Source organism: Ferruginibacter lapsinanis, assembly GCF_020783315.1.
GTDB classification, from domain to species: domain Bacteria; phylum Bacteroidota; class Bacteroidia; order Chitinophagales; family Chitinophagaceae; genus Ferruginibacter; species Ferruginibacter lapsinanis.
Genome location: NZ_CP086063.1, coordinates 2181542 through 2239212, shown reverse-complemented (window position 1 = coordinate 2239212; position 57671 = coordinate 2181542). Strand labels below are relative to the sequence as shown.

The following is a 57671-nucleotide window of genomic DNA, read 5'->3' as shown; positions in this document are numbered from 1 at the left end:
ATATAATCCGGCTCTGTGTTTAATGTTCTTTAACCCGATACCTTCTCTTTTGGCCGAAACATCGAACCCTTTCCCATTGTCACTGATTAAAACTATTAACCCTTCTTCTTTACTCTCTATTTCAATTTTTACCCGGGTAGCTTCTGCATGTTTTAAAATATTACTTAATTGCTCCTGTATGATCCTGTATATCACTAATTTTAAAGCAGGTTCGCTTTCATTCTCTTTGAATGTTACACTATTTAGGTTTATCTCTATATTTTTTACCGCTTTTATACTTTGTATCAATTCCTCCAAAGAAAGATTTAATCCTATAGCTTCATTTTGAGCAGGCCCGACTAACGCATGTGATAGTTTCCGTAATTCCGTCATAGCTGTACCCAGGTATTCTATGCTTTTAGTAACAAAAGGCTGATACGCTTCCTGTGTCAAACTATGATTAAGATACAATTTCGATGCGGCCAGCAACTGATTTACATTATCGTGCAGTTCTACTCCTATTTCAGTCCTTTCCTTTTCCTGAGCACTTATAACTGCTTTGGCTATTTTTTTCTGTTCGGCTAATTTTTGTTTCAGTAATTGTTGCTCTAATATTTTTTTCTCGGTAATGTCATCCACCATGGCTAAAGCTCCCTTATATTTCCCATTATCATCAAAAATAGGATTAGCCGAAATCCTCGTGCAGATAGGTCTTCCTGTTTTGGTGATATATGAAAATTCATAGTTATCGCCAATGCCTTCTTTTCTTCTTTTAATTGACTCTTTTGCAAGTTGTTTTCCTGCCTCATCCATAAAATAAAAGATATCCTTTCCCAACATTTCTGCTTCTGAATATTCAAAGATCTCGTTCATTTTTTTATTAACGAAGATCGTTTTACTATACTCATCGATCATCCATATCCCTTCATTGGCAGTTTCTACGATCTGGCGATAACGAAGTTCGCTCTGCATTAATGATCTTTCTGCCGTTTTCCTCTTTGTTACATCATGAACTAACAATAAGAGATGCGGTCGTCCTTTATTAATAAACTTAATAAACTTATACACTACCCACACATTCTTGTCAAAACTTGTGATCAAGTTGATCTCATCAGAATGAATTTCTCCATTTTCCAAAGTAGCTTCTGCTGCTTTTAATAACCCCGATTCTTTCCAGGATGAAATCTGTCTGAAATTTTGACTCAAAATCCTTCTGACGGATGTTCCCACAATATTCGCAAATGCGGCATTCGCTGATACACATTTACCTTTTACAGCATCGTAAGAAGCTATACCAATAGGAGATATGTCTATCAATTGTTGATTAAATGCCAATAACTCTGTTTGTGTTTCTTCAGCCTGCGCCAACGCCTTTTCTGTTGCCTTCATTTCAGTAACATCTTGAAACACTCCTCGTAAACCCGTTACATTCCCATCGCTGTCGAATTGAAATTTAGTACGTGAGTACAGGTATTTTATTGTTCCTTTTTTTTGCAGAATACGATAAAAAAAAGACATATCACTGGAAGTTCTTTTAGCCTCTTCATTTATTTTAATAACAGCATCCAGATCATCAGGATGAATAAATGTAAGCCACGAATCGGCAGGTTGTGCATTTTCTTCCGGTGGAATTCCATAAATAGCAAGCGCCTCCGCAGACCAGATCGCAATGCCGGATGCAATATCCAATTCCCAACTTCCTAAATGGGCAATAGCCTGCGCTTCATTTAAATGCAATTCACTTTTCTTTAACCTGCCCTCTGCAATAGTCCTGAGCCTATCCTTTTCAAAAACATCTAATGCAAACGAAATATCATTAGCCGCTTCTTCAAGCAGTGCAATTTCACGTGCAGTAAAAAAGTTTTTTTCTGATGCGTATAAATTAATAGTACCGATAACATCTCCACTTTTTTTTATCGGCAATACTATCATAGATCCAAAACTTTCTGCCGGCATATAAAATTTCTGGCTTATCGAACTCAACTCATGCTGCAAATCATTACAAACACAATATCTCTGCATTAGTAAAACCTGTTGCTGCGGACCATTATCATCATAAACAGCATTAGTAAGCTGGTCAATCTCCGCAACATTTAAACCATACCCTTCTATGTAATTGATCGTTTGATCTCCTTTGTTAAACATTCCAATCCAGGCTGCCTTGAACTCTCCAATTTCAGCCGCAATACGACAAACTTCTTTATAGATCATTTGTTCATTTTCAGATCGAACAATTGTCTGATTGATCTGACTTAGAAAGGCATATATACGATTGATATAAAGAATTCTACTTGCTGCTTTTTTGCGATGGGTAATATCGTGGGCATGACAAGCAGTGCCTATGATATTTTTTCCCTCCTGTATCGGATAAAAAGATATTTCAGACCAATGCTCAACAGGAGTAGTTGTATATTCTATTTCTGTAAATATTTCACCAGAAAAAGCCCTGTCAAAATATTTTTTGTACTTATTGACCATGCCCTCTCCGATTCCGTTTGCCGTTATATTGCCTTCAATATCCAAAGATTGCGGATACATTTTTATGATTGTTTCTATAAATGCCTGATTAAATGTGATGACCTGATAATTTCTATCAACACTCCACATCAAATCCTTAGTATTGTTTATTAGCGCATACAGATTGCTATCTTTATATTCTCTCTGCTTGTTCATTTGAACAGTGGAGTCTGCTGATTCAAACTTGTTGCAGTTTGTCATGAAATCTGTATTGCCGGAAACGGCCTCAAGATTTTCGCTATAATTTTTTTTATAGAAATTTTCACCGGCAGAATGCATAAGGTTGGTTTTATTGATATTTATAATAGCCAACACAAATGTATCTGAGGATACAACGATATTATATGACCAACATCACAACATCAGTTGACATTTATCACATCATGTTGTTTAAAAAGTCAACATGATGATTATCAATGCTGCAATATTCTTAGTTTTCTGTTGATTGAAATAAATAATGGGAAGGCTCATTCAATAATTACTTTACAAGTCCAACGTATTGTTGTGTGACCTTTTTGATAATATATCCGCTGATCCATCCTACATAGCCATATTTTGGATAAATGATCTTCTTTGCAGGATTGATAGTGGTTATTTCCTGCATTAAATGATTTAGCCATATGGCTCCAGCTACCATTGCTTTCTGATCAAATGTTTTCAACACACGACCAATATTTTTACCTGCAGCTTTTACATCTTCAGGAGAGGGTATGATTGTAAGGTCAGGATGTGTAAGCTTATCATAATTCTGAACTATTTCCTTTTTGAATGTAGCTATTTCACTTGGTGTGATCTCTACATAATTATCATTTATCTTTTCGGGATGTTGTAAAGAAACAATGGCCCAGACAATTCCTCCGGATAGATAAAGCATGTCTTTTAATTTGATCTCTCTTTTACTGACGAATTCCCGGATAGCATATTTAGACAAGCTGTCATTCCATAACTTTTCAGCCATTGTTGCAAAATCATTAACATCTCCTTTAGCTGTTGATTCAACCAAACGCTGAAAAGATTTTGTGCCTAAAGAAAAAGTGATCGGCTCAAATATTTTATTAGCTGTAAAATATCCTCCTTTGGTATTGCCGCTCCCTATATCTAACTGGCCTGCAGTAAACCGATGTCTTTGCGGTATGATTCCTAATACACTTAATTCTGCTTCCTGTTCAGGTGTGATTGACGTGATTTTTATAGCAACATCCATTCCTTTAGGACGTATGATTGATTCAAAATACTCCAACTTATTATATTTGTCCAGTTCTTGTCTTAATCCACTGCTAACAACAACATAAATTTTATTCGCTGGTATTTTAAATCTGCTGTTAATAATATCCAGCAATATAGCTACCGCATCTGATGTTTCTTTCTCACTTTGATAAGACAATGAAGCCGCATCTGTATTAATAGCAGTATCCAGTTTTAGAGTATACCCATACTCTCTATCCTTACTTAATTTTACATCTATCACACTTAATTTAATGCCTTTAGCTCCTATTTCTATTCCGGCATACAAATCTCCTATCCCCTGCACACTTTTTAATAGACTTTCTACAAGAGTAGCAATTACTGTTAACTTCTGGTTTTTGTATAATTTCACCGCAACCTGATAATGCCAGATCGCAGAATCCGGCTGCTCAAGTTTTGTAAATAAATTACCAAGCCCTTCGTTTGCAAATGCTTCGCAGTATGAATCTTTATTTTGAATTGCTTTGAACAAACCACTTCTATAATATTCTTCCGCAGCTTCAAATTGTTTCGCTTCAAGTAAAGTATTAGCGGTCTGCAACATTCGGAATGCAGCCTGACTTTTAATCACTTGTGCTGAAACAGTTGTAGCGATCAACACCAATACTACTATTAGCAAGTTTTTAGACCACATACAGATGAATATTTAGTAAATTATTTTAATTAGTGAAGTAAGTTAATAAAAAATAGCCTGCCTATATATTGAATTTATAAACCATTTTTCCTCTGTTATTCTTTATGTCTGTTACATTATCATGCATAGCACATTAAGCTCTTTAGTGTATTAGCAACAATGACCGTAATATCAATCTTATCCTGACTGATCAGTACAAGGCATAATTGCGCTATCTCCGATGTTATTATATAACAAAATTTCTGCACTTAATTCTTGGTAAGATATGTTTAATATGTATTTGAAGCATTTTTTAGCAATCGTAGTTTCACTATTGTAATGCAACTCCCAAAACAGGATAATCTCAAACATTTGCATATGAAACTTAATGTTTTACTCTTATTGCTGCCGCTATAAATATTGATTATCAGTAAATTAAAAATTTTAATCTACGCGTAGAAACCCTATCATTTTGTTATTTATATCATTACCTTATACATATCAAGTCATTTTATTATGTCTTTAATGAATGACAGATCAACTCAAAAAAAAAATTTAATATCATACCACTCCAAAAATTGATATTGTATTTTATCACATTAAAAACGATAAAAGGCAATATGGCAAAGGATTAGAACCCCATTTAAATGATATTTCGTCATAGTAATTTTTCTACACTTTTTTATTTAAACAATATCATAACTGATAAAAACTGAACGCTTTAAACAATATTTTTTGTTAATATGAGTTTATTAAGGTGTTAGTACGTCGAAAAAATACTACAGCCTAAACATCCAATCATGAAAGTCCTAAAGAAACCTCTATGTGTAATAATTTTTGCAATATCTCTCTTACAGGTATCTGCTCAAAATATTGCGATCAATCAAACCGGTTCTTCGCCAGACACTAGTGCAATGCTTGATATAAGCAGCACAACAAAAGGTTTATTGATACCCCGTTTAACTACCACCGAACAAACTGCTATTCCATCACCTGCAACAGGGTTATTGGTGTATAATACAACCGATAGCAAGTTTAAAGTAAATAACGGAACACCTTCCTCTCCTAACTGGCAACCGTTAGGGAACCTAACCAGTATATCAACCGGCTATGGTTTAAGTGGTGGACCTATTACAACAACTGGCACGCTTTTAATAGATTCTGCTACGCTATCTACCAAGTATATACGAAGAGTAGATAGTACTGCAGGAGGATATTATCCATATTCCTCTAACCCAAGAAATTTTTTAACCACCCTGAATGGGATTTCGAGTGCAACGCAAACTTATGCAGTTGGAACCAGCGGAACAGATTTTGCCATTTCTTCAAGTGGCAGTACACATACCTTTAATATTCCATCTGCTTCTGCTACTGCAAGAGGCTTGATTACTACCGGCACTCAAACGATCGGTGGTAAAAAATCATTTGCAGATACACTTACAGCCAGTAGTGCACTTGTATTAAGTTCTTTATCTACCGGTGCATCCACAGATAGTTTATTAACGATCGATGGAACAACAGGTGCGATCAGAAAAAGATCAATATCAGATTTTGTAAGCACCACTCCTGCTAACGTATTGACCTTTACACAAGATAACTTTGAAGATTTTGTATTTGATACATACGCAGGTTCTGGTACAAATGATAACCAGTTTGCATTTACTCAAGCTACAAGTGGTACAGGTGCTTCATCACAAGTTGATGGAACATCAGCTTTATACACTGCTGGTGGCGCTGGAAATGATTATGCTGGTATACACGTATTGACAACCGGAACATCTACAACCGGAGCTGCTGGCCTAGGGTCTTTTAATAACGTTGACAAAATGAAAGTTGGCGGTAAACAAGTTATTTATGAGATAAGAGTAAGAATTGAAAATCTTTCTGTAGCCGCCCAAGCATTTACGGTTTATTTTGGTTTATCAGATTTAGTTTTAGCCTCTGGTACTGTTACCGCCGGAGCTCCTAGCAATGGCATTTACTTTACCTATACTCACGGCACCAACTCAGGAGCGTGGGTTGCAACTACCAGATCTGCAGGTACTTCTACAACTTTTAATACAACCAATACAGTAAATGCCAATCAATGGTATAGATTGAAAGCCGTAGTAAATGCTACAGGTACACAAATAGATTATTACATTGATGCTACTTATTTAGGATCAGTTACTACCAATATCCCTACGGCTCCAATGAAACTATTCTTTAAAATAGAAAAGACTGCAGGTACAACCAGCAGAACATGCTCTATCGATTATATCGGATGGAGGATGGTAAGATAGTATAACAATTGAGAAAATAAAAAAGGCTACCCACAAGTGGTAGTCTTTTTTATTTTGCTACCACCCTTTATTCAACACACCTATATTTCAACCGTAACAAATTTGTACTTTCACATTCTCTTATTACAACAATGAAGCTATTTGCCAATGAACCGATATTGAATTTATTACCAAAAGATGGCACTGTTATTTATTATGGAAAAATAATGAATGAACAGCTGGCTCAATATTATCTCAACCAACTCTTGCACAATATCGAATGGAAAAATGATGAAGCGATCATTTTTGGCAAACACATTATTACCAAACGTAAAGCCGCCTGGTATGGCGATAGCAACTTCAATTATACTTATTCTAAAATCACCAAAAAGGCCCTGCCCTGGACCAACGAGTTACTGGAACTTAAAGTACTTGCAGAAAAAATCTCTGACGCAACTTTCAATTCCTGCTTATTGAATTTATACCATAATGGAAATGAAGGTATGGCCTGGCATAGTGATGACGAAAAAATGCTGGCTCCAAACGCAGCTATTGCATCTATGAGCTTTGGTGCGGAAAGAAAATTCTCCTTTAAACATAAGCAATCAAAAGAAACAGTATCTGTTATGCTGGAAACCGGCAGCCTTTTAGTAATGAAAGACGCTACTCAACAAAACTGGTTGCATCGTTTACCACCTACAACAAAAGTTGTATCACCAAGAGTGAACCTAACCTTCAGAACAATCATTCTTTGAAAAAATAAAACGGCCACCTTATTCAGGCAGCCGCTTATGATTGGTTTGGTTACTAATTTAAAAATCCTGCGTATTATTTGATCAATTTTTGTGTTAATACTTTATCAACTGTTCTAACTTCAAGAATATAAGTACCTGCAGAAAGCATACTTAAATTATTTACAGTGATAATGTTTACACCTGATTGAATAGTTGATTGCTGATTGCGTATCAATTGTCCAAGATGGTCAAACAATCTTACTTTAACAATATCACTTTTTTCTGTAGTTACAGATACATTTACTCTATCTATAAATGGATTAGGATAAACACCTGTTATACTGATTCCTTTTACAGTTACGTTCAACACAACAATATTACTGTAAGTAAAACGTCCGTCTATATCAACCAATTTCAAACGATAATAATTAGTACCTGCTGTTGGTTGTTTATGATTGTATCCGTAATCAATACGTGACGCACTATTACCTACAGCGTTGATATCTGTGATCTTATTAAAATTGTTACCATCAGTTGAATATTCCAGTTCAAAATGGCTGAAATTCAATTCTGACAGAGTAGCCCAATTCAATGATGACATACCGTTAGCATATGTACCTTTCAAACTTGCAAATGCAATTGGTAACGGACCGCCTGTTGTTGTAATGATACCTGCGTCAATATCTAATCGGATCTGCCCTGGAGACAAAGTGAATGCATCTGTCTTCCCTGTGGAAGGACTTGCATCACTGTTATTGTTTGCATTTGTACCCGGCGCATTTTTTATAGTAAACCCTTGTGTATTAATAGGCGTATTAGTAAATACAATGGTAAAGTTACTTGTTGAAGCTACCGGTATGTTATTGATAAAATACAACCCATTACCGTCAGTGATTGCTGATGCAACTTTGATATTATTGGCATTGTACAAAGTAACCACTACACCCGGCACACCTGGTTCGTTCGCATCTTGTCTGCCGTTCACATTCACATCATACCAAACATAATTACCTACCGCTGCAAAATTAGATACCAATCCTGCATCAACGTCTGTTTTAATTTGTCCGCCAACTAAAACAAAAGCATCTGTTAAACCCGTTGGATTAACATCACTGTTGTTAGCATCTGTACTACCCGAAGCATTTTTTGTAGTGAAGCTTGAGTTCACAGGAATATTACTAAATCCAATGATGTATGTTCCCGGAATGATATTACTGAAAGTATAAAAACCGTTAGCATCAGTTATTGTGTTTGCAACCGGCACACCCATATTATCATATAATGTTACAGTGATACCTGCAATTCCTTTTTCTGTTGCATTTTGGATACCATCGCCATTCACATCACTCCAAACATAATCACCTACTGATGCTCTGCTTAAAGACACAATTCCCATATCCCATACTAAGTCATTTGTAACTGCAGGCAATACAATTGTTGGAGTTACCCCTGCTGCATTAGCATCACTATTATTTTCTGTACTGCTACCCAATGCATTTTGAATGGTTGGAATATACCCTGTTGGTAAATTGGTAAATCCAATCACATAACTTCCTGCATTCAAGTCGGAGAACAAGTAATTACCATTTGTATTAGTCGCAGCTGTTTTAAGAATATTATTAGCTGCATCATACAATGTCACACTAACGCCTGCCACACCAGTTTCCCCTGCATCCTGTATACCATTTCCATTGCTATCAAACCAAACTCTATCGCCTAAAGAAGATTTTGGTGTAGTAGCAACAAGACCTGCATCCAGCGAAGTATTTACTTCTCCTGCTGCTAAAGTTATAGCAGTAGTTTTTCCTGTTGTTGTATTGGCATCACTGTCAGCTGTACCATCCGTACCTGCTTTTGCAGTTGTAAATTGATAACCCACTGGCAAACCACTGAATCCTACAACATAGTTACCTGCGTCTAAATTGGTAAAAATATAATTACCCAAACCATCAGTAGTTGTTGTTGCAATAACAGTTGTACCATTACCTGCATACAGTGTTACTGTTACACCGGCAATACCTGGTTCGTTTGTATCTTGTATGCCATTAGCATTTTTGTCATTCCAAACTTTATCACCAATGGTAGCCTTACCATCTCTAACGTTAGGATTAGATACAACACCTGCGTCAACTGTAAGATTTGTAGTACCATCAGCAGCAATCGTATAAATACCTGTACGTCCTGTGGTAGCGTCGGCATCATTATCTGTAGCATCATTTGCACCCTGATCTTTAACAGTTAATTGATATCCGGCAGGTAAGTTGTTGAAACCAACAACATAAGACCCTACAGGTAAATCAGTAAACAAATATTTACCATTAACATCTGTAGTAGTTGATTTAATAACAGCTCCGGTTGTAGCATTATAAAGTATAACTGTAACACCCGGCACGCCTACTTCTAAACCTCCATCCTGGATACCATTTTTATTCAGGTCATACCAAACAATATCCCCTAAGCGGCTATTGTTGGTAACTGACGCAGAGCGAATGCCTGCATCGATAGTCACTTTCGATTCACCGGCTACTAATGTAAATGTATTCGTGGTTCCTGTACCGTTAGTTCCTGTAATATCACTATCAATAGCAGTATTAGCCAACCCTCCAACATTTGCAGCTACAGTAGCATACCCTGCAGGAATATTAGAAAACTTAACATAGTAAGTGCCCGGAGTAAGATTATTAAAGATATAATATCCGAAAGCATCAGTTAACATGCTGCTCACTAAAACACCAGCTCCTGTATACAATTCAACTGTTACACCTGCTACACCCGGTTCGCCAACATCTTGCAGATCATTGCTATTAAGGTCCACCCAAACCCTATCCCCTACACTTGACAATGTTTTAGGAACCGCAACAAAACCTCCATCAAAAGTCAAGTTAACTGTACCGTTCGATACAATGAAAGAATTTGTTTTTAAAGTTGTTGGATCAAAATCAGAATCTTTGGTATCATCACCCGCTGCATCTTTTGGAGAGGCAACAAAACCTACCGGGGCAGACACTTTCAGCGTATAGATACCTACAGCCACATCTCTGAATTGATAGTACCCGTTATTATCTGTGATGGTTGATGCCACAGCAATACCAGCATTGTTATACAATGTAATTGTTACACCTGCAATGCCCGGCTCTCCTGCATCCTGGAACCCATCTCCATTCAAATCATTCCAGATGAAATCTCCGATCTTAGCAGGAACAGTATAATAAATTCCTGCGTCTATATCAGTCCTGTCTTTAATTGCAGGCGTTAAAGTAACATTGGCTGTTTTGCCTGTTACCAGATCAGCATCACTATCTGTTTCCGCATCACCACTCTGACCTTTTCCTGTAAATCTATATTGAGCAGGTAAACTAAAACGCACTTTATAATCTGTACCGGCAGCCGCCACTGATAAATTTGAAAATAAATAATTACCATATGCATCGGTAATAGTTGTTGACAGAATCACACCTGCACTGTTATACAAAGTAACAGTTACACCCGCAACGCCAATCTCACCAAAATCCTGTACCCCATTTTTATCTACATCATTCCATACTCTGTCTCCGATCGAACCAACCGGAATATAAAAACCTGCATCGATGGTTGTATTTGATTGACCAGCTGTTAACACTATACTACTTACTATACCACCAACAGGATCACTATCTTTAGTGTCATCAGCACCTTGATTAGCCGATATAGGCAAATAAAAAGAAGGAGCTGAAAATGAAACGCTGTAAGTTCCGGCTGGTAAGTTATTGAACATATAAGCACCACTTGCATTTGTAGTTGTAGTAGCAGTTGTATTATTTGGATACGTTAAGGTTACTGTTACTCCTTCAATACCCGGTTCACCAGCATCCTGAATACCATTGCCATTCAAATCATTCCAAACATAATCACCCAAGCTTGCAGGACTCATAAAGCCGGCATCAATAGTCAAATTATTTTGCCCATTACCCAATGCTACTACAACGCTACCATTTACCGGATCACTATCTTTTGCATCATTGGCACCTTGGTTTGAAGTGGTTGAAACAAAACCGGAAGGAGTAGTAAATGTCACTGTATAGTTACCTTGTAATAAACTTTTAAATTCATAGTACCCATTCGCATCTGTTGTTGTAATAGCAGTTGTATTGTTTGGATACGTTAGTGTAACCAACGCTCCGCTAATACCAGGTTCTCCGGAATCCTGAATACCATTGCCATTGAGATCATTCCAAACATAATCTCCTATAGAACCATCTGCACATGGAGACTGTGTAACGATCTCTGTATTGTTTCCTGTTTTACTCGGACTAGCATGAACAGATGCTACTATCGGATAGCCAAAACCAGCTGCACCGAATGCAGATTTTTTTACCGTTACCTCATACCAAACCTCATTGATCCAATTCGGGTAAGTTGGATTTACTTTATAGTTTGTATCTGTGGCTGGTGAATTGGTTGTTAGTACATATCCGAAATTATTAAAGTTAACATCCATAGAAGTTCTGAAACTTAATACATCAGATGCTAATCCTACAGATGGGCTGGCACCATCACCTCCAAAACCTAATGTACCATAACCTGAAGGAAAACTTGTACTAGCTGATATATAATCTTGTTGGAATTTTAATTTTTCAATACCATTAGCATCCCTGATCGACCAGGTTAAATTATCCGAACCAACAAGGTTACTGAAAGTATGGCCAGATGCCCAACCTATTGCACTTGTTCCATAAGTATTATCAACAAAAGTTTTCGCAAACGTTGTTCTGATAGTCACTGTCTCATCATTCACATTAGCAGTCCATGTACTTTTAGCCCATACAATTGAGCTGGTGCCCGAAAAACAACTTTTTCCTCCATCAGGTGCCAGTATTGGATTGTACAAACCAATATCATATGTATTATTACTGTTACCGTTTGTTGGTTCACCGGTTGCAGTAAGTGTAATGGAATTACCAATTGCTTCGCCATTATACATTTTTACAGCATTATTATCTTCATCAATATCATTATCGGGATCGCCACCGTTTAATACTGTAATAGCCAGAGGTGCAGGAATTACTGCACCTACAATATAATTGCCTGGTGTAAGATTTACAAATGAATAGAAACCATTTGCATCAGTCATTGTAGTTCCAACAAAAGCTCCATCAGGAACATTATCATTGGTAAGATCTTTATACAAATGAACAGTTGTGAAAGCAATTGGCTCATCAGTGGCTTCATATTTACCACTTCTGTTTTTATCTAAAAAGACCCTGTTACCTAATGATAACGATTGAGCCATTAATGAATCCATATTCACTAGCAGGATCAATAATAACAAGATGCCTAATTTGTGCTTCGCAATCGGCTTAATGAAGCCGAGTTTCTGTAGGGTAGAGGTATTTCCCATCGTTTGCTTTTTTAAGTATTATAGTTTGTTTCAGGTAATGAGTATAGCAATTTTGTAATGACACAAAACAGAATACACCAATCTCAATGAAGAGATAGCAGAAATTCGATGGATAAATGGAAGTTGAATGACAGATGTATGTCATTGAACTGTGAGTTGGTTAACTCGATAGGTATTAGAGGATCGGGGACTTAGCCCGTAATTAAGTGACTAAACGTAAAAAAAAAAATAATATTGTATAAAAATACATTTTTTTTCATTCGTATTTTATCAGTTTGATTGACAAGGAAATTATATCAACACTACTGATAAACAGAATTTTAGTAAAAAGGTTGGAATTAAAAGGATAATGGGATAAAATAAAAATAGGATTTCTATTTATTCGGGGCCAAATATAACATTCGGCCCCGATAAATAAAAGTTTTAAGAACTATTTTTCAATAATATGAATTATTAATTAACATATAAGTCATTAGTTCACTTACTGTTTAATCAATTTGTATCTATAAGCTGCGTTATCAGTCAGGTCAATTATTTCCAGAACATAAGTTCCTGGAGGCAAGTTAGACAGATTACCAACCACTAAATGATTATTACCACTATTTACTTTACCTGTCATTGACCTTATTGCTCTGCCCGAAATATCAACCATTCGAATACTTATACTATTTGCTAATTGACTTTGGAAATTAATATCGATCCTGTCTGTGAACGGATTTGGATAAGCATTGACAATTCCAATAGTTACCCCTACTCTCACCGCAATTGAATTACTATATATAAATGCTCCATTGATATCAACAGATTTTAATCGATAATAATTTGTTCCTGCTGATGGAGAAGTATGTACAAAAGAATAAGAATTTTTTTCATTCGGTGTTGACACTCCACTTACAGTAGCAATCTTTGTATAACTGATACCATCAGTAGAGTATTCTATTTCAAAATGTTTAAACCCTTGGTCAGTTATAGCAACCCATTTAAGTTGCACTTCTGAGCTTTTGTTTACGCCATCCAGGTTAACAAATTTAACTGGCAAGATGGATGCAATTGTATACATACCTGCATCAACATCTGACTTGAATTTATCTCCCGGAGATAATGTGATAAGTTTTGTTTTACCGGTTGTTGTATTCGGATCACTATCTGCACTTCTATCATTCCCCTCTCCTTCCGGTGAGAATTTATATAATGAAGGCAGCCCAAACTGCACCTGATAATCGGTTCCGCTTAATGCTACAGGAACATTCTCAAATACATAATTACCTGTAGCATCAGTTGTTGTTGTAGAAACAACTGCCCCTGAATTATCCAACAATGATATAGCAACCCCAGCCATGCCTGCCTCTGCCGGTTCCTGTATACCGTTTTTATTTGCATCATTCCATACTTTATCCCCTATTGAACCAAATGGTGTATAGAAACCTGCATCAACTGTTGTCATAGATTGTGATGCAGACAAAAGAATATTATTAACCACTCCATTCACAGGGTCGCTATCCAGACTATTGTCTCCTCCTTGATTTGATGAAGTTGGAGCAAACCCGGCAGGAGTTGTAAAGGTCAGACTATAAGTACCCGACGCCAAATTGCTGAATGTATATCCACCATTTGCATCAGTTGTTGTACTAACTGTTGCATTATTTGGATAAGTCAAGATCACAGTCACACCAGGAATACCCGGCTCTCCTACATCCTGAAGACCATTGCCATTTTGATCATTCCATACTACATCACCTATACTACTACAATTATTGATGGTCAGATGCAAAGTATCCACAGATGCACAACCTGATCCATTAGTATAACTGTAGGTATAATCTCCGCTTGCGGTATAATCCGTTCCATGCCAGTTATAGCTTTCGCAAGCAGTTTGCGTTGTTGCATTGTGTGTACCGTAGTTTACTGTTAAATGTAAAGTATCTACCGATGCACAACCTGATCCATTAGTATAACTGTAGGTATAATCTCCGCTTGCGGTATAATCCGTTCCATGCCAATTATAAGTTTCACAAGCTGTTTCCGTTGTTGCATTGTGTGTACCGTAGTTTACTGTCAAATGTAAAGTATCTACTGATGCACAACCTGATCCATTAGTATAACTGTAGGTATAATCTCCGCTTGCGGTATAATCCGTTCCATGCCAGCTGTATGTTTCACAAGCTGTTTCCGTTGTTGCATTATGTGTACCATAGTTTACAGTTAAATGTAAAGTATCTACTGATGCACATCCTGACCAGTTAGTATAACTGTAAGTGTAATCTCCGCTTGCGGCATAATCCGTTCCATGCCAGTTGTATATTTCACAAGCCGTTTCCGTTGTTGCATTATGTGTACCATAGTTTACAGTTAAATGTAAAGTATCTACTGATGCACAACCTGATCCATTAGTATAACTATAGGTATAATCTCCGCTTGCGGTATAATCAGTTCCATGCCAGTTGTATGTTTCACAAGCTGTTTCCGTTGTTGCATTATGTGTACCATAGTTTACAGTTAAATGTAAAGTATCTACTGATGCACATCCTGACCCGTTAGTATAACTATAGATATAATCTCCGCTTGCGGTATAATCCGCTCCATGCCAGTTGTATGTTTCACAAGCTGTTTCCGTTGTTGCATTATGTGTACCATAGTTTACAGTTAAATGTAAAGTATCTACTGATGCACATCCTGACCCGTTAGTATAACTGTAAGTGTAATCTCCGCTTACGGCATAATCCGTTCCATGCCAATTATAAGTTTCACAAGCTGTTTCCGTTGTTGCATTATGTGTACCGTAGTTTACTGTTAAATGTAAAGTATCTACTGATGCACATCCTGACCAGTTAGTATAACTGTAAGTGTAATCTCCGCTTGCGGTATAATCTGTTCCATGCCAGTTATAGCTTTCGCAAGCTGTCTCTGTTGTTGCATTATGTGTACCGTAGTTTACTGTTAAATGTAAAGTATCTACTGATGCACATCCTGACCCGTTAGTATAACTGTAAGTGTAATCTCCGCTTACGGCATAATCCGTTCCATGCCAGTTATAGCTTTCGCAAGCTGTTTCCGTTGTTGCATTATGTGTACCATAGTTTACAGTTAAATGTAAAGTATCTACTGATGCACATCCTGACCCGTTAGTATAACTGTAAGTGTAATCTCCGCTTACAGCATAATCCGTTCCATGCCAGTTATAGCTTTCGCAAGCAGTTTGCGTTGTTGCATTATGTGTACCGTAGTTTACTGTTAAATGTAAAGTATCTACTGATGCACATCCTGACCCGTTAGTATAACTGTAGGTGTAATCTCCGCTTGTTGTATAATCTGTTCCATGCCAGTTATAGCTTTCGCAAGCAGTTTGTGTTAATGCATTGTGAGTGCCATAATTGATGATCAGGTGTAATGTATCCGTAGATGGACATCCTGTACCACTTAAATAGTTATAAATATATGATCCGCTTGTTGTATAATCAATTCCATGCCAATTATAAGTTTCACAAGCTGTTTGTAATGCAGAAGTATGAATACCAATACATGCAAAGGCTGCATCAACAGTTGTATCTAACTGCCCTGCTGTTAAAACAATACCAGTTACCACACCCCCTATCGGGTCACTGTCTTTCAAATCATTGCCACCAACATTTGCTGTAGAAGCACTAAAACCTGAAGGTGTTGCAAAAGCAAGACTGTAAGTACCAGGTGCTAAATTGCTGAAAGTATATCCGCCATTTGCATCTGTTGTTGTGTTAATTGTACTATTATTTGGATAAGTTAAAGTTACAACTACCCCAGAAAGACCTGGTTCACCGGTATCTTGTATGCCATTGTTATTTTGATCATCCCAAACCAGGTCACCAATTGAACCTGTTCCTTTTAATGCAACCCCTAATGTGAGATTACCATTCGAACCATCTCCATCAGTTGTTGGTTCATTACTTGATACTAACGAAATATAATTACTTCTTACTTCTCCACCTGCAGTTGTTACACCATTATTATCAGTGTTATCATCATTATTTGGAGAAGTACTTGTTGCAGTGGTTGTTCCTCTTGTATATCCTGCAGGTATTACAACACCCACTATGTAATTACCCGGAGTTAAACCAGTAAATGCATACACACCTCCTGCACTGGTAGTTGTTGTAGAAACCGCAGCGCCATCAGGAACATTATCAGCATCAGCATCCCTGTATAAATTAACAGTAGCTCCGCTGATGAAAGGCTCCCCAACATCTTGTACACCATTATTATTTTGATCGTCCCAAACAAATTTACCCAGGTTAAGATTGGTTGATTGAAAGCCAGCATCCGCGGTTGAATCATTTTGACCCGGAGTTAAAACAATACCACTTATTACTCCGGAAACCGGGTCACTATCCTTTGTATCATCTGCCCCTGCATTAGCAGTTGCTGCTATGTAACCCGATGGAGTTGTAAAGCTAAGGTTGTATGTACCTTGTCTTAAATTACTGAATGAGTATACTCCACTTGCATTTGTTGTTGTACTACTTGTTACACCATTACTCTGACGAGTTATTGTTACTGAAACACCAGAAAGTCCCGGTTCACCAACATCCTGAACACCATTACCATTTTGATCATCCCAAACCTTATCTCCTATTGAACCGTAGAGTATAGGATACACTCTGATCACTTTACTCCTGAAGTTTATTCTTCCGCAGGCATCGGTTACTGTAACACGTAATATAAAATCAGTAACTACTGTAACATTTGGTGCAACAAATTTAGTTGACAGCGCCTGAGCATTCAAGAAACTACCGCCATTACTACTGGTCCACAATATAGAATAAGCAGGAGTACCTCTTGCAATATTCACACTAACATTTGCAGTATCTAAAGTTTCTATAGAATCGGGAACAGAGAAATTATAAAATTCAGGTCTTCTTTCAACCCCGGCATTTAATAAGAAATTTCCGTAGATCCTTGCCGCTGCAACGTTTTCTGCTTCAGTACCACCAGCAATAGTATGAGATGCTTCATACAATACCATACCGTTAGAAGCACTACCAAACCCTCTTCCGTATGCAACTAATGCTGCAGGGCCCGGAGCATACGTACCACTTGTGACTTGCGGATGATCATTATCGTATATCGCAATTTTAGTGGTTGATCTCCAACCCGCTGAATAAGGTATATATATTTGTTCAGACCCATTCTGTAGAGCACCATCTAATGTACCCATGAATTGCATAAATGGATCAGAGGCAATTTGTGGATTGAAGAAGCCTTGAGATGTACTATATGAATACGGTGGAGTTCCATCTGTATGATCCGTCCATGGAACCAACCCTGCATTACTTAAAAAATTCAGATCGGGATTAGTATCGCCATTCAGATCCACCAATGATTCCAATGCACTGGCCGAGTGACAGGCTGCCCATAAATAACCACCACTTGCTACGAAATTTTTAAGCGTTTGACCATAACCGCTAGCTAATGTCCAGCTTTGCGGATCAGCATGAGGCATTGCATATATATCATCACAATTAATCAGATCAGCCGGTGTTCCTAAACGGTATGATGAATCAGGAATACCAGCATTTAAATAGAATGCATCCCTGATCTTAGTTCCGTTCTGCAAGTCCAATACTGCATTAGGAAACGAAGTGATATAATTATAAACTGGAGCAGTAAATGCAGGCTGATTAAAGTTTACCGTCAATCCAGGATATGCTGTAACCCAGGAATTTATGAAAGTTTGAACAAACGGAACATATTCCGAAGGAATGATAAATGCACCTCCTTTGTATGAAGTAGCTCCTACAGTAAAATCAACCTGATCTACTTTACTGCTTGCAGTAACAAAACTTTTATTTGGATTTACTGCCCAATAAACTGGCACTTTATATGCACGAACTAAATTATACACTAATCCATATGGACGTAAGCCGTTATTATATGTTTGTGGGGTGATACCCATATTGATGATACAGGCTCCAGCTTTAAAATTCTTATACCCAGCAACAGTAACTGAGGCGGTATTATTTGAAGTGGTTGCGTCCAGCTCTGATGAACTTAGAATAGAAGCAGTTGTAACAATCGTTTTTGCCTCTTGGAAACTAACTGTCAACGTCAGTGTGGTACTTTCTCCATTTACCAAATTAATCCCTGTCCAGTTTCCTGTAGCATTTGAATATGTTCCTTTTGATGCAACTGCTGAAACATAATTTAATCCAACGGCTAATTGGGTGGATACAGATGTGTTGGCAACAGCATTTGGGCCATTATTGGTTATAGTGATTGTATAATTGAAAGCCTGCCCTTCAGCAGGTGCTGCATTACTTGACGTAATCGCTAATTGTAAATCTGCGCCATTAATCTGGAATGATGTTGTAGTCGTATCGTTTGAAAGTGTATTTCCACTTTGTGTGACTGTTAAATTAGCAGTATTTGATACACGAAATGTAGCTGTATTACTTTTTACCGTAGCATTAATAGTAAGTACTGCTGTGTTACTTCCACTTACAGAAGAAAGCGTAGAAGTACCCGAACTCCACACTCCTGTAGTAGCATTATAACTACCAAGTGTAGCCGAAGAAGAAACATAATTCAATTGTGATGGCAATACATCTGTTACTAAAAATGGAGCTGCGGTATAAGGTCCGTTATTGGTCACTGTAACTGTATACACCACTGGGTCTCCTTCCGATAAAAAAGGATTACTAACAGTACTGCTGATTGAAAGGTCTGTATTACCTATAACAGTAAAAGCACTTGACGAATTATTTGAAGTGTAAGAATCAGGCTGAGTTGCCGTCGTAATACTTGCAGTATTGGTTATGATCGTTCCTAATGTACCTGCATTTACTGTAGCATTGATGGTCAAGGTTCTCGTCTCTCCAATTGCCAGGTCAAGATTAGTTCCGCCCCAAATTTGTGTAGCAGAATTATAAGAACTTTCGGTTGCTGAAGAAGAGACATAGGTCAACCCTGCTGGAAGTATATCCTGAATTTGAACATCATTTGAAGCCAACGGCCCATTGTTGGTAACGGTAACGGTATAGGTTACAGTATTTCCGGGCATCGCCGATGACTTATTCACTTGTGTTGTCAGTGAAAGATCCGCTCCATTAACAGTTAAGTTTGCTGTTGCTGAATTATTGGCACTCGAAGCATCTGTTTGTGTTACAGCATTTAAAGAAGCTGTGTTACTGATCGTTTGCATTGAAGTACCACTGTTAACAGTAACATTCAACGTAAGTGTTTTAACAGCATTTTTATTAATAGATCCTAGAGTCCATAAACCGGTATTAACATCATATGTTCCCTGTGTAGCAGAGGAAGAAACAAACGTTACCCCCGACGGTAAAATATCTTGTATAACCACGTTGCTGGCATTAGCAGGACCAGCATTGGTTATTGTTATGGTATATGCTATGGCCTGATTTTCATCCGGCGTGGCATCACTCACAGTTTTTGCAACACCAATATCAACAGTTTGCGAAACTGCGAACATCGAAGGCAATAATAACATGAATGAAAAGATAATAACAAGCCTTATTTCATGGTAAAATAAAGGCCTTTTCACGGCTGTGCAGATAGAGGTTTGTTTCATTTCAAAGGTTTGAATTAGGTACTAATTCGGCTTTTCGGAACTTTTCAGCCCATGTAAGATATTGGTTTTCAAGTATCTGTATTTCATGCATTACTCATAAGTGTCATACATAAAACAACTAATATCAAATTCGTCGATACCAGACGAAATGATGTATCAAATACAGAAAGAACACCCTAAACTAAATTGACCGGGGATATTCTCGTGTAATTAACTACACTAACACAAGTAAAATACGAATGAGAAATAGTGTTAATGCTAAGTAATATAACGGTAATTAATAATCTTTATTGTATGACAATTTCTTTTGCCAACTTAAGAGCGAAGTTTAATTGCTCTTCTATAGTGAGTGAGGTGTTATCTAATTCAATAGCATCTGCCGCTTTCCGCAGCGGACTTATCTCCCGGTTTGAGTCAATGTAGTCTCTCATTTCCAGGTTTTTTTTCACTTCTTCAAAAGTTATATTAGGATTTTTTTCTATCATTTCTTTGAACCGTCTTTCTACCCTGGTAGTAATATCGGCTGTCATAAATATTTTTAGTTCAGCATTTGGGAAAACTGTCGTTCCTATATCCCTACCATCCATGACAATACCCTTTTTCTCTCCCATTTTCTGCTGTTGTGCCACGGCAAACTCTCTAACTTCTTTGATTGTTGCCACTTCACTAACCTTTTCTGCTACCACCAAGTCTCTGATCAGGTATTCTACATTCTCTTCATTAAGCAAAATTTCCGACTGCTGGGATTTTTCGTTGTATTCAAAATCTATTGTAATATTTTTTAAAGCCGCTGTAACGGCCTGTTTATCCGCCCAATTAATATGATTTCTAAGAAAAAACAATGTGATCGCTCTGTACATAGCACCACTGTCTATGTACACATAGCCTAATTTCTTTGCCAACTGTTTAGCAACAGTACTTTTGCCACAAGACGACCAACCGTCAATTGTTATTATGATCTTTTTATTCATTAATACAAAAGTCATTTAAATATTTTAGTATTCAAAACAAAACGCCATCCTAAATTTAGGATGGCGTTTTTATTTTTAGAGATTTCGACCTTATGCTTCTGAAGATTTAGCTTCTTTCTTTTTCTCTCCGCTGTTTTTTAAAGTAAATATTATTTTTTCCTTTTCTTTATCCAGGTCAGCTATTAAAGTATCTCCTTCCTTTACTTGCATATTCAATATTTCTTCTGCCAAAGGATCTTCCAGATATTTTTGGATGGCTCTATGTAAAGGTCTTGCACCGAATTGAGAGTCGTATCCTTTATCTGCAATGAATTCTTTTGCTTCCAAAGTTAATTCCATTGAAAAACCAAGATTAACCAAACGCTTCATAACTCCTTTCATCAGGATATCAATAATATCGAAGATATTTTCTTTGGTCAATGAATTGAATATGATCACATCATCTATTCTATTTAAGAACTCAGGACTGAATGTACGTTTCAATGCTTTTTCAATTACCGCTTTATTATTTTCATCTGCATTCTGAATTCTTGAAGCTGTGGCAAACCCCACTCCTTCACCGAAATCTTTCAATTGACGTACCCCAATGTTAGATGTCATGATGATCAACGTATTTTTAAAATCGATCTTTCTACCTAATCCATCGGTTAACTGTCCGTCATCTAATACCTGCAACAGAATATTGTAAATATCCGGATGTGCCTTTTCTATTTCATCCAACAAAATAACACTGTATGGTTTACGTCTAACCCTTTCAGTTAGTTGCCCACCTTCTTCATATCCAACATATCCCGGAGGGGCCCCTATCAAACGACTTACTGTGAATTTTTCCATGTATTCACTCATGTCGATACGTATCAACGAATCTTCATTATCAAACATTTGTCTGGATAATGCTCTTGCTAACTCTGTTTTACCCACACCTGTAGGACCTAAGAATATAAATGTACCCACCGGTTTTTTAGGATCTTTTAAGCCAACCCTGTTTCGCTGAATGGCTTTCACTACTTTAGAAATCGCATCTTCCTGACCAATTACAGCACCTTTCAGGTCATCACCCATTCTGCGCAACTTGTCTGTTTCAGCCTGTACCATTCTTTTTACAGGTATGCCGGTCATCATACTGATCACTTCAGCAATATCTTCTTCTTCAATTGGGTAACGTTTATGCTTACTTTCTTCTTCCCAATCAGCTTTTGCCTTTTCGAGTTCTTCCTGCAAACGCTTTTCACTATCTCTCAAAGAAGCCGCTTCCTCAAAACGTTGGCTTTTAACTACTTTATTCTTTTCCAACTTAATGTCCTCTATCTTTTTTTCTAATTCGATCACATCTTCGGGCACATTAATATTCTTGATATGCTTTCTTGCTCCCACTTCATCCATCACATCGATCGCTTTATCAGGTAACAATCTATCCGTCATGTAGCGTTCGCTCAATTTCACACAAGCATCAATCGCCTGTTCGCTGTATGTTACATTATGATAATCTTCGTATTTACTTTTGATATTAGCCAATATTTGTATTGTTTCTTCTACCGAAGGTTGATCAACAATTACTTTTTGGAAACGTCTATCCAAGGCTCCATCTTTTTCAATATGCATACGATATTCATCCAAAGTAGAGGCACCGATGCATTGTAATTCTCCACGGGCCAATGCAGGTTTAAATATATTACTTGCATCTAATGAGCCACTGGCACCACCGGCACCAACAATTGTATGTATCTCATCAATGAACAAAATAACATCCCTGTTCTTTTCCAGTTCATTCATGATCGCTTTCATTCTTTCTTCGAATTGTCCACGGTATTTTGTTCCGGCCACCAGCGCAGCCAAATCCAATGAAACAACTCTCTTATCAAATAATACTCTTGATACTTTTCTTTGTACGATACGCAGTGCTAAGCCTTCCACAATGGCTGTTTTACCCACACCAGGTTCACCAATCAGGATCGGGTTATTCTTTTTACGGCGAGACAGAATCTGAGAAACTCTCTCGATTTCATTTTCTCTACCTACGATCGGATCCAACGCATTGTTCTCCGCCAGCCTGGTGATATCTCTGCCGAAATTATCCAGCACCGGAGTTTTTGTTTTAGGTTGATTAGGCGCTCCTCCTTTTTGTGCTCTTTGTTGCTGACCATATTGTTTCCTTTCTTCATCAAAATCATCTTCATTTTCTTCAGAAAACTCTGCAGCCGGAGGATTGCTTGTTACAAAGCCCAGTTCGTTTTTAAAAATATCATAGTCCACGTCAAATTGATTTAATATTTGTGTAGCAATATTTTCTTTGTTCTTTAAAATAGAAAGCATCAGATGTTCGCTTTCAACCATAGCGCTTTTATGTGCTTTGGCTTCCAGTACTGTAATCCGTATTACTTTTTCTGCCTGCTTGGTAAGCGGCAACGAATTGATGTTCGCAATATTTTTTCCGGTCTTATCCTTTACGGCTACTTCAATTTCTTTTCGTAGTTCATAAAGATCTACATTTAATGATTTCAATATCTTAATGGCAGTATTCTCACCATCTCGTATCAAACCCAATACTAAATGCTCTGTGCCGATAAAATCATTACCTAATCTTAACGCTTCTTCCCTGCTGTAGGAAATGATTTCTTTTACTTGTGCTGAAAAATTGTTGTCCATTCTATATTGAATTTAGGTTATACAATAATAACGATTATTTCGAAGATAAAGTTTGCTGCTTTATCGAAATGTTAATATGTTAAAAAGTTGAAGTTTGCGTCTATCGCTTTGGGGGAAAAGGTCGATTTAAGAGTGCTAAATCTTTAATTTCGGCAGATTCCTTTTAAAACATTTCCATTTTTTTCTTTACTTTACAAATATCAATCAATCGAACATACTAAATGAATGTCAAAATAGATACCAAAGAAAGATTTACTGTTATTACGCCGCTCGAAACGAATATCTCTGCTAATATGACAGAAGAACTTAGCAATTTGTTGCTTCCTTATCTCCAAAAAGACATACCTCATGTTGTATTGAATATGAATGAAGTAGAAGTGCTGGATGAAGCAGCAGGTGAAAAGATTGCCACTATTCAACAACAATTTTATGAAAACAATTGCTCATTGGTGATCTGCCAATTACAGCCAAATGTGGAAACGACCCTGGATGACCAGCAATTACTGGAGGTAATGAATGTTACTCCAACTGAAAGCGAGGCCTGGGATATTTTACAAATGGAGGAAATAGAAAGAGAATTATTTAAAGACGAATAAATAAACACTAGATGATTTTTAGTTGATAGCTTTGCAGTACTATAACTAATCAATAACAACTGCTGTAATCTTAACCCCAATAAATTAATACATTACATTGTTAGCACTTACCATACTTGGCAATAATTCAGCAGTTCCGGCTTTTGACAGACACCCTACTGCCCAGGTGTTACACACTCAAGATGAAGGGTATCTGATCGATTGCGGCGAAGGCACTCAAATTCAAATGTCTAAATACAAGATCCGCCGCAACAAAATAAGCCACATTTTCATATCGCATTTGCATGGCGATCATTATTTTGGCTTGATTGGTTTGTTAAGTAGTATGAATCTTGCCGGGCGTACGCAAGATCTTCATTTGTATGCCCCGGCGGCATTAGAAGAGATCATTCACCTACAATTAAAAGTAGCTAATGTAAATTTCGCTTTCCCATTTTATTTCCACCCTATTTTGCAGGAGGGTGAGATAATGAATACAAACAAAATATCTGTCAGTTGCTTCCCCGTTCAACATAGAATTGAATGCTGGGGATTTTTATTTAAGGAAAAAAGAAACCCAAGAAAAATTGATGCCGACAGAGTACAATCATACGAGATACCTAACAGCTATTATGACAAACTTCAGCAAGGGCATGATTATGTTACAAAGCAAGGAACGATCATTCCTAACAATGAAGTAACGATTGCGGCTCCGGCAGCAAAAAGTTATGCGTATTGTGCCGATACAAAATTTGATGAAACACTAATTGACAAAATAAAAGGGGTAGATCTTTTATACCATGAGTCTACCTACTTACAGGCACATGAGGATAAAGCAAATATGTACTTTCACAGTACTACCAGGCAAGCTGCTACTATAGCAAAAAAGGCTAAAGTATCTAAATTACTGATTGGGCATTTTTCTTCTAAATATGAAAAGCTGGATGAGTTTTTACTTGAAGCCAAGGCTGTTTTTGATGATACCGAACTGGCATTGGAGGGGATCAGCTATAAATTATAATCACTATTCTTCGGGCTTCAATATAATATTAAAGCCATCAGCCATTATCCATTTATAAAATTCGGCAAACCATTTCCGCCATGCTTTTTCATTGTGCTTGCCTTCTCTATCAATTACAGAATAGATCATAGCTGAGGACCTTGTTGCCAGATCGTCTTTAATATCATTCATTAGTTTCAGATCATCTCCTCCTTCCTGTTCTCCCATATAAAAAAATAATTTCCCTGAAACCTTGCTGCCAACTGAATCTGTTAAATTATTTATCGATGGAGTTGCCACCCAAAATGCAGGAGAAAAAATCCCTGCTTTACCATAAACATCAGGATGTTGTAACATGGCATAATAAGCGATTAGGGCCCCTAAACTGCTTCCGGCTATAATTGTATTTTCCCTGGTGGGCAAAGTCCTGTAATGCTTATCAATAAAAGGTTTTAACGTTTGTGTCAAAAAATCAACATATAGATCCCCTTCACCTTTCCCAAATCGTTCTGTTGTGTAAGGCGTATACTCGTTGATACGTTTGGGACCATTATCAATTGCTACCACAATACAAGGCAGCTGCCCTTTACGTATCAATGTATCCAGGCATTCATCTACTCCCCACTCTCCATATCCTGAGGTGTAGTCATCAAAAACATTTTGCCCATCCTGCATATACATTACCGGATAACGTTTATGCCCCAATGAATAATTTTCCGGCAAATAAATAGTTATTCTTCTTGTAGTATTTAACTGAGGAATATAAAAGGCTGTATCAATGATTGATACATTCACTGAAGCAGTATGCAACTTGCCTCCCGATTTCCAGCCTGCTACATAATGAATGGTAAATTTTGCTGTGTCAGTTTTCAACCGTCGGTTATCTATATCAGCTCCCATTTTATCTGATTCCACATCATCCCAGCTTCCTTTAGTAAATTTAAATTCCAGAGTGGTTCCTTTATCAAAATAACAAATCAGGTGGTTTGTTCCGTCAACATCTTTCTTAAATTTATATTGGTCGTCTTTCGGATTCCATCCGTTACTATTCGAAGCTAAATAATAATCTGCCCCTCCTTTACTGATCGTATCTATCAGAATAAATTCGCAGCTATCTTTTTGAGCAAAACAAAAAAAGCTTGCCCAAATGAGCAAGCTTAGTAATGATATGCGTTTTACAAACATTAATTATTTTTTTAGATAATTCTTGATTTTTTGCTCAAGTCCTTCACTTACGGGTACTACAGGCAAACGAAGATAGTTTTTTATCAATCCCAATTCTGATAAAAATGCTTTTACTCCGGCAGGATTATTTTCTGCAAACAATAAATTATATGCTTCAATCAACGGATTGTTTAATTTTCTTGCAGCAGCAAAATCATTACTCAAACCAGCTCTTACCATGTCAGAAAAAGCTTTAGGAAAACAGTTAGCTGCAACACTGATCACCCCATCAATACCACAAGCTAATTCCGGCAACACCAGATCATCATCTCCGCTTACTACTAAAAAGTCTTCCGGACGATCTCTTAGTATTTGTATACACTGTGCAATATTGTTACTGGCTTCTTTAATACCAATGATATTCTTTTCATGTGCCAAACGGATAGTTGTTTCAGCTTCCATGTTGCGACCTGTTCTACCCGGTACATTATATAAAATGATCGGTTTTGGAGATGCCGCAGCGATCGCTTTATAATGCTGATAGATACCTTCCTGTGATGGCTTGTTATAATAAGGGCTGGCGCTTAATACAGCCACCGCTTTTTCTAATGGAAAAGAGCTTACTGTATCAATGATATCCTGTGTGCAATTACCGCCGATCCCAACAACGATGGGCACTCTGCCATTCACTTTTTCGTGAGTGAAATTAAATATATCTAATTTTTCCTTCTTTGAAAGTGTCGGAGTCTCTCCGGTAGTTCCCAAACTAACCAGATATTCTACACCGTTGGCAATATCAAAGTCTATGACTTTGCCCAACGCATCAAAATCTACTGATAAATCTTCAGCAAAGGGTGTAACCAATGCAACACCTGTTCCTTTTAACTGTTCTCTAAAACTCATTATTATACAATTTTTGCGAAGGTATCATTAACCAATGAATTGATAAAACAAAAATCCTCCAAAATTGGAGGATAGTCAATATTTTTTTAGAGATGATCAATTGTTGTAGGCCAGATCATCTGATACGCTATGCCTGATGATTTGCGATTGTGCCAAATAATTTTTATTAGGACTGAATATGAACAAACAGGTGCCATTTTTTATTTTATCGATAATTGGCTTGCTCAACTTTTCAGGAACAGCAGGGCATCCCCAACTACGACCTATATATCCTTGCAAGCGAACATACTGATCATTTACATAATCAGCACCATGTATTACAATATCTCTCATATAAGCATTATCATTAATCCCTCTTTCCAAACCTTGTAAGTGGAGAGAATAACCATGTTTACCTATGTAAGTTTCTGCAGTTTTATAAAACCCCAAACTACTCATATAGCTTTCAGGTCTGTTAGAAAACTGATTAGCGTACTCTTTTCCTGAATTAGCACCATGGGCAACATAGGTATTAAAAAGTAGGCGATAATTTTTCAGATCTATGATAAAAAGTCTTTTTTGTGACGATGGCTTACTGAAATCTACAATTGAGATAATGCTTTCATTGGTCAACTTGCCAATTCCTTTCATGTACCCCAGACCCTGAATGGCATAATCAAATGCCTGGCGGGATAAGCCTTTCAACGCCAAACTAAGACTATCGTAAACATTAGCGATGATCGGTGTAGAAGCGCTGTGGTCATTTCCCAACACAACAGTTTTACCTGCTAATGAAGGAGTTACAGAATTTTTCTTTACCGAAGGTTCTACTTTGGCAAAAACAAAAGGTAAATGCAATAAGAATATGAAAAATGACGAAACCAGCAGGTACAATTTTTTCAGCCCAAACTTCCTCATGTATATAAAGGTTTTAAAGATTATTAGGATTTTAAACAAATACTAAAATGGAACGCAAAAGTAGCACTAAGATTGTGCTGACAGTGTTAAGGAGTTCCAAAAATTGCGCCACAAGGGCATATTATTGTCCCCAAAAAAGTTGGAGGTATGTTAAAAAAGTACTGCCGAAGTTTCTCACTCCGGCAGTTTTGGTTTTCCCTTCGTCCACTTTCCCGGTAATACCGGGGTCAGAAATTATTTTACGCTTTGATTATCTGCTAATTAGATACTTTATCTTTATTTTTTTCCGTCTTTATTTTTTCCAGTGCATTTAGAGAACTGGTTGAAAAAGGATATATTTCCAATGATTTGGTATAATATTTTTCTGCATTCTCCAAATCACCATTATTTAAATAATACTCTCCCATCGAATCGTAAGGATTAGACCCTTTAGGATATAGTGCTATATATTTTTCAAAATTTGTTTTAGCCGATTCCATGTCTTTTTTTTCATTCATGTAGTAATAGGCAATGGTATTGTACATCCAGGCATCTTTAGGATACTTTTTAATATATTCCTGCGCTGCAGCAAAACGTTCATCAGCACTTGCCCTTGTAACCACATAAAAATTCTGGCTCAAATTGCAATCTGGATACATCTTGTGTAGTTTACTCCAAATTTCGGTTCCAGCTTCCCTGCTATTATTTTTTTCATCAACAAGAGAAGCGAATAGTTTTTCTCCTTCTGTTTTATTCTTTGCAGACTTCAATGCCTTTTTTGCATAGCTTTTAGCAGTTTCTCCGGTTGTAAGAAAACTCATAAAAACCTGCGCAAAAGTAAATTCCGGATCCAATTTAAGCGCATCAGAAAAATCTTCATACGCAGACGCAAATTCGATATTCAGAAAATGATTGACACCTTTCAATGCCATTTCTTTTGCTGCTTTGGATTTAGTAGTTACCGGCAGCTCTTTCTTAGCAGTTGCATTACCTCCCTGGCCTTGTACCAATATCGCCGGCAATAACAGAATGAGCATACTAAGTATACCCAGAATACTTTTTTTCATAATAATTAATTTTAGTAATAGTGAAAGTAACTTGTGTTTGAAAAATAAAACTTCAGAGGAGATTGGAAGTCTTGCCAAACAATGTACAAACATTAATGGAAAAATGCAATAGCTATTATTTTTATTGATTTATGTCAGTTTTGAGGCTATAAGATTATGCATATTCCTGGATTTTCTCCTATATAACTACTGTTAATACAGTACAAAAGCTTTTCCGTTTTAACATTTTTTTTAAGTTATATAAATGTTAACTGGCACGAAGTAATTTTTTAGTGGCACTGTATTTGAATTACTATAGCTGAAACAAAATTTTCTATTATGAAAAAGTTATTAGTAGTATTCACTTTGATACTGACAAGTTTTATTTTCAAAGCAAATGCACAAGTCAATGTATCCTTCAATGTTGGCGCTCAGCCTGTATGGGGACCAGTCGGGTACGATTATGCTGAGTATTATTATTTACCTGATGTAGATGCCTATTACTATGTTCCGCAAAGGCAATTTATTTATAAGCAAGGTAAAAAATGGGTATTTAGTCCTACACTTCCTCCTAAATATCGTGGGTATGATTTATACCATGGATATAAAGTGGTGATAAATGATCCCAGACCATATGATCATCATGACATTTATTATGTAAAATATGCTCCATATAAAGGAAAGAAAGGGCAAATGATCATACGTGACAGCCATGATGAAAGGTATTGGGTAATTAAAGGACATCCGGATCATGGAAAATGGAAAGCAGCAAAATATCCAGGAAAAGGTCCTGGGAAAGGCCCTTGGAAAGGGAAAGGACACGGTAAGCATTAAACCATACCTGTATTATTGAATAAAAATGTAAAACCCCATCTTCATTAAGATGGGGTTTTGATAATTTATAGAAGATATTTTACTCTACAATAGATCAGGATCAAAATTTTCTATTAGCACTATTCTGTGATATTTTTTCAAATCATGTTTATCTACAAATTCAACATCTCCTCCATTTTCCAATACCTGTTCGATCAATTCATCTAACCCATTTTTTATATAAAAAAAACCATCGTCTGTTGATAAGTGATTAACTGTTCCATTTAAGGCTGCTTTTTTTTGACGACAGATAAAATCCTTTTCTACAATAAGCAGCTTACCTCTGTTTTGTGAAAGCATTTGTTTTACTTCATTGATACCAATCGCTATTTTATTATTCGCTTTAGCTTCTTCTATCTGACTGATAAGATCAGCTTGTATCACCTTATGCCAATCAACCACATGCTGTTGAATTATTGCTTGTAATTCAACAGGTGTCTTTTTTTTAAAATTACCAGAGATACATTTTACAACATGTTTTACATTATGTTTCATTGTTTTGAAGTGTCTCAGTGCATTTACGGACCCCATCATAAAAAAAGGTAATTTATATGCCTGTAACAATCGTTTGATCCCGTGATTGGAAGATTGTGAAAATTTATCCAGTAATATCTTTTTCAACTTTGTATTGCCATCTATAACAGCCTCTCTTTGTGCCCAATCATTGTTCAAAACATTGGAAACGGCATAAACCGTATCCCCCAGATAAATCTCTGCATACTTTCCTGTGAATACCCCTACAAGATATTCATGCATTTGTTTCTTGCAATTAATGACATCGCTTATTGCAAATGAACCATCAATGATTATCTTCTCATCAACCTGCATATCTAGATAATATATCTTGTCTATGATTGGTGAAACAAAAACTGCAATACTTTTTTTATGAGTAAAATAATTTAATCCCTCCAGCACTTCTTTTAATCTATCCACTACAGCCCCCACCTCCACTTCCGGATAAATACCCAACAATGCTTTTTCTATTTTAATAACAACGCTTTCAACCTTTTTTACCAACTCTTCTTCATCTGTCATTTTTGGTTCAAATGGCATTACAAGTGAAATACAAGGATTATTTCTGGCAATATCCTTTACTTCGGAATGTTGTTCTGTTAATTCTTGAAACATAAGCCTTTACTGGATATCATCCGACTAAAAAAATCTGTTAATCACTTTTATTATACAGGTAATCCTATATACACAAAAACAACTCAACGGTGTGCAATAAATACCGGTATCCGATGTTCTTTGATTATATCATTCACAAAGCTTTTATGAAATAATCTCGAAATACCGGACCGACCATAAGCTCCGGTAACAAATATTGCATTCATTCCTTCAAGCAGCCACCTGTTAAAATAATAATGAGGATCTATATTACTCTTCGAAAGTGTTAAATTGGAAAAATGTCTTGCTGCCAATTCTTCAATATTTACTTCATCGGGCAACTCCTCCTCATCATTTTCTTTTGCATAAGCAAGCAATGTTTTATTAGCCGTTAGCTCTGGGAATAAATAAGTAAACTGCTTGATGGCATACACAGAAGATTCGCCTCCATCATAGGCAAGAATATTTGATTTTGGGAACTCGAATTTTTCAGGAACAACCACAACCGGACATTCTACTTCATGCAAAGCTTTTTGAAGATAATCACTTATACTACCCATACCCAATGTATCGTAAAATGTTTCGCTGCCAATGATCAGAAGATCAGAAAACCGTGTTTCCATTTTTAATTCCAGTAAAGTAAAATCAACAAAATCATGATGCACCCTGAATTCGATACCATTTTTTATACATAAGGATTTAAAACGTTCGATATTTTTTGTTACTACTTCCGTGTTCTCTAATTCCGATACAGGGACAAAAGACGGTACCACTGTGCTTCCCCCTGAGTACCCCCACAAATTGGAATATTCAAATTCGGGCAAGAAAGCCCCAATTAGCAATATGTTTTGTTTTTCATTTAAAACTCTAGCAAATTCAAATGCACCTGCGGAAAAATTTGTTCCGTCAAATACAAGTAATACCTTTTTCATAATAGTAATTTTTACAAACCTACCTTTCCGATAAGGCCACCGCAATGACGGGCATCAAAAAAAACACTGATTCGAATCAACAATTGCCATCTCAAAAGCAAGGAAAAATATATGGCTTATATCCTCCTTATTTTAAAATTGGTGAATCTTCCCGTTATATAAAATTGATTAACTCCTTTTAATACCCAATAAATAATAACACTGATCAATGCTGCAAAATAGCACCATACAGAAATAATATATTGCTGATAAAATATGTAAGTAACAACATATGACAACGCTATAAATAAGCCCAACCATCTCATTCTGCGTACACTTGAAATAAACTCGGGAAGTACTGTAGCCAGTCCGTAAAAAGCGCTCCCTGTTTCAAGAAATACCACAGGATAATTAAGTCTATACTGAATGTGATATCCTGCCGCTTCTGCTGTAACGGGATAAATAATCAAACAAGAGGCATAAGAAAAAGACAAGAGCATACCGATCCCTAATAAAACACGGAGTATTTTTTTTCTCTGCTCATTTTTTTCCAGCATAAGTATTGAAAGAGGAATCCATGTTGGCCAAACTATATGAGCAAAGATCAAAAAGGTATAAATGGATACACCTTGCCAACCTACAAAAAAAGGATCTGTAACTGAGAGCCATACAAAACCTTCTGACAATTGCTGAATGGCGAATACAAAAGGAACTGCACCAAATGCCAGCTGAGAAGAAGATGTTGTTCGCCTTATAGAAGTGATACCCACTACAGAAAGTATCACAGCCGAAGCAAAACTTGCATTTGCAGAAAAACACATAACCCCTCCTTTTAAATTTCAAACCGTGAAAAAAATATTTAACTCGTACTTCCCGTTTAAACTACAACAACAATCTTTCTTAAAATAAATTACGATTTGCTGTAGGAGAATCCGCCACCTTTTGAACTTCGAGTGTTGCTTTTCGTCCTATATCATTTTGTTCTTCAAGAGTAAGCTTATCAGTTCCTACTGTTTGCACCCACTCTGTGCCATGCAAACGAAACACCTGTACATTGAGGTTAAACTTTTTTCTGAACGATTGTTCAAGATCACCTGTCCTGTACCATGAATGTATTTCCATATCTCCCTGGTGATGATGCTTTCTTATTTCGCCAATTGTTTTGTTTCCAGGCAATATTGTTGTTTTAGAAGATTCCTTATACCAATGATGAGGATGTTCATAAAATTCGATTTTCAAAAAGGGAAAGAACTCACTGAATTTATCCTGTATTAGTTCTATTGTTTTGGTATCGTCAATTTCTATAATCATGGATTAAATGTATTATGCTGAATAAAATATTCATACAATTTTGTAAGTATAAAAACTACTAGAGTTCTTAAATGAGTATACCCAGAAGCTGCAAGTAATAATACCAGTAACCATGCTATACCTTCGGATATTTTTAGTTTATCGATATGATCAACTAGCCTAATCACTTACTCATTTTTTTGAATGTTGTTTATTTCATGGTCCTTCTCCAGGTTCAGGTGCCACATAAGGAGGTGTTTCATAAGGATCTTCATCCGGAATAATATCCGGATCAGGCTCCTGTATGAACTGATCGTCCCTAATCTCATCGGGATTGACCTCCTCATATTTTCCTTTAGGCAGATCTTCTATTGTTTTCTTGCTCTTCTTCTTTGCCATAACGTAATAAAAAAACAGTTCAACCCAAATCGTTATCTCACTTAATTTCTTTTAACAAGGTAGATGTATTTACAACCCTCTTTCAATGATCACTATTCTGCTTTTTGCTGATAGACGTCATTGCCCCCGCCTGAGAGCCCAGATAAATTTGTAAGGAATAAAAAATAAACTGCCATGAAAGAAAACACCTCACACATCATCAATCTGCATAACCTGCTTGATTATGATGCACAAAAATTCCTTAGTGCTGAAGTTACATTGAAAGCAATCTTACCTGAATGGATAAGTAAAGCCAACTCACTTCAACTAAAAACAACCTTTCAAAAATACCTTGGTTTTATTCAGGAACATATTCAGAAAATCGGACAATTTTTTGAAGTAGAGAATATTACTTCTGCAAGCCTCCATAACAGGATAATGGAAGCCTTTGTAGAAGAAGCTCAGGAAAAACTGAGTAACTGTGATGACCCGGCTATAAGAGATGCATGCATACTTGCCTGTGTGCAAGATATCAATCACTTTAAGATCAGTTCCTATGGTACTGCTGCAGCTTTTTCCAAAGCACTAGGTATCAACAAATTTGCGTCTGTTTTCCATGAAGCAGAAGAAAATGAAAAACAAATTGACGCCAGGCTTTCTGTATTAGCCGAATACGAAATTAATAATTTGGCAAAAGCTCCAATTGCATTAACCAGATAGATAAAAAAATGCTCAACCGATTCAAAGACAAGGTACATATCCGTATCAAAGGAATTACTCTGCAAGGCGAATTAACTATTCCCCTGAAGGCAAAAAGTGTTATTGTTTTTCCGCAGGTAAATAGCCCGATGCCATACAAGCTTAATGAAATTGTTGCTGACTATTTACAACAAAGAAATATCGGAACATTAATAGTTGATCTGCTTACAGAAGAAGATAAATTTTTTCTTGGCAACAGGTCAGATATCAATTTATTTACAAAAAGATTAGACTATGTAACAAAATGGCTACAGGAATTCCCTTCGGGGAAAGGTTGTCATATTGGTTATTTTGTCTCTGGCTCTGATATAAATTTTGCATTACAATCTGCAGCTGATTCTGACATGGTTGATGCAATTGTTTCAATAGAAAGCCGGCCGGATCTGACAAAAAATCATATCGATAACGTAAATGCACCAACGCTACTGATCGCAGGTGGACTTGATAAAGATGTATTGCACCTAAACAATCGGTTATTTAAAAAATTATATTGTGTAAAAAAAATGGAAACAATAATTGGCGCTATGAACCTATCAGAAGAGCCTGAAACCGCTGATAAAGTAGCAGAATTAACTGCTACCTGGTTTGAAAAGAAAATGTCTCCTATAATCATCTGATTGTTGGAATATTTTTTGACTAATTATTCCACACATACCTTACAGGCTTTATCTACAGATCTTATTCCTCTATACATCACTTGTTTTCCTTTGGAATTATAGCGAAAGATCGTAATACCTTTAGCTTTTTGAAACCAGGCATCTTTATAAATAACCCCTACCTCTTCTATTGTTGAGTTCTCCGGCAAATTGATCGTTTTGGATACAGCATTGTCAGTATATTGCTGGAACACAATTTGATGTCGTAAATGCCAGAATGGAGATATTTCTAATGCTGACTTAAAAATATTTTTTACTATCTCGGGCAGTTCTTTTACGTTGTCAACTATCCCTTCCTTCAACACCTGTTCCACTATTTTTTCTGAATAGAGATGATGTTTTTTTAGATAATTTACAAACTTGTTATTAATAGCAATCAACATTTCTCCATTCATAATATGTTGACGACTGAAAGCCAATGCAAATAAAGGTTCAATCGATGATGAAGTATCAGCTATAATGGAAATAGAACCAGTTGACGCTATACATGTCCTGGTAGCATTACGAAGCGGCTTATCAGGATAATAAATGCTTTTTTCCCAGTTCGGAAATACGCCCCTACGCTCAGCCAAAATTGCCGACGCCTCAAAACTTTTTTGTTGAATAAACCGCATCAGGTTTTCTGCAAGTTGTACAGCTTGCTCAGATTCGTAAGGTATCTCCAGCATCATCAGCATCTCCGCCCATCCCATTATCCCCAACCCGATCTTTCTGTTTGCAGATGTTCGCTCTTTTATTTCCGGCATTAAATAATTGTTCACCGCTATTACATCATCCAAAAAGCGAATAGCTATATGTATCATCTTTTCCAACTCGTTCCAGCTTACCTGATAAACTTCGTTAGTAGTATGTACAAATTTTGTAAGGTTGATGGACCCAAGATTACAGGCCTCATAAGCTAATAGCGGCACTTCACCACATGGGTTGGTAGATTCGATCCTTCCTAATTCAGGCAAAGGATTACTATCATTAATTGTATCAATAAATACCAATCCCGGATCCCCGGTTGCCCAGGCTGATTCAATAATATCATTCCATATTTTTTTTGCTTCAATAGTTTTTACGATTCCCTTCAAATTCGGATGGATCAGATCCCAATTACCATTACGCTCAAGGCAATGCATAAATTCATCCGATACAGCTACCGAAATATTAAAATTATTTAGCTCGTTTTTTTCTCTTTTGGCAAAAATAAATTCTTCAATATCCGGATGGTCAATATTTAATATTCCCATATTAGCTCCACGGCGCTTCCCCCCTTGTTTAATATGTTCTGTAGCCGTATTAAATATTTTCATAAATGAAACAGGTCCTGCTGCTATGCCCTCAATACCAGATACAATATCACCTTTAGGTCGTAGATGCGAAAAATTAAAGCCCGTTCCTCCGCCACTTTGCTGAATTAATGCAGCTTGTTTAAGTGTTGTGAAGATACTATCCATATTATCTTCTACCGGCAATACAAAACAGGCACTCAATTGATTGCTACCAATACCGGCATTCATCAATGTAGGGGAATTAGGTAAAAAGCACAAACTGCTCATTACTTTATAAAACACTTGCTCCCAATTCGTTGCATCTTCCATTCCACCAAAAACAAGTTCAGCAGCTGCTACAGATTTTGCCACTCTTCTAAAAAGTTCATGCGGTGTTTCAAAACCAGCAGCGCCGGCATTTTTTTGCAAATAAAGGTGTTGCAACAAACGCAGGGAATTTTCAGAGAAGCGTGCCATTTCTTATACATTTATTAATCATTAGACGAAACATAAAATTGATAAAAGATCATACTGTAAGCGCTGACAGCTATCAATAAATAGTTTGATTGCTGTCATTTCTCACCAGCGTAAATATTTCTGGTATTATCTGTTATCAATACCCTTTCATAATTCTGAAGAAGAAAAGATGATAATAATCAGTAAAAACTGAGAAAAAATCATTCATTACTCATTGGAATGCCAATACTTTTGCTGAGGTAAATTCTCTCTTTTTTCAACTTATCGCCGATAAGTTGAAAAAAATATATAAACCTTGTCCTGTAACATCAATTCCATGACTACCGAGATAATTAAGGCGGCATCTATATTTTCTGCTGATAACAAAAATTATAAAAATACTGATGCGCTTGTATTGCTTGATGCAAATGGCAAGATATTCTCTTGCAACAAAACAGCCGTTCGACTACTCAGAGACCTTTTTTATTTCAACTATCAAACTGATGACAATTTTCTTAACATAATCCCCAAAAAAGGTTTTGAGATATTGACGTCAAACTTTTATAGTGCTACAAAAGGAATTACAACTTCCGATGAATACAATATAGTTGACAAAAGAGGAAAGATCCGTTCTTTCATTTTCACATTTACACCAACCATTCAGGCTAACAAAAAAATTAAACTGATCGCATTTAGTTTGATCGATATCACTCAAGAACAACACCTCCATACAGGATCACATAATTCGCAAAAATTGATCGACCTGGTTTTTCATACATCAGATATCGGAATAGCCATTGTAAACAGCAGAGGACGATTTGCAAAAGTAAATGACGGCTTGAATAGAATGCTTGGATACAAGCAAAATGAATTGATCGGAAAACCTTATCTAAAGATAATCGTACCCGAAGAGAGAAAGCAATCTGAATTTCTACACAAACAATATTTATCAGGAAAAGAAAAAAATATAGAAAGAAAGATCATTTGTAAAAAAGGAAATCTTATTGATTGCAGTATCAACAATAGTTTATTTATTGACGATGACGGAAATAAGTTCCTGGTAAAAATATTTCGTGACATTTCTGAAAACAAAAAATACAAAGACTTATTGCAGGAAGCCGAAAAGATGGGGCAAATGGGTGGATACGAATTGGACGTTCTTACCAACAAACTTATGTGGACTGATGAGATGTACAGAATATTTGATGTAAAAAATGATTTTATACCTGAAGTTGGAAAAGTGATGCACATGTTTACTGAAGAATCGAGAAAACTGGTTCAAAAGAAATTAAAAGATGCATTAAATTATGGAAAAGATTTTGATATTGAAGTGGAACTAATGACTATAAAAAAGAATAGGAAATGGGTTCGGATTACGTGCAATGTAAAAAGGACTCAATCAAAGATCACAACACTTACCGGGATCGTCCAGGATAATACATTTGGAAAAGAATCGGACTTAAAAATAGAGCAATTAAGCTGGGTAGCCAGCCATACCAATAACGCTGTTATTATTACAGACAGCTACGGGAAAGTAATATGGGTTAATAAGAGCTTTGAAGAATTAACAGGATACAAACTGGAAGAGATCAAAGGAAAAATTCCGGGAAGAGTTTTACAAGGAAAGTTAACCAACTTAGATGCTGTTAAAAAAATTAGCCGGCAGTTAAAGTTGAAGCAAGCTTCTAAAGGTATAGTACTATTAAATTATACAAAAGAAGGTAAACCGATATGGATCACTTCAGATATTGCTCCTATTTTCAAAGATGGGAACCTGATCAACTTTGTAGGCATAATGACAGATATCACCGAACTAATTGAAGCAAAAGAAATACAGAAATCTCAGCAAACACTAAAACGCAGCTTAAACTTTCTGGAAACAATTGCAAAAGATTTTCCCAAAGGTATAATTGGTGTGCTCGACAAAGAGCTAAAGTATGTATTCATAGGAGGAAGCGAACTTAAAAAATTTGGACACCCGGCTAGCTATTATATAGGCAATAAAATATTTTACAACACCTCTCCGGAAGCAGCAAATTATGCGGCTCCCTTTTTAGAAAAAGTATTTCAGGGAGAAAGTTGTTCATTTGATGTGAAACTGAACGAGCAGATCTATTCAGTCAATGCTGTTCCCCTGAGAATTGAAGAGGATACTGCTATTCAGATACTGGTAGTGATACAGAATATCACAGATAGGAAAAAATCTGAAGAAGAAATTTTGCGTACGCTTGAAAAACAACGGGAACTCAATAACCTGAAAACTAAATTTGTCTCCATTGCTTCACATGAATTCAGGACTCCACTTAGCGGCATTCTTTCATCTTCTTATCTTATTTCAAAGTACAACAGTTTAAGAGATGATGAAAAAGTACAAAAACACATCGACCGTATAACCGAATCTGTCAATATACTTACCGATATACTAAATGACTTTTTATCACTGGGTAAAATAGAAGAAGGTAAAATACAAAATACATTTTCTGAATTTTGCCTGAAAGAATTCTGTAACAGTCTCATCAATGAGATTCAACCCATTATTAAAAAAGGGCAAACGATTGTATACAAACATCGAGGCGAACTAAGTCTTATTAATTCGGATAAACATAACCTTAGACATATCATCATTAACCTTCTTTCTAATGCTGTTAAATATTCGTCAGAAGGAAAAAAGATATGGATAACCACTACCGTGAATAATGGTCAAATGCAATTCACTATAAAAGATGAAGGTATTGGTATTCCAAAAGAAGATCAAGAACATCTTTTTCAAACATTTTTCAGAGCTAATAATGCAGCTACAATTCAGGGAACGGGCATGGGACTTCACATAGCAAAAAAATACCTGGATATATTGGGCGGTCGCATACAATTTTCAAGCACATTGAACAAAGGCACTAAATTTTCATTTCAACTGCCGGTAACCGAACAAAATAATTATTGATCACAATTTCTCTATTTGCTGATGACTGTCATTCCATGAAGAATAAGTTTTTGCCAACTTCGTGACAGCAATAGGCCCAAATCATGAAAACTTTCCATTTTTATTTTTAAATTAATTAAAGTGAAAACAATTCTACTGATAGAGGACAATGAAATAATGCTTGAAAACACCAAAGAGATACTGGAACTATCAAGTTATCATGTAGTATCTGCAAAAGACGGGAAAAGCGGTGTGGCGATCGCCTTGAAAGACAATCCAGACCTGATCATATGCGACATAATGATGCCAGAAATGGACGGGATCGAGGTCTTAAAAAAAATGTCAGCAATAACTCCTGAAAAAAAAATCCCGTTTATATTCTTAACGGCCAGATTTGAAAAAACTGAAATAAATGACGGACTTTTATTGGGAGCAGATGAATATATTACCAAGCCATATATGGGAGATGAACTGTTACGAGTTGTTGCTAAATATCTACGTCAATAAAGATTTCTGACGTTACCGTAAATTATCAAATATCAATTGTGCTGGTCACCTCATCAGGCGGGATATTACGTTTTGACACTAATTCATCCACCTTACATTCTATATGCTTTAGTGTTTCTCTTGCAGCTTGTAAATAACTTTTAGCACTACTTTTCATCAAGAAAGAGTCGCCGTAAATTGTTATATCGATCTCACAAACATATTTGTGCCCCAATGCGATCTGATCTTCTCTGAAATATACTTCTGCCCTTGAAATCTCAGTATCTCGTTTATGTAATTCTAATAATTTGTCTTTTAAATAATCGACCTCCCAACTATGTAAAAGTCCTTGCGGATTATGAATTTCGATAGTCATATCTGTAAGATTTAGAGTAAGTACACAAATTTTGCCTTTACATTAATTTTTTCTTCCGCCAATTCAGTAAGTGCCTTATCATCCCTTTTTTCTTCTTCCATTATTTCATGTAAAAAAGTAGCTATCTTTTCCATTCGCAACAAACGAGCAAAAGAAGCGACACTACCATACCGGACAATTTTGTAATGATTCATACTCTGGTGTGAAACGATCAATCCGGCATTAAGTACTTCATCATCTGCAGCACTTTCGCACAATTCATCAAACTCTTTGATAAGATCACGAGCAATAATGTTTTTAGGTGCTACAGCGTTTTCTCCAAACTGTTTTAATATATTCTGAATGACACGGGCATGTTTAGCAGCGATCTGTCCGCTTTCTCTGAATAATCTTACCAGCTCAGAAGAAGATATTTTTGACGCCAACTCTCCCATCGCTGACGACCATTGCATTTCTGTATCATATAATCCTTTGAGTTGCAATAACATTAGATCTTGCAACGTTGCGATATCATTTGCGTATTTCATATTGCTACATTTTATGCAACTAAAGTAGCCTTTGTCAGCCGCCATTACACTGAGTCACATCAAAATTTATTGTGATTGTGATCAACATTTTTAAGACATTTTTCGGAGAAGCGTGAAGATGAGGAAGTCAACAGTATTGAGTGTAGACATATTTCAAAAAAAGGTTGACCACAAACATTATTATAATTGACAGCAATCATTCTTTCGGGCTTTTGATTCGCTATATCTTTACATCAGTTTAGTACGAAGCAAGTCGATGCAATAGGCCGGTCAGATATAAAGGTTGTAAAAGGCTCCAAACTGACTTACTGAAAGGATAGAATAAAAACTATTATTGCATTTCAACGGCTCCGAACTAGGTAAGAGAAAGGCAGAGTAAGTGGTGTTAAAAAACCAATAACTGCCAAATTCGTAAGAGAGCGGGAAGAAATTCCCGCTTTTTTTATTGCAATCATTTAAAGCATTTTTTCTTCACTCAATATCCGTAAACCCTTTAACCTGATATCCTATAATCATTTTTTTTGCTGATTACAGTCATTACTACATAGATATTGTGCGTCTACCTTCGTCTTGGTTTTTCATAGGAATTGGATTTAATCGGAGCTGGATTTCTATCCGGCTCTTCGTTTATCAGTATAAAAAATTGTTACACCAGCAGATATCGAATTGTAAAACACATCCTCCATCATCCACATAGCAACTATTGAATCCTATCAGTTTTTTATTATTCATATTGACCACAATCAGCCGTTATTCTATTGGCAATCATTTACCATCTTGTACCTTAAAAATACTTTAGCGGTGTAATTATATTTTATTCATTTAAACATTCAGCATATGAAAACTTATAATAAAATACTTATTGCCCTTGGAGCAGGAATGGCTGTGGGAGGGCTATTAGGAGTATTATTTGCCCCAGACAAAGGATCTGAAACAAGAAGAAAGATTTCGGATGCCAGAAAAAAAGCAGCAGACACAATTAAAGAAAAAATAGCACTAGGAAAAGAAAAAATGTCTGATTTTAAAGAAAGCATAATGGATAAGATGGAATTGGCGGATGAAAGAAGATAACCATTTATATTTCAATGATTTTTTAGCCCAGCCCATATTCATTTTTATGCTTCCCGTAACCTTTGATCACTGATTAAACAGTTTTTATTGCACATTATTTTAAAAAAATTAAAAAACAAGGAGGTTATTATGACAACAAAAGCATTAACCAGAAGTGGTGAAACACTACCAACTTTATTTGGCGATTTTTTTCGTCCCTGGAACGAATGGTTTGATAACGGAGGATTTATGGGAGGGGTTTTAAGTATGCCCGCCGTTAACATAGCTGAAAGCAAAGACGACTTCAAAGTATCACTAGCTGTTCCTGGTATGAAAAAAGATGATTTCAATATTGATGTAGATGGCAATATGCTCACCATCAGTTGCGAAAAAGAAGAAAAAAAAGAAGAAAAAGAAACAAAGTATACTCGTAACGAGTATAACTATTCATCTTTTAGCAGAAGCTTTACATTGCCTGAAGATGTAAACAAGGAAAAGATCGACGCTAAATATGTAGATGGTATTTTAAACATCAGTCTACCAAAAAAAGAAGAAGCAAAAAAAATTGCAACAAGTAAACATATTGTTGTAAAATAATCGTCTTCCACTAAGGTTAAGCCCCGGTGCATCCTGTGCCGGGGCTTTTTTGATCCTGGTAAAATAGTCCTGTATAATGTAAGCATTTTAATCAGCGTGTAATTTCTGTGATAACAATTGCTGTTTTCGCTGACAATGATCATTGTGATGATTTATCTGTTACAGTACCTTGTTGTTCTAAACTAATACATTATGAAGACGCAATCAATTATAATGAGCATATTGCTTCTTTTTATATTAAGCTGCTCCACTTCCCGAATTACAAATTCTTGGAAAGCTGCCACAATACCTGATAAAACATATAACAAAATAATGGTGGTGGGCCTGATAAATAACAATAACCGGAATCTCCGTGAAAAAATGGAAGATCATTTAACCGGCGATTTGGCTGAACACGGTTACACAAGTGTTTCATCTCTTAAGGAATATGGCCCGAAATCTTTTGAAAATATGAAAGAGAGCGAAGTTGTAGAAAAACTCTATAACAGTGGCATAGACGCAGTGATCACCATTGTGCTGCTCGACAAACAAAGAGAGAAATATTATGTTCCGGGAAATGTTTATTATTCTCCTTACTCAGTATATCACAGGCATTTTTGGGGTTATTATTCTACTATTTATGACAGGATATATACTCCAGGGTATTACATGGTTGATACTAAATACTTTTGGGAAAGTAATTTCTACGACTTACAAAGTAAAGAATTACTTTACTCAGTTCAAACCAGATCATTCAATCCAAGTTCAGCCGAAGAACTTGCTCATGAATATGGTAAGATGATAGTAGGCAACATGGCAGAGAACGGAATCATTAAAAGATAAGTATTACTCAATTTATAATACGCTCCAGTTTTTTCTCATTTAAAATTATAATAGATCCATTTACAATATCAATTAATTTTTCATTTTTAAAATCACCTAGCGTTCTGATGAGAGACTCGGTAGCTGTACCGGCTATCGCTGCCAGATTATCCCTGCTTATACCGATAGAAAAGTTTTCCTTTTCTGTTGCATTGTATTTTTTATTTAATGCAACCAACGCATCCGCCACTTTTCTTCGAAGTGAATTATATGCAAGCCCCAATAATTGAATTTCCTTTTCTGAAATATTCTTTGCAAGTAGTTGAGTAAACTTGCGAATTACCTCGTGATTGCTTTCCAGTATTTCCTCAAAATCTTCTCTGGGGATAACAGCCAATTCTGTGGCTTCCATTGCTTCAGCTGTTTCGTGGTAATTGGTGTTTTCAAACAAAGCAAGATGTCCCAAGAAATCTCCTTCATTATATAGCCCCACAACTAACCCTTTTCCATCTTCGTTTGTCTTATATGTTTTGACTTTACCCTTTTGCACATAAAACAAAGAATTAGGGCGACTGCCTTCCAAAAAAACCAACTGCTTCTTTTTATATTTTACAATATTCCGGCCACTTATCAACTCTTCTAAACTGTCGTATTTTTTATTTTCATTTGGTTTTACTACTACACCATCTACATTTTCAGTAAGCTCACTTTTTATTTGCGCTGCCTTTTTCAATCGTATCTCTACAGCACTAAGTAATTCAGTAACATTAAATGGTTTGGTAACATAATCATCCGCCCCGCCTTCCATGCCCTTTCTAAAATCTGATCGATCTGCTTTTGCCGTAAGAAAAATGAAAGGAACATTTTTGGTAGCATCATTTTTCTGTAGCATATGAAGCACCCCATAACCATCTAACAACGGCATCATAATATCGCAAATGATAAGATCAGGTTTTTCTTTCAAGGCCAGCTCTACCCCTATCTTTCCGTTTTCTGCCGTTATTACATCATATTGTGTCATTTCAAGAATTTCAGCTGTACTTTCCCGAATATTATCATTATCCTCTATTAGCAGAATCTTTTTCATATAGACTGTATTTAGATCATTAAATACGCAGCATTTTTCAGCAAATAACATTGCCGAAATCATTCACAGAGTAACGAGAAGGTAAAAAACAAAACAAACTAACACGATCAGGCCGTATTGAATAGCCTGTCAGAATGTGAATGTATAACTAATATAAAGGCATCGCTATGACTTTTCTCATATAATCATTATGAAATATATCATACCCCCCTCTGGGTGATAACCATAAAATATTTACGATAGTACATTTCACTCATTAACAATCAATTCCAAATAATATCCTTGATCTTTTAGTCAAATAAGCAATCAATGAATTGTCAGAAAACTGTAATCTTATTTTAATAAAAGTATTTAATTACTTTTATTAAAATAAGACCCCTATCTTTGTTGTATCAATTAATCTTAAAATAAAAATCATGGAAACAACATTGACAGAAAATATTCTTAACGTAACCCTGCTGGAACCAAGGCAAAAACACCCAACCATCTTTGTACGTTTCGACGAACTGGCGGAAGGAGAAAATTTGATCATCCATAATGATCATGATCCTAAACCACTGTACTATCAACTATTAGGTGAAAGAGGTAATATATTTACCTGGGAATATCTGGAGCAAGGGCCGGAATGGTGGAAAGTTAAAATATCAAAAAAGATCTTGGGTGAAAATGATCAAACACTTGGAGAAATTGCTGCAAAAGACCTACGCAAAGCTCAGGTATTTAAAAAGTACGGACTAGATTTTTGTTGTGGAGGAAAGAAAACAGTAAAAGAAGCCTGTGCAGAAAAAGGATTAGACGTAACTAAAGTTGAACAAGAGTTGCAACAAGCAGACAGATTGCCTTCATCACGTCCGATACCTTATGGAGATTGGAACCTGGATTTTCTGGCCGATTATATAGTTAACACTCATCACAGCTATGTAAGAAAGACTTTACCCGATATTAAAACCTATGCCAACAAAGTAATGAAAGTACATGGCAGCCATCATCCTGAATTGATACGCATCAATCAATTAGTGGAAGAAATATATGCAGAGTTAACGGCGCATTTGGTTAAAGAAGAAAAAGTATTGTTCCCATATATTAAAGAACTGGTATTTTCTGTTAATAGCATTCAACCATTACATGCAGCTCATTTCGGCACAGTACAAAACCCAATTAACCTGATGGAAATGGAGCATGAACTGGTTGGTAAGCATCTGGATGAGATCAGAAAAATTTCCAATAATTATTTATTGCCTGAAGATGCCTGCGCCAGTTACAGTTTATTATACCGTATGCTGGATGAATTTGAAGAAGATCTTCATTTGCATATTCATCTTGAAAACAATATCCTGTTTCCAAAAGCACTGAAGATAGAAAAACAATTGAACGACTAAAAAAACAATTAACTGATTGCTGAAAAACTTTGAACAATGATACCGATCAATGCTAATACTAAAATAGGCACATTACTGAAACTGCATCCCGATGCACTTGAAACCATTGTGAGCATATCACCAAAGTTTACAAAATTGAGAAACCCCATACTGCGAAAAGTGATAGCTGCAAGAACCAGTATCGCTATGGCTTCAAAACTAAGTGGTTGCAACATAGATGATTTTTTCAATAAGTTGCAACCTTTAGGTTTTGACATTGACACAACAACAATAATCGAGATCGAAAAAGGACAGGACAATAAACCTGCTCCCGATTTTATGAAAAATATATCTGCTGACAAGATCTTTCAACTCGATGTAAGACCGATCATTGAAACGGGTAAAGATCCTCTCAATGTGATCATGGAAAGTATAAAAACTTTAAAACAAGGTTTTATTTTAAAGATCATCAATAGTTTTGAACCTACCCCTTTAATACTCCTGCTCAGTAAACGTGGATTCGAATCTTATACAGAAACTATCAGTGATGAATTAGTAAATACCTATTTTTATAATAATGTCAACGCTTTCATGGTGGCTGATAATAAAGAGTCTGATCATTCTGCAGCTTGGGATGAAATATTGAAGCGTTTTGCCGGAAAAACAAAAACTGTTGATGTAAGACAATTGGAAATGCCTTTACCCATGCATGCCATACTGGAAGCATTGGCAACATTACCAATCGATAACGCACTGTTTGTTTATCATAAACGCATTCCGGTTTTTCTTTTACCAGAACTAGAGGAACAGCAGTTCAGCTATCGCATCAAAGAGATCAGCGGTGCAGAAGTACATTTATTGATCTATAAAGACTGACATGTTTACTACAATAGGAAATACAGATACATCAACCACCACTTCTTGGAAAGTAGTACTGCCATTTTATGCGTACGCAGCTATTGCATTTCTGGTCGCCTGTCTTCTGTTATTATTGTCAGCTGGCGATTTTACGGGCCATTATTTTCATCCGCACACATTAGCCATTACACATATCATGGCTCTCGGCTGGGGCACTATGATGATACTTGGTGCCAGTCATCAATTGGTGCCGGTATTGATAGAAAGTAAATTATATAGTAATGTACTGGCATACATTTCATTCGCTTCAGCCGCGATCGGCATACCTTTTTTAGTTCATGGATTTTATGTTTTTGATGTGGGGCTACATACACAGTGCGGCGGCATATTAGTGATTGTTGCCATCATCAGCTTTCTCATCAACCTTGCGGTAAGTATGGTAAAGAGCAAATATGAAAATGTTCACGCTTTTTTTATTTTCACCGCTACGTTATGGTTACTGACCACCGCCATTGTAGGGTTATTACTTCTATATAATTTCAGCTTTTCAGTAATGCCAAAAAATTCACTGGATTATCTTCCGCTGCATGCACATATTGGTATTGTAGGTTGGTTCCTGTTATTGGTGATCGGTGTCGGCTCCCGATTGATACCAATGTTTCTGATCTCTAAATACAACAACACCCGACAACTCTGGTGGATATACGGACTGATAAATGGCGGATTACTTGCATTCGTGTCGGCCTTTCTGTACACAGCCAACAAATCACTCCTCACCATTCCTCTGTTGGCTGTAGGCACGGCAATCATATTGTTTGGCGATTTCTGTATACGATCTTATCGGCAGCGTATTCGAAAAAAAGTCGATGAACAAATGAAAGTCTCTTTATTATCTATATTAATGATGTTGTTACCGCTTCTTTCTTTAGCCATCATTATCACTTTACTCATCTTTACCATTAAAGAAAACATCAGCCTTGTTCTCGGTTATGGATTTATTATTTTCTTTGGATGGATAACAGCTATTATATTAGGTATGACATTTAAGACCTTACCATTTATTGTCTGGAATAAAGTATATCATCACCTGGCAGGAAAAGGTAAAATGCCCAATCCAAAAGACTTATTTAATAATACAATTTTCAAGTGGATGAGTATAGCCTATATCCTGGGATTTGTTTTATTTACAACAGGCATTCTTATACATTCCATTCCTGTTTTACAAATTGCGGCCGCATTATTATTTGTAACTTCTTTGTTGTATAACTGGAATGTAATAAAATTGCTGTTGCACAAACCGGCCATGTCATGATGAACGTAATTACAAATAACAATATACAATGCACTATAGCACTGGCATCCCTGCAAGATGTAGTGGACCCCGAAATAGGATTGAATATTGTTGACCTGGGATTGATCTGCCAAATTGACTTTGATGATGCAACGAATAAAATTTATTGCACAATGACATTAACTACGCAATTTTGTCCCATGGGAGAATCTATCACCAATGCGGTAAAAGAAACGCTGACAACTACTTTTCCGAAATATGATGCAATAGTTGAATTAACTTTTGATCCGCCCTGGAATAATGAAATGATCTCTATAGAAGGACGTGAATTTTTAAACGAAAAATAAATGCTTAGTCTTACTTGTACAACAGCCATTAAAGCAGTTATCTACCTTGCTTCAAAATTTGAATCAGGAGAGAAAGCCGGGATAAAAGAAATTGCAGAATTTATTGATGCAAGCGAACATACGGTTGGTAAAATGCTGCAAACATTAGTAAAAGAAGAAGTGATCAATAGCGCCAAAGGCCCTACCGGCGGATTTTATATTTCTGTTAAACAAAAGAATCAGCCGATCATTAAGATCATTGACGCCATTGATGGCAAAGAAGTTTTTGAACAATGCGGTCTTGGATTAAGTAAATGTTCCGCTACACACCCCTGCCCTATGCATAACGATTACAAGATCATCCGTGATCAATTTAAAGCAATGTGTCAGAAGAAGAAAGTAAGCGATCTTTGTGAAACAGTTAATGATGGGCTGGCTTACTTGATGGGGTAATCAGCATATCTATTTTTTTTGGCCCCTTGTTTTGGGCTTTCCATATTTCTTCATCATTCTGTCTTTCTTCTTTACAATAAAATTCACTTTACTGTTTTTAGCAGACTTCTCATGAAAAGCAGGACCAACACCATCTTTATTGGGCAATTTCACCTGGATCGTTTTCATGTAAACCTTAGGAATTTCATCTTCGGTTAGCACATCAGAGATGATAAGATGAGCAGGTAATGGCTCAATAGGTATCTGATACTTCATCAGTGTTTCTATCGACTCTTTTAATGGCTTTTCTTTTTCAGTAACGAAAGTAATGGCAATACCTTTTTTGTCAAACCTGCCTGTACGACCAATTCTATGAATATAATTTTCCGGCACTTCCGGTGTATCGAAATTGATCACATGTGTTACTTCAGCAATATCAATTCCTCTTGCAACTATATCCGTAGCAATAATAAATCTGTAATTACCCTCCTGAAATTGTTTCACTGTATTAAAACGATGATTCTGCTCTTTGTTAGAATGTATCACTCCCGCTGTACCCGGAAATTTATTTTCCAATTGTTCGTACAACTGATCTGCTAATTGTTTGGTTGCCGCAAAAACCAACACCTTAGTCATGCTTGTATCTTCGGTCAATAACAACTCCAGTAAATTCACTTTCGTATAAAAATTAGGCACTTCATAAGCAGACTGAATAATGTTTTCCAACGGCGTTCCTGTCGGCGCCGCTTCAACTCTGATAGGATCATTAAAATAAGCCTCTATCAATGTTTCCACTTCTTCGGTAATCGTTGCAGAGAACAAAAGATTTTGTCTTTTTTCCGGCAACAGATCCAGTATGTTTTTCAATTGAGTTCTGAATCCAAGATTCAACATTTCATCTACTTCATCAATCACCAATTTTTTGATCGTCTTTATTTTAAATGCACCTGCCATTGCCAGATCATATAATCTTCCCGGCGTAGCAACCAACACATCCAATCCTTTTTCTACTTCCAGCTTTTGTGTATTGATATTTGCACCACCATATACTCCCACTACAGTTACACTCATATATGTGGTCAATTTTTTTACAGTCTCCACTACCTGCGCTACCAACTCTCTTGTAGGCACAATGACCAGAATCTGCGGAGCTTTATCTTTACTGAATTTCCATTGGCGAAGGCAAGGTAATAAGTAAGCGAATGTTTTACCCGTACCGGTTTGTGCGATACCACACACATCTCTTCCAGACATTACAATCGGAAAAACCTTGTGCTGTATAGTAGTAGGATTGGTATACCCAAGATCATCCAATGCCGTCAGCAAAGGCGTATTTAAATTCAAATCATCAAATGTCATATCTATAAAATAAGAGGCAAAGGTAGTTTTAATATTTTGTACGCCTCTTTTACAACAATTGTAGCATTATTTACAAGTAATACAAGCCTTTCCTGTATATCACTTCTATCTTATCATGTTAGAATATATCTACACACATAAAATCTACTTTTTAAACAACATATCCTATCCATTATCAACCGCAATAAATATTGTATATTAATAGAAATTTATCATTTGTAATTTGAATGAAAGTAATTACGTAACTTAAACTTACCCCTTTTTTATTTTTATCTTTTATCTTAAAGAGGAGAAATCAATTAAAGCAAGCATGACTCAAATCATGGTTGAATAAGATAAAAATCATGAAAATAAAACCTGAATAGGTTTAATCTTGCTCTACGAAATTCGTATTTAACCAATTGAATTTATAGTATGGGAGCCTCTTCAATGATCATTTTGATTTTAGCTGCACTAGCTTTCTCTTCTATCGCAATTCTTATCGCTAAAATTGTAACAAAATCTACCACTAATCCTCAAAAAGGAGAGCCGTATGAATGTGGTATTCCTACTATAGGAAAAACCTGGGTTCAATTAAATGTAGGCTATTACTTGTTTGCACTGATATTCCTAATTTTTGATGTAGAGTTGGTATTTCTTTACCCATGGGCCGTAGTAGCAAAAAAAGTAGGCTGGCTTGCTTTTGTTGAAGTACTTATTTTCTTCTTCATATTATTCATGGGATTTTTATATGCACATAAAAAAGATGCACTGAAATGGAAGTAAATCAACATATAGAAAAAACTGATTTCCCAGGGAAGATTCATGAAACCCCCGGAGGTGGAATTGTTTTGAGTAAGTTAGACGATCTGGTCAATTGGGCCCGATCCAATTCATTGTGGCCGCTAACTTTTGCCACCAGTTGTTGTGGTATTGAATATATGGCTGTAGCTGGCGCCAAATATGATTTTTCCAGATTTGGATTTGAAGTAGCAAGAGCTTCTCCACGTCAGGCAGACGTAATCATTATTGCAGGAACGATTGTAAATAAAATGGCCCCTGTTTTAAAAAGATTGTACGACCAAATGGGTGACCCTAAATATGTAATAGCAATGGGAGCCTGCGCCATTAGTGGCGGGCCTTTTTTCTATAATACTTATTCTGTTGTAAAAGGTGCTGACCATGTGATACCGGTAGATGTGTATGTAGCAGGATGCCCACCAAGACCCGAAGCTTTATTACATGCATTGATAAGCCTGCAGGAAAAAATAAAAAGTGGTTTAACCAGAGAACAAATAAAATCAAAACCTTGATCCATCATGGAAAACGATGTTTTAAAAAATATAATAACGGTGTTGTTGCCAAATGCTGTTTATGAAGAAGAAGGAGAATGGCTGAATGTAAATGTTGAACCTGCAGATTGGTTATCATTTGCAAAGCAATTACGAAACAACGACGTATTGCATTTAGACCAACTTTTTTGTCTTACATGCATTGACTGGAAAACACATTTAACGGTAGTCTATCACTTATCTTCTACCACCTACCATCACAATATAGTGGTAAAAGTAAAATTGGATAAAAGTAAACCTGAAATAGAAACAGTCTCCCAAATATGGCCAACTGCAGAATTTCATGAAAGAGAAGTGTATGAAATGTTTGGAGTAAAATTTTTGAACCATCCAGATCTGCGCTTATTGATATTGCCCGACGGATGGGAAGGAAAAAATCCGATGTTAAAAGATTTTGAAGACCCTATAAACATGATCAAACTCTGATATGGTTGAAGAAATAGGCACAACAACAGAAGGTGATCTGATCATCAACGTAGGACCCCAGCATCCTGCCACACATGGCGTCTTGCACCTGGTCATTACGTTGAATGGTGAGACTATAAAAAAGATAGAACCACACTTGGGGTATATCCATCGCTCTATTGAAAAAATGTGTGAGAGTTTAACGTACCGCCAATTCATTTATGTAACAAGCAGAATGGATTACCTCTCTGCTCATATTAACAACCATGCATGTGCGTTATGTGTTGAAAAAGGAATGCAGATAGAAGTGCCGGCAAGAGCAGAAGTGATAAGGGTATTAATGGATGAACTGACAAGGATCGCATCACATGAATTATGGTGGGGTGCAATGGCAATGGACCTCGGCGCCTTCACTCCTTTCTTTCACGCTTTCAGAGAGAGAGAAGCTATCAACGAGATCATGGAAGAAACCTGCGGCGCAAGACTAACCATGAATTACATGGTACCCGGAGGAGTAATGCAGGACCTGCATCCAGATTTCCAAAGAAAAGTAAAAGAATTTATAATACTGTTCAAAAGAAAGATCGATGAATATGATGAACTGGTAACCGGTAATATTATTTTTCAAAACAGAATGAAAGGTATTGGTTACATATCTCCTGAAGATGCAATTGCGTATGGTTGTTCGGGGCCTGTATTGAGAGGCAGCGGAGTAAGTTGTGATGTAAGAAAGATCTATCCATATGGAATTTATGGCCAGCTCAATTTTGAAGAAGTGCTGGAAACAGCAGGAGATTCTTTTGCCCGATATATGATACGTATCCGTGAAATGAAACAATCGATCAGAATTATTGAACAGTTGATCGACAATATTCCCGAAGGAGATTTTGTAGCAAAAACTAAAGCTGTATTAAAATTACCCAAAGGAGAATTTTATACAAGAGTAGAAACAGCCCGTGGTGAATTCGGTGTTTACATTGTAAGTGAAGGTGGTACTACACCCTATAGGATAAAATTCCGATCACCGGGATTCTCAAACTTGTCTGCACTCGACCATATGGCCAGAGGCAGCAAACTCGGAGACCTGGTAGCAATGATGGGAACACTGGATCTGGTAATACCGGATATCGACAGGTAGCCCCCTCCGCCCCCTAAAGGGGGAACCGAGGAGAGACTTTTTGAAAGTGGATGGTCATAATTAACGTAGAATAAAAAAATAAAACTTCTCCGTAATCAGTTCCCCCTTTAGGGGGCGGAGGGGGTAAAAAATCATGTGGAGTTTTAATAAAATAGCAGGTATAGTTGATCAATGGTTGAACCAAACATTCAATCCGACTTGGGCATTGGTTTTTGAAATGGTGATCGTTGGCGTTTGTGTGATAGGATTATTTGCCGTGTTAGGATTGGTATTGGTGATCATGGAAAGAAGAGTAGCAGCATGGATACAGATACGCCTTGGACCAAATCGTGTAGGACCAAAAGGAATGCTGCAATCATTGGCTGATACGGTGAAATTATTGGTAAAAGAAGGAATGACACCAGCCGGTGCAGATAAATTTTTATTCAACCTTGCACCCTACATTGCGATGATGGTGGCAATGTTACTGATGGCTCCTATTGCCTTTGCCAAAGATTTTCAAATATGGAACATGAATATTGGCGTACTATATGTATCAGCAATTTCTTCTGTTTCTGTTATCGGAATTTTAATGGCAGGATGGGCCAGTAATAATAAATATTCACTAATGGGTGCCATGCGTAGTGGTGCACAAATAGTAAGTTATGAATTATCTGCCGGCCTCTCTATCCTTGCAGTGGTGGTACTTACAGGCAGTTTGAATTTAAATGAAATCGTTTTATCTCAAGCTGATGGTTGGTGGATATTTAAAGGGCATATTCCTGTGATCATTGCATTCATCATTTTCATAATTGCAGTTACTGCAGAAACCAACAGAGCGCCTTTCGATCTTGCAGAAGCTGAATCAGAATTGACTGCCGGTTTTCATACAGAATATTCAGGAATGAAATTCGCTCTCTTCTTTTTAGCAGAATACATCAACGTATTTATTGTTTGTGCAATTGGCGCTACTTTATTCTTAGGCGGATGGATGCCTTTTCATATCGGACATTGGGAATCATTCAATCATATAATGGATTATGTACCATCGAGTATATGGTTCTTCGGTAAAACATTCTTCATGATATTTCTGATCATGTGGTTCAGATGGACATTCCCAAGATTAAGAATCGATCAGTTATTGAATCTGGAATGGAAATATCTATTACCCATCAGCATGTTCAATATTTTATTGATAACAGCGATGGCAATATTAGGATGGCATTTTTAAACACCCCCTCCGCCCCCTAAAGGGGAACTTGAGGAGGTAAAATAAATTCAGGCTCCTTCAAAATTTGAAGGGCTAAACAAAATTAATAACCTAACAAAAGAAAGCCCCTTTAGGGGTTTGGGGTAACATGTTTATAACAAACTATATAAAAGATGTTTTCGGTGCTTTAAAGTCACTGGCTGTAGGGCTAAAACGCACTGGCTATTATTTCACACATCACAAAGAGATCATTACTGAACAATATCCTGACAACAGAGATACTTTGGTAATGGCCGACAGATTTAAAGGTGAAGTGGTTATGCCGCACAATGAGAACAACGAACATAAATGTACCGGTTGCACTGCATGTGAATTGGCTTGCCCGAACGCTACTATAAAAGTGATCACAAAATTTGACATCACCCCTGAAGGAAAGAAAAAGAAAGCGATTGATAAATTAGTGTATCATCTTGAGTTGTGTACGATGTGTAATTTATGTGTAGTGGCTTGTCCTTCTGATGCAATTGTAATGGCACAAACCTTTGAACATAGTGTTTACGACAGAAGCGAACTAACTAAAGTATTAAATAAACCCGATTCTAAAATAATGGAGGGAATAGAATAATGAGCGGATCAACAATTATATTTTATATGCTCGCTGCACTGATTCTGATAAGTGGTGCGCTGGCTGTTACAACCCGACAAATATTCAGGGCTGCAGTATTTTTATTATTTTCCTTGATTGGTATTGCAGGAATCTACTTCTGGATGCAATATGAATTCATTGCTGCAGTACAAATAGTTGTATATGTTGGAGGGATCACCGTATTGATCATCTTCTCTATATTCTTAACACAACAGGCAGGTGAAAAATTAGGCTTACCCAAAATAAGCCGCCAGGTATTTTCAGCCTTAGCAGCGTTCTGCGGATTTGCCTTGATCATGCTGCAACTTTTTCAACACACATTTATTGGCACAACAAATGCGGCCAAAGAACCTACGGTTGTAAATATTGGCAACCAGATGTTATCAGTTAAAAAAGGCGGTTATGCATTACCGTTTGAAGTAGTGAGTATATTATTATTGGCAGCATTGATAGGATGCATTGTCATTGCATTAAAACCAAAAGCCACCACCACATGATGCAACCAGGATTATATCAGCTATTATTCATAAGCACCGGACTTTTTTTTATTGGTGTATTTGGTTTCATTACCAGACGAAATTTAATTACCATGCTGATGAGTATAGAATTGATACTGAACAGTGTGAATATAAATTTTATAGCCTTCAACAAATATTTGTGGGCAGACAAATTAGACGGATTATTCTTTGCCATATTTATTATAGCCATTGCTGCGGCTGAAACAGCAGTAGCGATTGCGATCATTATAAATTTATACAGGAGCCACCACTCCATCGATGTGGAAAACACAGAAGAGATGAAATTTTAATAACAATGCCAAACTCAACTTACATAGCACTGATTCCTTTATTGCCTCTTGCCGGCTTTATTGTACTCGGATTGTTCGGAAGAAAATACTTTAAACAATCCGCAGGTATTATTGCTACAGGTCTTTTATTAGCCGCAACTATTCTATCCATTTATACCGCCTATGGTTATTTCTTTGACTATGGCAAGATAAATGGGGTATATGAAAAACTAGTGCCGTTAAAATATACCTGGCTGGAATTTTCTCCCGGCGTCTCTATCGATATGGGGATTTTATTGGATCCCATCAGTGCAATGATGCTGGTAGTAGTAACATTCATTTCTTTGATGGTGCATATCTACAGCCTTGCATACATGAAAGGCGAAGATCGCTTCCCAACATATTTCTCTTTCTTAGGATTGTTTACTTTTTCAATGTTAGGACTGGTTATTGCTTCTAACATTTTTCAGATCTATATTTTCTGGGAACTGGTAGGCGTTTCGTCATTTTTATTGATAGGTTATTATTATGACAGACCCAGTGCAGTGGCAGCCTGTAAAAAAGCTTTCATAGTTACAAGATTTGCTGACCTTGGTTTTCTTATAGGTATATTAATTCTTTCTTTTTATTCAGGCACACTCGATTTCAATACATTGATCCAACGATTGACTTCTCCGGAATCAACCCAATTAAAAACAGCGATCGCTTCTACATTTTTTGGTATATCTGCATTAACATGGGGAATGATATTGGTTTTTATTGGTGGCGCAGGAAAGAGTGCGATGTTTCCATTGCACATCTGGCTACCGGATGCAATGGAAGGTCCTACTCCTGTTTCAGCATTGATACATGCTGCAACAATGGTAGTTGCCGGTGTATTCTTAGTAGCAAGATTGTTTCCAATATTTGCAATATCAACACCACATGCGTTAGAACTGGTCGGATATGTTGGTGCTGTTTCTGCCCTGATCGCTGCAATCATAGCCTGTACTCAAACAGATATCAAAAGAGTACTTGCATATTCTACCATGTCGCAGATAGGTTATATGATGTTTGCATTAGGCGTTTCAAAATATGGCGGTGAAGATGGATTGGGCTATACTGCTTCCATGTTTCATTTATTTACACATGCCATGTTCAAAGCATTGTTATTCTTAGGTGCAGGCGCAGTCATACATTTTATTCATAGTAATGAAATGAAAGATATGGGTGGTTTAAGAAAATTTTTACCGGTAACACATATCACATTTTTAATTGCCTGCCTGGCAATTGCAGGTGTGCCGCCTTTTGCAGGTTTCTTCAGTAAAGAAGAAATTTTATTAGCCGCTTATCATCATAACACAACGATATACTGGATCGCATTGATCACATCAGGGCTTACTGCCTTTTATATGTTCCGCTTATACTTCAGTATTTTCTGGAACAAAACACATACACAACATGGCGAAAAGCACGGTGAAGGCGGTTTTGCAATGCTATTACCGTTGGTGCTGTTAGCTATTGGTGCAGCTGCTGCAGGATTCATTCCTTTCGGAAATTTTGTAAGCACAGAT

The 57671-nt window shown here is 36.6% G+C and carries 46 protein-coding genes (2 of these 46 running past the window's edge); 26 read left to right on the top strand and 20 right to left on the bottom strand.

Annotation, left to right across the window (positions count from 1 at the left end):
• Both LK994_RS09555 and LK994_RS09550 read right to left on the bottom strand, forming a co-directional pair.
• Positions 1-2775, bottom strand: partial view of a PAS domain S-box protein gene (locus LK994_RS09555; RefSeq protein ID WP_229759855.1) — the 5' portion only. The gene continues 72 nt to the left of window position 1, outside the view; only the first 2775 of its 2847 coding nucleotides appear in the window; it begins with the start codon at positions 2773-2775; its stop codon lies beyond the left edge, outside the window.
• A 199-nt stretch (positions 2776-2974) separates the two neighbouring features.
• A complete protein-coding gene (locus LK994_RS09550) occupies positions 2975-4375 on the bottom strand; it encodes a tetratricopeptide repeat protein (protein ID WP_229759854.1) in 1401 nt (466 codons plus the stop codon).
• Between the two features lie 779 nt (positions 4376-5154).
• Here LK994_RS09550 and LK994_RS09545 point away from each other — a divergent pair.
• Together LK994_RS09545 and LK994_RS09540 are read left to right on the top strand one after the other, a co-directional pair.
• Positions 5155-6636, top strand: a complete 1482-nt coding sequence (locus LK994_RS09545) for a hypothetical protein (protein ID WP_229759853.1) — start codon at positions 5155-5157, stop codon at positions 6634-6636.
• A gap of 131 nt (positions 6637-6767) precedes the next feature.
• Positions 6768-7370 carry an alpha-ketoglutarate-dependent dioxygenase AlkB family protein gene (locus tag LK994_RS09540; RefSeq protein WP_229759852.1) on the top strand — a complete coding sequence of 201 codons (603 nt, stop codon included), beginning with the start codon at positions 6768-6770 and terminating at the stop codon, positions 7368-7370.
• A gap of 73 nt (positions 7371-7443) precedes the next feature.
• Here the strand turns inward: LK994_RS09540 and LK994_RS09535 are convergent, their stop codons facing one another.
• The 4 genes from LK994_RS09535 to LK994_RS09520 form a co-directional block, all read right to left on the bottom strand.
• On the bottom strand, positions 7444-12726 hold the full coding sequence (locus LK994_RS09535) for an SdrD B-like domain-containing protein (protein WP_229759851.1): 5283 nt from the start codon (positions 12724-12726) through the stop codon (positions 7444-7446).
• Positions 12727-13207: 481 nt separating this feature from the next.
• Positions 13208-20287, bottom strand: coding sequence for an SdrD B-like domain-containing protein (locus LK994_RS09530; protein ID WP_229759850.1), 7080 nt, complete (start codon positions 20285-20287; stop codon positions 13208-13210).
• A 287-nt stretch (positions 20288-20574) separates the two neighbouring features.
• Positions 20575-21273, bottom strand: a complete 699-nt coding sequence (gene cmk, locus LK994_RS09525; RefSeq protein ID WP_229759849.1) for a (d)CMP kinase — start codon at positions 21271-21273, stop codon at positions 20575-20577.
• 75 nt (positions 21274-21348) lie between these two features.
• Positions 21349-23904, bottom strand: a complete 2556-nt coding sequence (locus LK994_RS09520; RefSeq protein ID WP_229759848.1) for an ATP-dependent Clp protease ATP-binding subunit — start codon at positions 23902-23904, stop codon at positions 21349-21351.
• A 221-nt stretch (positions 23905-24125) separates the two neighbouring features.
• Between LK994_RS09520 and LK994_RS09515 the strand changes: the two genes are divergently transcribed.
• Positions 24126-24500, top strand: coding sequence for an STAS domain-containing protein (locus LK994_RS09515; RefSeq protein WP_229759847.1), 375 nt, complete (start codon positions 24126-24128; stop codon positions 24498-24500).
• 97 nt (positions 24501-24597) lie between these two features.
• Entirely contained in the window at positions 24598-25500 is a 903-nt protein-coding gene (locus LK994_RS09510) for a ribonuclease Z (RefSeq protein WP_229759846.1), read from the top strand.
• 3 nt (positions 25501-25503) lie between these two features.
• Here the strand turns inward: LK994_RS09510 and LK994_RS09505 are convergent, their stop codons facing one another.
• The 4 genes from LK994_RS09505 to LK994_RS09490 form a co-directional block, all read right to left on the bottom strand.
• Entirely contained in the window at positions 25504-26664 is a 1161-nt protein-coding gene (locus tag LK994_RS09505) for an alpha/beta hydrolase (RefSeq protein ID WP_229759845.1), read from the bottom strand.
• Positions 26665-26667: 3 nt separating this feature from the next.
• Positions 26668-27546 carry a 4-hydroxy-tetrahydrodipicolinate synthase gene (gene dapA / locus LK994_RS09500; protein WP_229759844.1) on the bottom strand — a complete coding sequence of 293 codons (879 nt, stop codon included), beginning with the start codon at positions 27544-27546 and terminating at the stop codon, positions 26668-26670.
• Between the two features lie 96 nt (positions 27547-27642).
• A complete protein-coding gene (locus LK994_RS09495; protein ID WP_229759843.1) occupies positions 27643-28443 on the bottom strand; it encodes a murein L,D-transpeptidase catalytic domain family protein in 801 nt (266 codons plus the stop codon).
• Positions 28444-28700: 257 nt separating this feature from the next.
• A complete protein-coding gene (locus LK994_RS09490) occupies positions 28701-29489 on the bottom strand; it encodes a tetratricopeptide repeat protein (RefSeq protein WP_229759842.1) in 789 nt (262 codons plus the stop codon).
• A 318-nt stretch (positions 29490-29807) separates the two neighbouring features.
• Between LK994_RS09490 and LK994_RS09485 the strand changes: the two genes are divergently transcribed.
• Positions 29808-30302: a hypothetical protein gene (locus tag LK994_RS09485; RefSeq protein ID WP_229759841.1), complete on the top strand. Its 495-nt coding sequence runs from the start codon at positions 29808-29810 to the stop codon at positions 30300-30302.
• A gap of 84 nt (positions 30303-30386) precedes the next feature.
• Here the strand turns inward: LK994_RS09485 and LK994_RS09480 are convergent, their stop codons facing one another.
• The 5 genes from LK994_RS09480 to LK994_RS09460 form a co-directional block, all read right to left on the bottom strand.
• Entirely contained in the window at positions 30387-31469 is a 1083-nt protein-coding gene (locus LK994_RS09480; protein WP_229759840.1) for a baeRF3 domain-containing protein, read from the bottom strand.
• A gap of 83 nt (positions 31470-31552) precedes the next feature.
• On the bottom strand, positions 31553-32380 hold the full coding sequence (locus tag LK994_RS09475; protein WP_229759839.1) for an adenine nucleotide alpha hydrolase family protein: 828 nt from the start codon (positions 32378-32380) through the stop codon (positions 31553-31555).
• Positions 32381-32496: 116 nt separating this feature from the next.
• A complete protein-coding gene (locus tag LK994_RS09470) occupies positions 32497-33180 on the bottom strand; it encodes a DUF6629 family protein (protein ID WP_229759838.1) in 684 nt (227 codons plus the stop codon).
• A gap of 79 nt (positions 33181-33259) precedes the next feature.
• Positions 33260-33670 (bottom strand): hypothetical protein, encoded by a 411-nt coding sequence (locus tag LK994_RS09465; RefSeq protein ID WP_229759837.1) that lies wholly within the window; start codon positions 33668-33670, stop codon positions 33260-33262.
• 195 nt (positions 33671-33865) lie between these two features.
• On the bottom strand, positions 33866-34048 hold the full coding sequence (locus LK994_RS09460) for a hypothetical protein (protein WP_229759836.1): 183 nt from the start codon (positions 34046-34048) through the stop codon (positions 33866-33868).
• A 174-nt stretch (positions 34049-34222) separates the two neighbouring features.
• Here LK994_RS09460 and LK994_RS09455 point away from each other — a divergent pair, with 174 nt between their 5' ends.
• Positions 34223-34747 (top strand): YciE/YciF ferroxidase family protein, encoded by a 525-nt coding sequence (locus tag LK994_RS09455; RefSeq protein WP_229759835.1) that lies wholly within the window; start codon positions 34223-34225, stop codon positions 34745-34747.
• Positions 34748-34755: 8 nt separating this feature from the next.
• Positions 34756-35403: an alpha/beta hydrolase gene (locus LK994_RS09450; protein WP_229759834.1), complete on the top strand. Its 648-nt coding sequence runs from the start codon at positions 34756-34758 to the stop codon at positions 35401-35403.
• Between the two features lie 23 nt (positions 35404-35426).
• Here LK994_RS09450 and LK994_RS09445 read toward each other — a convergent pair whose 3' ends face one another.
• Positions 35427-37175 (bottom strand): adenosylcobalamin-dependent ribonucleoside-diphosphate reductase, encoded by a 1749-nt coding sequence (locus LK994_RS09445; protein WP_229759833.1) that lies wholly within the window; start codon positions 37173-37175, stop codon positions 35427-35429.
• Positions 37176-37491: 316 nt separating this feature from the next.
• Between LK994_RS09445 and LK994_RS09440 the strand changes: the two genes are divergently transcribed.
• Together LK994_RS09440 and LK994_RS09435 are read left to right on the top strand one after the other, a co-directional pair.
• On the top strand, positions 37492-40095 hold the full coding sequence (locus tag LK994_RS09440) for a sensor histidine kinase (protein ID WP_229759832.1): 2604 nt from the start codon (positions 37492-37494) through the stop codon (positions 40093-40095).
• A gap of 120 nt (positions 40096-40215) precedes the next feature.
• Entirely contained in the window at positions 40216-40581 is a 366-nt protein-coding gene (locus LK994_RS09435; protein WP_229759831.1) for a response regulator transcription factor, read from the top strand.
• Between the two features lie 25 nt (positions 40582-40606).
• On the opposite strand, the gene LK994_RS09430 is transcribed toward LK994_RS09435, so the two are convergent.
• Complete coding sequence (locus LK994_RS09430; protein WP_229759830.1) at positions 40607-40936, bottom strand: hypothetical protein; 330 nt, start codon at positions 40934-40936, stop codon at positions 40607-40609.
• Between the two features lie 11 nt (positions 40937-40947).
• Positions 40948-41463, bottom strand: a complete 516-nt coding sequence (locus tag LK994_RS09425; protein WP_229759829.1) for a DUF892 family protein — start codon at positions 41461-41463, stop codon at positions 40948-40950.
• 837 nt (positions 41464-42300) lie between these two features.
• Between LK994_RS09425 and LK994_RS09420 the strand changes: the two genes are divergently transcribed.
• The 3 genes from LK994_RS09420 to LK994_RS09410 all read left to right on the top strand — a co-directional run bounded on the left by LK994_RS09420 (position 42301) and on the right by LK994_RS09410 (position 43932).
• A complete protein-coding gene (locus tag LK994_RS09420; protein ID WP_229759828.1) occupies positions 42301-42534 on the top strand; it encodes a YtxH domain-containing protein in 234 nt (77 codons plus the stop codon).
• Positions 42535-42663: 129 nt separating this feature from the next.
• Positions 42664-43110, top strand: coding sequence for an Hsp20/alpha crystallin family protein (locus LK994_RS09415; RefSeq protein WP_229759827.1), 447 nt, complete (start codon positions 42664-42666; stop codon positions 43108-43110).
• Between the two features lie 192 nt (positions 43111-43302).
• Positions 43303-43932, top strand: coding sequence for a hypothetical protein (locus LK994_RS09410; RefSeq protein WP_229759826.1), 630 nt, complete (start codon positions 43303-43305; stop codon positions 43930-43932).
• Positions 43933-43939: 7 nt separating this feature from the next.
• Here the strand turns inward: LK994_RS09410 and LK994_RS09405 are convergent, their stop codons facing one another.
• Positions 43940-44998 carry a response regulator gene (locus tag LK994_RS09405; protein ID WP_229759825.1) on the bottom strand — a complete coding sequence of 353 codons (1059 nt, stop codon included), beginning with the start codon at positions 44996-44998 and terminating at the stop codon, positions 43940-43942.
• A 416-nt stretch (positions 44999-45414) separates the two neighbouring features.
• Between LK994_RS09405 and ric the strand changes: the two genes are divergently transcribed.
• Genes ric through LK994_RS09380 form a run of 5 tightly spaced genes read left to right on the top strand, consistent with a single transcriptional unit; the run spans position 45415 to position 49284 of the window.
• Complete coding sequence (gene ric / locus LK994_RS09400) at positions 45415-46377, top strand: iron-sulfur cluster repair di-iron protein (RefSeq protein ID WP_229759824.1); 963 nt, start codon at positions 45415-45417, stop codon at positions 46375-46377.
• 36 nt (positions 46378-46413) lie between these two features.
• Positions 46414-47232, top strand: coding sequence for a DUF2249 domain-containing protein (locus tag LK994_RS09395; protein WP_229759823.1), 819 nt, complete (start codon positions 46414-46416; stop codon positions 47230-47232).
• A 1-nt stretch (position 47233) separates the two neighbouring features.
• Positions 47234-48526, top strand: a complete 1293-nt coding sequence (locus LK994_RS09390) for a cytochrome C oxidase subunit I (RefSeq protein WP_229759822.1) — start codon at positions 47234-47236, stop codon at positions 48524-48526.
• The gene (locus LK994_RS09385; RefSeq protein ID WP_229759821.1) at positions 48523-48852 is read left to right on the top strand and encodes a metal-sulfur cluster assembly factor; all 330 of its coding nucleotides are present in this window, start codon (positions 48523-48525) and stop codon (positions 48850-48852) included. The genes LK994_RS09390 and LK994_RS09385 overlap by 4 nt, the downstream gene beginning before the upstream one ends.
• Entirely contained in the window at positions 48853-49284 is a 432-nt protein-coding gene (locus LK994_RS09380) for an RrF2 family transcriptional regulator (protein WP_229759820.1), read from the top strand.
• A 9-nt stretch (positions 49285-49293) separates the two neighbouring features.
• On the opposite strand, the gene LK994_RS09375 is transcribed toward LK994_RS09380, so the two are convergent.
• Positions 49294-50622 carry a DEAD/DEAH box helicase gene (locus tag LK994_RS09375; protein ID WP_229759819.1) on the bottom strand — a complete coding sequence of 443 codons (1329 nt, stop codon included), beginning with the start codon at positions 50620-50622 and terminating at the stop codon, positions 49294-49296.
• 414 nt (positions 50623-51036) lie between these two features.
• Between LK994_RS09375 and LK994_RS09370 the strand changes: the two genes are divergently transcribed.
• From LK994_RS09370 to nuoL, 9 genes are all read left to right on the top strand, one after another.
• Positions 51037-51387: an NADH-quinone oxidoreductase subunit A gene (locus tag LK994_RS09370; protein WP_229759818.1), complete on the top strand. Its 351-nt coding sequence runs from the start codon at positions 51037-51039 to the stop codon at positions 51385-51387.
• On the top strand, positions 51378-51914 hold the full coding sequence (locus tag LK994_RS09365) for an NADH-quinone oxidoreductase subunit B (protein WP_229759817.1): 537 nt from the start codon (positions 51378-51380) through the stop codon (positions 51912-51914). The genes LK994_RS09370 and LK994_RS09365 overlap by 10 nt, the downstream gene beginning before the upstream one ends.
• 6 nt (positions 51915-51920) lie before the next feature.
• Positions 51921-52379, top strand: a complete 459-nt coding sequence (locus tag LK994_RS09360) for an NADH-quinone oxidoreductase subunit C (protein ID WP_229759816.1) — start codon at positions 51921-51923, stop codon at positions 52377-52379.
• Position 52380: 1 nt separating this feature from the next.
• On the top strand, positions 52381-53496 hold the full coding sequence (locus LK994_RS09355; protein ID WP_229759815.1) for an NADH-quinone oxidoreductase subunit D: 1116 nt from the start codon (positions 52381-52383) through the stop codon (positions 53494-53496).
• Between the two features lie 133 nt (positions 53497-53629).
• Entirely contained in the window at positions 53630-54706 is a 1077-nt protein-coding gene (gene nuoH, locus LK994_RS09350) for an NADH-quinone oxidoreductase subunit NuoH (RefSeq protein WP_229759814.1), read from the top strand.
• Between the two features lie 127 nt (positions 54707-54833).
• The gene (locus tag LK994_RS09345) at positions 54834-55310 is read left to right on the top strand and encodes a 4Fe-4S binding protein (protein WP_229759813.1); all 477 of its coding nucleotides are present in this window, start codon (positions 54834-54836) and stop codon (positions 55308-55310) included.
• A 26-nt stretch (positions 55311-55336) separates the two neighbouring features.
• A complete protein-coding gene (locus LK994_RS09340) occupies positions 55337-55828 on the top strand; it encodes an NADH-quinone oxidoreductase subunit J family protein (RefSeq protein WP_229759812.1) in 492 nt (163 codons plus the stop codon).
• Positions 55825-56139 (top strand): NADH-quinone oxidoreductase subunit NuoK, encoded by a 315-nt coding sequence (gene nuoK, locus LK994_RS09335; protein ID WP_229759811.1) that lies wholly within the window; start codon positions 55825-55827, stop codon positions 56137-56139. The genes LK994_RS09340 and nuoK overlap by 4 nt, the downstream gene beginning before the upstream one ends.
• A 5-nt stretch (positions 56140-56144) precedes the next feature.
• Positions 56145-57671, top strand: the 5' portion of a protein-coding gene (gene nuoL, locus LK994_RS09330) for an NADH-quinone oxidoreductase subunit L (protein ID WP_229759810.1). Its footprint extends 408 nt past the window's final position; the window shows 1527 of its 1935 coding nt (coding positions 1-1527); it begins with the start codon at positions 56145-56147; its stop codon lies beyond the right edge, outside the window.

What these genes read in the sequence shown, in the direction of transcription:
- LK994_RS09530 (WP_229759850.1), bottom strand. Translation starts at nt 20,287, where the DNA reads ATGAAACAAACCTCTATCTGCACAGCCGTGAAAAGGCCTTTATTTTAC.
- LK994_RS09465 (WP_229759837.1), bottom strand. Translation starts at nt 33,670, where the DNA reads ATGATTATAGAAATTGACGATACCAAAACAATAGAACTAATACAGGAT.
- LK994_RS09415 (WP_229759827.1), top strand. Translation starts at nt 42,664, where the DNA reads ATGACAACAAAAGCATTAACCAGAAGTGGTGAAACACTACCAACTTTA.
- LK994_RS09535 (WP_229759851.1), bottom strand. Translation starts at nt 12,726, where the DNA reads ATGGGAAATACCTCTACCCTACAGAAACTCGGCTTCATTAAGCCGATT.
- LK994_RS09485 (WP_229759841.1), top strand. Translation starts at nt 29,808, where the DNA reads ATGAAAAAGTTATTAGTAGTATTCACTTTGATACTGACAAGTTTTATT.
- LK994_RS09380 (WP_229759820.1), top strand. Translation starts at nt 48,853, where the DNA reads ATGCTTAGTCTTACTTGTACAACAGCCATTAAAGCAGTTATCTACCTT.
- nuoK (WP_229759811.1), top strand. Translation starts at nt 55,825, where the DNA reads ATGATGCAACCAGGATTATATCAGCTATTATTCATAAGCACCGGACTT.
- LK994_RS09395 (WP_229759823.1), top strand. Translation starts at nt 46,414, where the DNA reads ATGATACCGATCAATGCTAATACTAAAATAGGCACATTACTGAAACTG.
- LK994_RS09425 (WP_229759829.1), bottom strand. Translation starts at nt 41,463, where the DNA reads ATGAAATACGCAAATGATATCGCAACGTTGCAAGATCTAATGTTATTG.
- LK994_RS09340 (WP_229759812.1), top strand. Translation starts at nt 55,337, where the DNA reads ATGCTCGCTGCACTGATTCTGATAAGTGGTGCGCTGGCTGTTACAACC.
- LK994_RS09490 (WP_229759842.1), bottom strand. Translation starts at nt 29,489, where the DNA reads ATGAAAAAAAGTATTCTGGGTATACTTAGTATGCTCATTCTGTTATTG.
- ric (WP_229759824.1), top strand. Translation starts at nt 45,415, where the DNA reads ATGGAAACAACATTGACAGAAAATATTCTTAACGTAACCCTGCTGGAA.
- LK994_RS09475 (WP_229759839.1), bottom strand. Translation starts at nt 32,380, where the DNA reads ATGAAAAAGGTATTACTTGTATTTGACGGAACAAATTTTTCCGCAGGT.
- LK994_RS09460 (WP_229759836.1), bottom strand. Translation starts at nt 34,048, where the DNA reads ATGGCAAAGAAGAAGAGCAAGAAAACAATAGAAGATCTGCCTAAAGGA.
- LK994_RS09470 (WP_229759838.1), bottom strand. Translation starts at nt 33,180, where the DNA reads ATGTGTTTTTCTGCAAATGCAAGTTTTGCTTCGGCTGTGATACTTTCT.
- LK994_RS09355 (WP_229759815.1), top strand. Translation starts at nt 52,381, where the DNA reads ATGGTTGAAGAAATAGGCACAACAACAGAAGGTGATCTGATCATCAAC.
- LK994_RS09390 (WP_229759822.1), top strand. Translation starts at nt 47,234, where the DNA reads ATGTTTACTACAATAGGAAATACAGATACATCAACCACCACTTCTTGG.
- LK994_RS09365 (WP_229759817.1), top strand. Translation starts at nt 51,378, where the DNA reads ATGGAAGTAAATCAACATATAGAAAAAACTGATTTCCCAGGGAAGATT.
- LK994_RS09345 (WP_229759813.1), top strand. Translation starts at nt 54,834, where the DNA reads ATGTTTATAACAAACTATATAAAAGATGTTTTCGGTGCTTTAAAGTCA.
- LK994_RS09445 (WP_229759833.1), bottom strand. Translation starts at nt 37,175, where the DNA reads ATGGCACGCTTCTCTGAAAATTCCCTGCGTTTGTTGCAACACCTTTAT.
- LK994_RS09405 (WP_229759825.1), bottom strand. Translation starts at nt 44,998, where the DNA reads ATGAAAAAGATTCTGCTAATAGAGGATAATGATAATATTCGGGAAAGT.
- dapA (WP_229759844.1), bottom strand. Translation starts at nt 27,546, where the DNA reads ATGAGTTTTAGAGAACAGTTAAAAGGAACAGGTGTTGCATTGGTTACA.
- cmk (WP_229759849.1), bottom strand. Translation starts at nt 21,273, where the DNA reads ATGACTTTTGTATTAATGAATAAAAAGATCATAATAACAATTGACGGT.
- LK994_RS09495 (WP_229759843.1), bottom strand. Translation starts at nt 28,443, where the DNA reads ATGAGGAAGTTTGGGCTGAAAAAATTGTACCTGCTGGTTTCGTCATTT.
- LK994_RS09455 (WP_229759835.1), top strand. Translation starts at nt 34,223, where the DNA reads ATGAAAGAAAACACCTCACACATCATCAATCTGCATAACCTGCTTGAT.
- nuoH (WP_229759814.1), top strand. Translation starts at nt 53,630, where the DNA reads ATGTGGAGTTTTAATAAAATAGCAGGTATAGTTGATCAATGGTTGAAC.
- LK994_RS09480 (WP_229759840.1), bottom strand. Translation starts at nt 31,469, where the DNA reads ATGTTTCAAGAATTAACAGAACAACATTCCGAAGTAAAGGATATTGCC.
- LK994_RS09410 (WP_229759826.1), top strand. Translation starts at nt 43,303, where the DNA reads ATGAAGACGCAATCAATTATAATGAGCATATTGCTTCTTTTTATATTA.
- LK994_RS09430 (WP_229759830.1), bottom strand. Translation starts at nt 40,936, where the DNA reads ATGACTATCGAAATTCATAATCCGCAAGGACTTTTACATAGTTGGGAG.
- LK994_RS09540 (WP_229759852.1), top strand. Translation starts at nt 6,768, where the DNA reads ATGAAGCTATTTGCCAATGAACCGATATTGAATTTATTACCAAAAGAT.
- LK994_RS09440 (WP_229759832.1), top strand. Translation starts at nt 37,492, where the DNA reads ATGACTACCGAGATAATTAAGGCGGCATCTATATTTTCTGCTGATAAC.
- LK994_RS09520 (WP_229759848.1), bottom strand. Translation starts at nt 23,904, where the DNA reads ATGGACAACAATTTTTCAGCACAAGTAAAAGAAATCATTTCCTACAGC.
- LK994_RS09450 (WP_229759834.1), top strand. Translation starts at nt 34,756, where the DNA reads ATGCTCAACCGATTCAAAGACAAGGTACATATCCGTATCAAAGGAATT.
- LK994_RS09550 (WP_229759854.1), bottom strand. Translation starts at nt 4,375, where the DNA reads ATGTGGTCTAAAAACTTGCTAATAGTAGTATTGGTGTTGATCGCTACA.
- LK994_RS09545 (WP_229759853.1), top strand. Translation starts at nt 5,155, where the DNA reads ATGAAAGTCCTAAAGAAACCTCTATGTGTAATAATTTTTGCAATATCT.
- LK994_RS09385 (WP_229759821.1), top strand. Translation starts at nt 48,523, where the DNA reads ATGATGAACGTAATTACAAATAACAATATACAATGCACTATAGCACTG.
- LK994_RS09515 (WP_229759847.1), top strand. Translation starts at nt 24,126, where the DNA reads ATGAATGTCAAAATAGATACCAAAGAAAGATTTACTGTTATTACGCCG.
- LK994_RS09505 (WP_229759845.1), bottom strand. Translation starts at nt 26,664, where the DNA reads ATGTTTGTAAAACGCATATCATTACTAAGCTTGCTCATTTGGGCAAGC.
- LK994_RS09375 (WP_229759819.1), bottom strand. Translation starts at nt 50,622, where the DNA reads ATGACATTTGATGATTTGAATTTAAATACGCCTTTGCTGACGGCATTG.
- LK994_RS09420 (WP_229759828.1), top strand. Translation starts at nt 42,301, where the DNA reads ATGAAAACTTATAATAAAATACTTATTGCCCTTGGAGCAGGAATGGCT.
- LK994_RS09360 (WP_229759816.1), top strand. Translation starts at nt 51,921, where the DNA reads ATGGAAAACGATGTTTTAAAAAATATAATAACGGTGTTGTTGCCAAAT.
- LK994_RS09370 (WP_229759818.1), top strand. Translation starts at nt 51,037, where the DNA reads ATGGGAGCCTCTTCAATGATCATTTTGATTTTAGCTGCACTAGCTTTC.